49 protein-coding genes, 4 tRNA genes and 1 other RNA gene (1 of these 54 only partly in view) are annotated in these 57,671 nt (G+C 25.6%); 20 read left to right on the top strand and 34 right to left on the bottom strand.

Annotation, left to right across the window (positions count from 1 at the left end):
* Nucleotides 1–140, bottom strand: partial view of a riboflavin synthase subunit alpha gene (locus U0T55_00510; GenBank protein XBC42906.1) — the 5' end (the start) only. Its footprint begins 469 nt before the window's first position; only the first 140 of its 609 coding nucleotides appear in the window; it begins with the start codon at nt 138–140; the stop codon falls past the left edge of the window.
* 205 nt (nt 141–345) lie between these two features.
* Between U0T55_00510 and U0T55_00505 the strand changes: the two genes are divergently transcribed.
* From U0T55_00505 to tilS, 3 genes are all read left to right on the top strand, one after another.
* Nucleotides 346–1,689 carry an MATE family efflux transporter gene (locus U0T55_00505; protein ID XBC42905.1) on the top strand — a complete coding sequence of 448 codons (1,344 nt, stop codon included), beginning with the start codon at nt 346–348 and terminating at the stop codon, nt 1,687–1,689.
* A gap of 82 nt (nt 1,690–1,771) precedes the next feature.
* A tRNA-Val gene (locus U0T55_00500) sits at nt 1,772–1,845 on the top strand.
* A gap of 55 nt (nt 1,846–1,900) precedes the next feature.
* Entirely contained in the window at nt 1,901–3,208 is a 1,308-nt protein-coding gene (gene tilS / locus U0T55_00495) for a tRNA lysidine(34) synthetase TilS (protein XBC42904.1), read from the top strand.
* A 39-nt stretch (nt 3,209–3,247) separates the two neighbouring features.
* On the opposite strand, the gene metG is transcribed toward tilS, so the two are convergent.
* The 12 genes from metG to smrB form a co-directional block, all read right to left on the bottom strand.
* Nucleotides 3,248–4,876, bottom strand: coding sequence for a methionine--tRNA ligase (gene metG, locus U0T55_00490; GenBank protein XBC42903.1), 1,629 nt, complete (start codon nt 4,874–4,876; stop codon nt 3,248–3,250).
* Between the two features lie 273 nt (nt 4,877–5,149).
* Nucleotides 5,150–5,731 carry a dCTP deaminase gene (gene dcd, locus U0T55_00485; GenBank protein ID XBC42902.1) on the bottom strand — a complete coding sequence of 194 codons (582 nt, stop codon included), beginning with the start codon at nt 5,729–5,731 and terminating at the stop codon, nt 5,150–5,152.
* A gap of 119 nt (nt 5,732–5,850) precedes the next feature.
* Nucleotides 5,851–7,260 carry an NADP-dependent phosphogluconate dehydrogenase gene (gene gndA, locus U0T55_00480; GenBank protein ID XBC42901.1) on the bottom strand — a complete coding sequence of 470 codons (1,410 nt, stop codon included), beginning with the start codon at nt 7,258–7,260 and terminating at the stop codon, nt 5,851–5,853.
* An 85-nt stretch (nt 7,261–7,345) separates the two neighbouring features.
* Nucleotides 7,346–7,975 (bottom strand): bifunctional phosphoribosyl-AMP cyclohydrolase/phosphoribosyl-ATP diphosphatase HisIE, encoded by a 630-nt coding sequence (gene hisIE, locus U0T55_00475; protein ID XBC42900.1) that lies wholly within the window; start codon nt 7,973–7,975, stop codon nt 7,346–7,348.
* Entirely contained in the window at nt 7,969–8,745 is a 777-nt protein-coding gene (gene hisF / locus U0T55_00470) for an imidazole glycerol phosphate synthase subunit HisF (GenBank protein ID XBC42899.1), read from the bottom strand. Before hisF ends, hisIE begins: the two co-directional genes overlap by 7 nt.
* Complete coding sequence (gene hisA, locus U0T55_00465; GenBank protein XBC42898.1) at nt 8,727–9,464, bottom strand: 1-(5-phosphoribosyl)-5-[(5-phosphoribosylamino)methylideneamino]imidazole-4-carboxamide isomerase; 738 nt, start codon at nt 9,462–9,464, stop codon at nt 8,727–8,729. Before hisA ends, hisF begins: the two co-directional genes overlap by 19 nt.
* A gap of 2 nt (nt 9,465–9,466) precedes the next feature.
* Entirely contained in the window at nt 9,467–10,057 is a 591-nt protein-coding gene (gene hisH, locus U0T55_00460) for an imidazole glycerol phosphate synthase subunit HisH (protein ID XBC42897.1), read from the bottom strand.
* Nucleotides 10,057–11,124, bottom strand: coding sequence for a bifunctional histidinol-phosphatase/imidazoleglycerol-phosphate dehydratase HisB (gene hisB / locus U0T55_00455; GenBank protein ID XBC42896.1), 1,068 nt, complete (start codon nt 11,122–11,124; stop codon nt 10,057–10,059). The genes hisH and hisB overlap by 1 nt, the downstream gene beginning before the upstream one ends.
* Nucleotide 11,125: 1 nt before the next feature.
* A complete protein-coding gene (gene hisC, locus U0T55_00450) occupies nt 11,126–12,223 on the bottom strand; it encodes a histidinol-phosphate transaminase (GenBank protein XBC43059.1) in 1,098 nt (365 codons plus the stop codon).
* Nucleotides 12,220–13,527, bottom strand: coding sequence for a histidinol dehydrogenase (gene hisD / locus U0T55_00445; GenBank protein ID XBC42895.1), 1,308 nt, complete (start codon nt 13,525–13,527; stop codon nt 12,220–12,222). Before hisD ends, hisC begins: the two co-directional genes overlap by 4 nt.
* Before the next feature lie 5 nt (nt 13,528–13,532).
* A complete protein-coding gene (hisG, locus tag U0T55_00440) occupies nt 13,533–14,432 on the bottom strand; it encodes an ATP phosphoribosyltransferase (GenBank protein XBC42894.1) in 900 nt (299 codons plus the stop codon).
* Nucleotides 14,433–14,925: 493 nt separating this feature from the next.
* Nucleotides 14,926–15,459, bottom strand: coding sequence for an endonuclease SmrB (smrB, locus tag U0T55_00435; GenBank protein XBC42893.1), 534 nt, complete (start codon nt 15,457–15,459; stop codon nt 14,926–14,928).
* Between the two features lie 418 nt (nt 15,460–15,877).
* Between smrB and aroC the strand changes: the two genes are divergently transcribed.
* Both aroC and dapA read left to right on the top strand, forming a co-directional pair.
* On the top strand, nt 15,878–16,945 hold the full coding sequence (gene aroC / locus U0T55_00430) for a chorismate synthase (GenBank protein XBC42892.1): 1,068 nt from the start codon (nt 15,878–15,880) through the stop codon (nt 16,943–16,945).
* A gap of 472 nt (nt 16,946–17,417) precedes the next feature.
* Entirely contained in the window at nt 17,418–18,329 is a 912-nt protein-coding gene (gene dapA / locus U0T55_00425) for a 4-hydroxy-tetrahydrodipicolinate synthase (GenBank protein XBC42891.1), read from the top strand.
* Nucleotides 18,330–18,564: 235 nt separating this feature from the next.
* On the opposite strand, the gene dapE is transcribed toward dapA, so the two are convergent.
* The 4 genes from dapE to U0T55_00405 all read right to left on the bottom strand — a co-directional run bounded on the left by dapE (nt 18,565) and on the right by U0T55_00405 (nt 25,367).
* On the bottom strand, nt 18,565–19,698 hold the full coding sequence (dapE, locus tag U0T55_00420; GenBank protein ID XBC42890.1) for a succinyl-diaminopimelate desuccinylase: 1,134 nt from the start codon (nt 19,696–19,698) through the stop codon (nt 18,565–18,567).
* Between the two features lie 155 nt (nt 19,699–19,853).
* Nucleotides 19,854–21,857 (bottom strand): transketolase, encoded by a 2,004-nt coding sequence (gene tkt, locus U0T55_00415; protein ID XBC42889.1) that lies wholly within the window; start codon nt 21,855–21,857, stop codon nt 19,854–19,856.
* A 97-nt stretch (nt 21,858–21,954) separates the two neighbouring features.
* Nucleotides 21,955–22,905: a transaldolase gene (gene tal / locus U0T55_00410; protein XBC42888.1), complete on the bottom strand. Its 951-nt coding sequence runs from the start codon at nt 22,903–22,905 to the stop codon at nt 21,955–21,957.
* A 1,241-nt stretch (nt 22,906–24,146) separates the two neighbouring features.
* A complete protein-coding gene (locus U0T55_00405; GenBank protein ID XBC42887.1) occupies nt 24,147–25,367 on the bottom strand; it encodes a beta-ketoacyl synthase N-terminal-like domain-containing protein in 1,221 nt (406 codons plus the stop codon).
* 280 nt (nt 25,368–25,647) lie between these two features.
* Between U0T55_00405 and rsmI the strand changes: the two genes are divergently transcribed.
* Together rsmI and rnpB are read left to right on the top strand one after the other, a co-directional pair.
* A complete protein-coding gene (gene rsmI / locus U0T55_00400; protein XBC42886.1) occupies nt 25,648–26,505 on the top strand; it encodes a 16S rRNA (cytidine(1402)-2'-O)-methyltransferase in 858 nt (285 codons plus the stop codon).
* 23 nt (nt 26,506–26,528) lie between these two features.
* Nucleotides 26,529–26,894, top strand: an RNA gene (rnpB, locus tag U0T55_00395) — RNase P RNA component class A.
* Nucleotides 26,895–26,982: 88 nt separating this feature from the next.
* On the opposite strand, the gene pmbA is transcribed toward rnpB, so the two are convergent.
* Nucleotides 26,983–28,329, bottom strand: coding sequence for a metalloprotease PmbA (gene pmbA, locus U0T55_00390; protein XBC42885.1), 1,347 nt, complete (start codon nt 28,327–28,329; stop codon nt 26,983–26,985).
* Between the two features lie 117 nt (nt 28,330–28,446).
* Between pmbA and ppa the strand changes: the two genes are divergently transcribed.
* On the top strand, nt 28,447–28,962 hold the full coding sequence (gene ppa / locus U0T55_00385; GenBank protein XBC42884.1) for an inorganic diphosphatase: 516 nt from the start codon (nt 28,447–28,449) through the stop codon (nt 28,960–28,962).
* A 1,552-nt stretch (nt 28,963–30,514) separates the two neighbouring features.
* On the opposite strand, the gene U0T55_00380 is transcribed toward ppa, so the two are convergent.
* Nucleotides 30,515–31,732: a hypothetical protein gene (locus tag U0T55_00380; GenBank protein ID XBC42883.1), complete on the bottom strand. Its 1,218-nt coding sequence runs from the start codon at nt 31,730–31,732 to the stop codon at nt 30,515–30,517.
* A 278-nt stretch (nt 31,733–32,010) separates the two neighbouring features.
* On the opposite strand from U0T55_00380, the gene rpmB reads away from it, so the two are divergent.
* The gene (gene rpmB / locus U0T55_00375; GenBank protein XBC42882.1) at nt 32,011–32,268 is read left to right on the top strand and encodes a 50S ribosomal protein L28; all 258 of its coding nucleotides are present in this window, start codon (nt 32,011–32,013) and stop codon (nt 32,266–32,268) included.
* The gene (gene rpmG, locus U0T55_00370; GenBank protein ID XBC42881.1) at nt 32,252–32,416 is read left to right on the top strand and encodes a 50S ribosomal protein L33; all 165 of its coding nucleotides are present in this window, start codon (nt 32,252–32,254) and stop codon (nt 32,414–32,416) included. The genes rpmB and rpmG overlap by 17 nt, the downstream gene beginning before the upstream one ends.
* Nucleotides 32,417–32,610: 194 nt before the next feature.
* Here the strand turns inward: rpmG and fliR are convergent, their stop codons facing one another.
* The 10 genes from fliR to fliF all read right to left on the bottom strand — a co-directional run bounded on the left by fliR (nt 32,611) and on the right by fliF (nt 42,463).
* On the bottom strand, nt 32,611–33,384 hold the full coding sequence (gene fliR, locus U0T55_00365) for a flagellar biosynthetic protein FliR (GenBank protein XBC42880.1): 774 nt from the start codon (nt 33,382–33,384) through the stop codon (nt 32,611–32,613).
* Complete coding sequence (gene fliQ / locus U0T55_00360) at nt 33,384–33,653, bottom strand: flagellar biosynthesis protein FliQ (protein ID XBC42879.1); 270 nt, start codon at nt 33,651–33,653, stop codon at nt 33,384–33,386. Before fliQ ends, fliR begins: the two co-directional genes overlap by 1 nt.
* A gap of 72 nt (nt 33,654–33,725) precedes the next feature.
* Nucleotides 33,726–34,415, bottom strand: coding sequence for a flagellar type III secretion system pore protein FliP (fliP, locus tag U0T55_00355; GenBank protein XBC43089.1), 690 nt, complete (start codon nt 34,413–34,415; stop codon nt 33,726–33,728).
* 437 nt (nt 34,416–34,852) lie between these two features.
* Nucleotides 34,853–35,242 carry a flagellar motor switch protein FliN gene (gene fliN / locus U0T55_00350; GenBank protein ID XBC42878.1) on the bottom strand — a complete coding sequence of 130 codons (390 nt, stop codon included), beginning with the start codon at nt 35,240–35,242 and terminating at the stop codon, nt 34,853–34,855.
* Nucleotides 35,243–35,261: 19 nt separating this feature from the next.
* Nucleotides 35,262–36,206 carry a FliM/FliN family flagellar motor switch protein gene (locus U0T55_00345; protein ID XBC42877.1) on the bottom strand — a complete coding sequence of 315 codons (945 nt, stop codon included), beginning with the start codon at nt 36,204–36,206 and terminating at the stop codon, nt 35,262–35,264.
* Nucleotides 36,207–37,303: 1,097 nt separating this feature from the next.
* On the bottom strand, nt 37,304–37,621 hold the full coding sequence (locus U0T55_00340; protein XBC42876.1) for a flagellar FliJ family protein: 318 nt from the start codon (nt 37,619–37,621) through the stop codon (nt 37,304–37,306).
* Between the two features lie 144 nt (nt 37,622–37,765).
* The gene (locus U0T55_00335) at nt 37,766–39,130 is read right to left on the bottom strand and encodes a FliI/YscN family ATPase (GenBank protein XBC42875.1); all 1,365 of its coding nucleotides are present in this window, start codon (nt 39,128–39,130) and stop codon (nt 37,766–37,768) included.
* Nucleotides 39,130–39,828 (bottom strand): FliH/SctL family protein, encoded by a 699-nt coding sequence (locus U0T55_00330; GenBank protein ID XBC42874.1) that lies wholly within the window; start codon nt 39,826–39,828, stop codon nt 39,130–39,132. The genes U0T55_00335 and U0T55_00330 overlap by 1 nt, the downstream gene beginning before the upstream one ends.
* Nucleotides 39,829–39,866: 38 nt before the next feature.
* Complete coding sequence (fliG, locus tag U0T55_00325) at nt 39,867–40,817, bottom strand: flagellar motor switch protein FliG (protein XBC42873.1); 951 nt, start codon at nt 40,815–40,817, stop codon at nt 39,867–39,869.
* Nucleotides 40,814–42,463: a flagellar basal-body MS-ring/collar protein FliF gene (gene fliF, locus U0T55_00320; protein ID XBC42872.1), complete on the bottom strand. Its 1,650-nt coding sequence runs from the start codon at nt 42,461–42,463 to the stop codon at nt 40,814–40,816. The genes fliG and fliF overlap by 4 nt, the downstream gene beginning before the upstream one ends.
* A 188-nt stretch (nt 42,464–42,651) precedes the next feature.
* Here fliF and fliE point away from each other — a divergent pair, with 188 nt between their 5' ends.
* Nucleotides 42,652–42,966, top strand: coding sequence for a flagellar hook-basal body complex protein FliE (fliE, locus tag U0T55_00315; GenBank protein XBC42871.1), 315 nt, complete (start codon nt 42,652–42,654; stop codon nt 42,964–42,966).
* A gap of 385 nt (nt 42,967–43,351) precedes the next feature.
* On the opposite strand, the gene U0T55_00310 is transcribed toward fliE, so the two are convergent.
* Both U0T55_00310 and gltX read right to left on the bottom strand, forming a co-directional pair.
* A tRNA-Ala gene (locus tag U0T55_00310) sits at nt 43,352–43,423 on the bottom strand.
* A gap of 157 nt (nt 43,424–43,580) precedes the next feature.
* The gene (gene gltX / locus U0T55_00305; protein ID XBC42870.1) at nt 43,581–44,984 is read right to left on the bottom strand and encodes a glutamate--tRNA ligase; all 1,404 of its coding nucleotides are present in this window, start codon (nt 44,982–44,984) and stop codon (nt 43,581–43,583) included.
* A 105-nt stretch (nt 44,985–45,089) separates the two neighbouring features.
* Here gltX and U0T55_00300 point away from each other — a divergent pair.
* Nucleotides 45,090–45,162: transfer RNA gene (locus tag U0T55_00300), tRNA-Val, on the top strand.
* A gap of 11 nt (nt 45,163–45,173) precedes the next feature.
* A tRNA-Lys gene (locus tag U0T55_00295) sits at nt 45,174–45,246 on the top strand.
* Nucleotides 45,247–45,265: 19 nt separating this feature from the next.
* Here the strand turns inward: U0T55_00295 and ligA are convergent.
* Nucleotides 45,266–47,290 (bottom strand): NAD-dependent DNA ligase LigA, encoded by a 2,025-nt coding sequence (ligA, locus tag U0T55_00290; GenBank protein ID XBC42869.1) that lies wholly within the window; start codon nt 47,288–47,290, stop codon nt 45,266–45,268.
* A gap of 1,266 nt (nt 47,291–48,556) precedes the next feature.
* Between ligA and U0T55_00285 the strand changes: the two genes are divergently transcribed.
* The 4 genes from U0T55_00285 (at nt 48,557) to U0T55_00270 (ending at nt 52,137) form a co-directional block, all read left to right on the top strand.
* Nucleotides 48,557–48,814: an HPr family phosphocarrier protein gene (locus U0T55_00285; protein ID XBC42868.1), complete on the top strand. Its 258-nt coding sequence runs from the start codon at nt 48,557–48,559 to the stop codon at nt 48,812–48,814.
* 161 nt (nt 48,815–48,975) lie between these two features.
* Nucleotides 48,976–50,694: a phosphoenolpyruvate-protein phosphotransferase PtsI gene (gene ptsI, locus U0T55_00280; GenBank protein ID XBC42867.1), complete on the top strand. Its 1,719-nt coding sequence runs from the start codon at nt 48,976–48,978 to the stop codon at nt 50,692–50,694.
* A gap of 25 nt (nt 50,695–50,719) precedes the next feature.
* Nucleotides 50,720–51,226, top strand: a complete 507-nt coding sequence (gene crr / locus U0T55_00275; GenBank protein ID XBC42866.1) for a PTS glucose transporter subunit IIA — start codon at nt 50,720–50,722, stop codon at nt 51,224–51,226.
* Between the two features lie 122 nt (nt 51,227–51,348).
* Nucleotides 51,349–52,137, top strand: coding sequence for an undecaprenyl-diphosphate phosphatase (locus U0T55_00270; protein XBC42865.1), 789 nt, complete (start codon nt 51,349–51,351; stop codon nt 52,135–52,137).
* Here U0T55_00270 and U0T55_00265 read toward each other — a convergent pair.
* Nucleotides 52,106–53,371, bottom strand: coding sequence for a tRNA CCA-pyrophosphorylase (locus tag U0T55_00265; protein ID XBC42864.1), 1,266 nt, complete (start codon nt 53,369–53,371; stop codon nt 52,106–52,108). The two genes, U0T55_00270 and U0T55_00265, sit on opposite strands and share 32 nt — an antisense overlap.
* Before the next feature lie 221 nt (nt 53,372–53,592).
* On the opposite strand from U0T55_00265, the gene ribB reads away from it, so the two are divergent.
* A complete protein-coding gene (gene ribB, locus U0T55_00260) occupies nt 53,593–54,228 on the top strand; it encodes a 3,4-dihydroxy-2-butanone-4-phosphate synthase (protein ID XBC42863.1) in 636 nt (211 codons plus the stop codon).
* Between the two features lie 112 nt (nt 54,229–54,340).
* Here ribB and tsaD read toward each other — a convergent pair whose 3' ends face one another.
* Nucleotides 54,341–55,354 (bottom strand): tRNA (adenosine(37)-N6)-threonylcarbamoyltransferase complex transferase subunit TsaD, encoded by a 1,014-nt coding sequence (gene tsaD / locus U0T55_00255; GenBank protein XBC42862.1) that lies wholly within the window; start codon nt 55,352–55,354, stop codon nt 54,341–54,343.
* Nucleotides 55,355–55,616: 262 nt separating this feature from the next.
* On the opposite strand from tsaD, the gene rpsU reads away from it, so the two are divergent.
* Nucleotides 55,617–55,832, top strand: coding sequence for a 30S ribosomal protein S21 (gene rpsU, locus U0T55_00250; protein XBC42861.1), 216 nt, complete (start codon nt 55,617–55,619; stop codon nt 55,830–55,832).
* A 78-nt stretch (nt 55,833–55,910) separates the two neighbouring features.
* Entirely contained in the window at nt 55,911–57,650 is a 1,740-nt protein-coding gene (dnaG, locus tag U0T55_00245; protein ID XBC42860.1) for a DNA primase, read from the top strand.
* The last annotated feature ends 21 nt before the right edge of the window (nt 57,651–57,671 follow it).

Below are 57,671 nucleotides of genomic sequence, written 5' to 3'. Positions count from 1 at the left end.
CATCCGTTACAAGATATAGAAGATCCCAGCAATAACGTTTCTGCATCAATATTATACAATTGTATAACCCATTGCAAGCAATGGTCATACTTTGTTATCGACGCTATTATTCCAATATCTTGAATAATGCCAGTAAACATAAAATTCCTAACGTAACCATATATCAATGAAAATATTATAAAATAATAAAACACCCATTTATAATGAAAATTAAAAAATAAAAACACACTTAAGATGTAATGAAACAATATTTTTAAAATATAAAAACAAAGATAAATAAAAAAAACTACATATTTGATATTTAAATTTTTTAAAAAATACAGTTTATACTATACAGGGTTAGGAATGAAAAAATATTTAAAAGAAATAAAAATATTATTAACAATTACCATTCCCATTATGTTAGCACAAATTTCACAAATTAGTATGGGATTTATTAATAACATTATGATTGGGTCTTTAAATAATACTGATATAGCTGCTATATCAATCGGAATATCAATTTGGTATCCAATTATTTTATTCGGACACGGATTACTATTATCTTTAGTTCCTGTTGTATCATATATGAATGGATCAGGAAAAAAAAATATGATTCCAAATCAAATCATAAATGCTTATTGGCTAGCCACACTTATATCAATAATTATTATGATTATTTTATGGAATGTTCACTACTTTATTAATATTACTAATAAAATGGATCCTATTATAGAACAAAAAAGTATTAATTATGTTAGAATTTTGTTATGGAGCACTCCAGGATATTTATACTTTCAAGTTATACAAAACCAATGCGAAGGATATTTAAAACCTAAACCAGCTATGATAGTTGGATTAATGGGACTTGTGTTAAACATAATTATAAATTATTTATTAGTATACAAACAACCAAGATTATTCAATTTAAGTAGTACAGGATGTGCTCTTTCAGTTATCATTGTATATTGGTTTATGTTTTTATTTATGAAAATAATAATAAAAAATGATTTGTTAATTCACAATGCGTCCTATTTAAATAATTATCAATATTTTCCTAATTTTAAAATTATTTATAATTTGTGTAAAATAGGACTCCCTATTGCTTTATCATTATTTTTTGAAGTTGCATTGTTTACTCTTATCACATTACTAATAGCATCATTAAATATCACTCAAATTATTGCTAACCAAATTGTTTTAAATATTAGTTCATTAATTTTTATTATTCCGCTATCCATAGGAACTGCAACTAGTATTCGAATCGGATTTTATTTGGGTAAAAAAAACTTAAAAAAAATTTCTACTATTATTATATCTGCACAAGCAATGGGATTTATTTTATCCACTATAATAACAATACTTATTGTATTATTTTATCACAGAATAATAACTCTATATACTATTGATAACAATGTTATCAAATTAACAGAAAAAATTATATTAATTGCTGCAATGTACCAAATTTTTGATTTTTTTCAAATTATAGGCAATGGAATTTTGAGAAGTTACCGAGACACTCACATGATTTTCTTAATTACATGCATATCGTATTGGATACTCGGATTTCCTATCGGATATTTGTTAGCATTAACAGATATCATTATTCCAAAAATGGGAGCAATTGGGTTTTGGATCGGAATTTTTATAGCTCTAGCAACATCATCTTTAATGACTCTATACAGAATATTATCATTGCGTACTATTTGAAAAAAATAATTTGTTACTTAAAAACTATTTTTATTGCAAATAAAACCAACTCCATATAATATTATAAAATATATTTTTCATTGTGTCCGTAGCTCAGTTGGTTAGAGTACTACCATGACAAGGTAGAAGTCAGTGGTTCGAATCCACTCGGACACAAACATATTTTTATAAAAAATATTTCTGTTATTATCCTACACAATGTCACTTACATATGATCACAAAATACATAGAAAAAAAAATAAATTTTCCTTTTCTATTAGCATATAGTGGAGGTTTAGACTCTACTTTTTTATTATATCAATTACTAAAAATCAAAAAAATTAAACCTCAATTGAAATTTCGAGCCATTCACATTAATCATCAGTTACATGAACATTCACATCAATGGAGCGAACACTGCAAAAAAACATGTGAAAAAAACAATATCTCTTTAGTAATAAAAACAATTATAATAAATACGAAAAAAATAGGAATAGAAGCTGCTGCTAGATTACAACGTTACAAAGCAATACAAAAAGAAATGTATCCAAAAGAAATCATTTTAACAGCACATAATTTAAATGATCAATGCGAAACTTTTTTATTAGCTTTAAAACGAGGCAGTGGAATAACAGGTTTAAGTGGAATATCGTATAAACATACATTTTTTAAAAATAACACCATAATTCGACCATTATTAAACACAACTAGATCTGAAATAAAATCATGGATAATTAAAAATAACATTAGTTGGATAAAGGATCCTAGCAATTATAATACAATATACGATAGAAATTTTCTTCGACACGAAATATTACCTGTGCTTACAAAAAGATGGCCTAGTTTTATAAAAAAATGCGCACAAAGTGCATTTATTTTAACACAAGAAAAAAAAATACTACATTCTACATTAAAAAAACAACTTGAAAGATATCTTATATCTAATTCTATTCTATGTATTGAAAATTTTAAAAACCTTGATCTGGAAATGAGAAATTCTTTACTTAGAATGTGGTTTAAAATCAATAATTGTACTATTCCTTCTTATAAAATTGTACAAAACATATATTATGAAATAATTTTATCTAAACCAGATTCTAAGGCAAAAATAACAATTAAAAATTATGAAATAAGAAGATATAGACAAAATTTGTATTTAATAAAAATATTACCTTGTATAAAAAATTTAATTCTAATATGGCACGAACCTTGGAATACTTTAAAATTACCTCATAACTTAGGATATATTACTAAAAATAAATTTGGAACTATACTACCTTGCCCTAAAAAAAATGAATTAATAAATATCCGTTTTCAAACTTCAGGAAACTTCTTAATTCAAAATAACTCTAAAAAAAAATCCATTTCAAAAATATGGAAAGAACACAGAATTGCTCCATGGAATAGAAATAAAATTCCTCTATTATTTTATAACAATCACCTGATAAGTGCATTAGGAACTTTTACTATTTCTACAAAAGAACGTAACATACGAAATGAAACATGGAACATATCATGGATTAACAAAATAGAAAACTAATTTCTATTATTAAAAAATGATTTAAAACCATAGAAAGTATTATGTAAAAAAACAATTCAACTGAGATTTTCTAATTCTTTTACATAATGGTTTAAAATTAGAAACTTTATGATTTAACATTGGATTACAAACTTCATTCCATATTAATTCTATGTTTAAAAATTCTTCAGTTTTTTTTGCTAAATCAGGCATAATAGGCTTCAGCCAAGTCATTAATATTCTGAAAAAATTAATTGCTGTTGTACATACGTCATGAAGGATATTGCGCTCTTTTACGTTTTTAAGCATTATCCACGGCTTTTTATCATCAACATACCTATTAGCTATATCTGCAAATTTTACAATAACCATTGTAGCTAAATTTAATTCACTATTCTCTAAAAAACATTCTATTTGTTTAGTACCATCGACAAATGAACTATACAAATCTTTATTATCAATATTTTTTGACAAATAACTATTAAAATAATTAGATATAAAATATACCGTTCTTGAAGCTAAATTAATAATTTTGTTGACAATATCAGAATTAAATTTACTTATAAAATTATCTCCATTAATTTCTATATCTTGAGCTTTGGACGAAATCTTAGTAGCATAATAATATCTCAGACTATCTGAATCTAAATTCTTAAGCCAAGTATCTACTGATATTACAGATCCTTTAGACTTAGAAATTTTTAATCCATTAATAGTTACATGACCATGCACAAAAATTTTAGTAGGCTTACGAAAATTACTACCTTCTAAAATTGCCGGCCAAAATAAACTATGAAAGTATATAATATCTTTTCCAATAAAATGATATAATTCGGTTTCTGAATCTTTTTTCCAAAATTCATCAAAAATTAAATTAGTATTCTTACAACATAAATTTTTAAATGTACTAATATATCCAATAGGGGCATCTAACCAAACATAAAAATATTTATTTAAAAAACCAGGAATATTATATCCAAAATAAGGTCCATCTCTTGAGATATCCCAATCTTGTAACCCAATTTCAAACCATTCCATAATTTTATTCACTACAGACTGCTCTAATACCCCAGAAGAAATCCAAGATCTTAACATAGAACTAAAATAAGGCAAATTAAAGAAAAAATGTAAAGAATCTTTTAATATAGGTTGAGTACCTGATATTACTGATTTGGGATTAATTAATTCAGTAGCAGCGTATATTCTTCCACATTTTTCGCAATGATCACCATATTGCTCTTGAGCAGAACACACAGGACAAATACCTTTTACAAAACGATCCGGTAAAAAAATATTACTTTGACAATCAAATAATTGAGATATAATTTTTTTCTTAATTAATCCTTTCACTTCTAAACGACTATATATATCTTTTAAAAAAAACAAATTTTCAGAACTATGCGTGGAATAATAATTATCATAGTTTATATTAAATCGTGAAAAATCTCTAATATGTTCTTGTCTGATAGCAGTAATTAACTTTTCAGGATCTATTCCAAGTTGCTTAGATTTTAATAAAATTGGCGTACCATGAGCGTCATCTGCGCAAATAAACCAAACTTCATGACCTCGCATTTTTTTATAACGAACCCAAATATCAGCTTGAATATGTTCTAAAATATGTCCAATGTGAATTGGACCATTAGCATATGGAAGAGCACAAGTAACCAAAAATTTTTTTTTTATCATAATAAAACAATTCTTAATTGTAGTTTAATACTGAAATAATATTCAGTTTTACTTAAAAATATCTTAAAATAATTATACATAATAATTATAACAAGTATAAAACATTGAAATGAAAATGCTTATACGAAATAATTACTATAACATATATTTTAAAAAATATTTAACAAACGCTGACCCCCGTATATCATGATCATTGTTTAATTTACTTAAAGGTCTCTTTTCGTAGTATTATAAAATTTTTTAAATATGATTACAAAATCATAATATATAAATTTAATCTTCATATATTTTGCTTAACATTACTTGATTTTGATTAAAATATTTAGCATTTTTTCTCATATTATACGGTCTAATTGATGGACTAGACAATATTTCAAAACTAAGAGCAGCAATTAACATACCTGGACATAATGACAATATAATATTTCCAGAATTAAAACATTCTAAAACAATATTTCCACTCCAACCTGGATCTATACGATGTGAGGTAGCATGAATCATCAATCCAAGTCGTGCTAGAGAAGATCTACCATCAATCCAACCTACTAAATCATTAGGAATAACAATTTTTTCAAAAGTAACAGCTAAAACTAAAGCTCCAGGTTTTAAAAAAAATTTTTTACCATTAGGTATGAATATTTTTTTGTTCATAATTTTTTTTACCACTAAAGCTATTTCACGTTTCGATTTACTTAAATCAACACATTTTTTTTTATTTTTACAAAACGTATAAAATTCGTTACCCAAACGAATATCAATAGTTACTCCATTAATGGATTGTTTACATGGAGTGGGTAAAATAACTAATTTTTTCTTTTTTAACCATAATTCAATATCTCTATCACTCAATCTCATTAAGATAAACCTATATAACTATGCAGTAAAAAACTAAAAATTAATACAATATATTTAAAATGTATGTATTGACATCATAATTTATAATACAAATATAAATTATTTTTATTTTGAATAAGTTATACTTTTTTCCAATTAGTATGGAAACAATGAGAATTATCAATCCTTTTATATGTATGAGCTCCAAAATAATCTCTTTGTGCTTGAATTAAATTCGCAGGTAAAATATCAGAACGATAACAATCAAAATACGTAATAGCGGATGATAATACAGGTATTGGAATTCCACATTGAATAGAAATAGACACGATATATCGCAATGAATCTTGGTATTTATTAACAATATTTTTAAAATAAGAAGTTAATAATAAATTAACTACATTGGTGTTTTTTAAATACTCTCGATGAATATATTTTAAAATTTTCGCACGAATGATACATCCAGATTGGAAGATACGAGCTATTTCTGCATATTGTAAATTCCAGTTATATTTTTTAGATGCACTATTTAATTGCGAAAATCCTTGAGAATAAGATATAATCTTTCCTAAATATAATGCTTGTCGCACTTTTTCAATAAAATCTAACTTATCACGTAACACATGATGATATTTAGGCCCTAATAATAACTTTGATGCTAACAAACGTTGTGATTTTAAAGATGATATATAACGAAAAAAAACTGATTCAGTAATTAAAGTTAAAGGTTCATTAAGATCTAATGCACTTTTAGTAGTCCATGTTCCTGTACCCTTATTACTAGCTTCATCTAATATGTAATCTAATACATAGTTATCATTTTCATCTTTCGTAATTAATATATCTCGAGTAATGGATATTAAATAACTACTTAACTCACCTTGATTCCAATTATAAAAAATGTCAGATAATTCTTTATTATCTATTTTTAATAAATTTTTCATGAGAAAATAAGATTCTGCTATTAATTGCATATTACTGTATTCAATTCCATTATGAACCATTTTAACATAATGTCCTGATCCATCAGAACCAATGTAACTAACGCATGGTTTTCCTTCAAATTTTGCAGAAATTTTTTCTAAAACTGGAGCAATGCGATCATAAGATTTTTTTGGACCGCCAGGCATAATAGCAGGGCCATATAACGCGCCTTCTTCACCTCCTGAAATACCTGTTCCAATTAAATATAATTCATCTTTTAACAACTCATAATTGCGACGCATAGTATCTTTATAAAAAGTATTTCCTCCATCAATAATAATATCTCCTTTATTGAGATACTGTTTCATCAATGCAATTACCATATCAACAGCTGGTCCAGATTTAATCATTAAAATAATACATCGAGGTGTTTCTAAAGATTGAACAAATTCTTTAATTGAAAAAAAAGGAAATATATTTTGATTTATATGATTCTCAATAAATTGTTTAGTAATTTGAGATGAACGATTAAATATCGAAACAGTATATTTATTACGCGCTATATTTAAAGTTAAATTTCGACCCATTACTGCCATTCCAACAACACCAATTTGGTTTTTTTTCATATTATTAATTTCCTCATTTATAAATATTAAAAATATATCTTAATAACCTCAATTAAAATAATAAATATATATTAATGCTATTGTATTACGCTACATTACTTTCATGATTTCTTCTTTTTCGCAAATTAGCAATAATTGTAGAAAAATCTAAATCATAATGATGTAATAGTACTAACAAATGATAAATTAAATCAGTAGCTTCGTTAATAAACTCCACTTTGTTTTTCGTTACAGCTGCAATAACTGTTTCCGAAGCTTCTTCAGCTACTTTTTGAGATATTCTATTAACACCTATGTTATGCAAACTAGAAGTATACGAAGTTTCAGAACTATATAACTTTTTAGATTTTAAAAAATTCTCTAAGTGATAAAAAAAAGTTAGATCTGAAACAAAAGATTTAAAACAACTAACATTATTTAAATGACATGTATTACCTTTAGGGATCACTAAAATCAATAATGCATCTTGATCGCAATCAAGAATCATGTTCACTACCCTTAAATAATTTTTAGAAGTTTCTCCTTTTTTCCACAATCGTTTCTTAGTACGTGAATAAAAGGTAACATAATTTTCATTTTGTGTTGCTAAAAAAGCTTGTTGATTCATAAATCCATGCATTAAAACTTCACCAGAAATATTATGTTGAACAATAACAGGAACCATATTGTTAACTTTTTTCCAATTTATATCATAAACATTAATTGTTTTTAACATTCTCTTATTTCTAAACCTTTTTTCAATAAAAAATTTTTAAGTTTTTTTATATTAATTGTATTTTTATGAAATACAGAAGCAGCTAATGCGCCATCTACTTTAGCTATACTAAATACATCATAAAAATGTTGTAATTTTCCAGCGCCACCAGAAGCAATTAAGGGAACGTGACATACCTCTCTAACTTGTTTTAATTGTTCTAAATCATATCCGTTCAGCATACCATCTTCATTCATAACGTTTAATACTATCTCTCCCGCTCCAAGTTCTTGTACTCGTTTTATCCAATTAATAGTATTCCATTTTGTTTTTAAAATTTTTTTTGCACTACCAGTATACTGATACACTTGATAGCTATTACTGATTTTATCAAACCATGAATCTATTCCTACTACTACGCATTGCGTACCAAAGCTATCGGCAATGCGACTAATTAAATCCGGATCAGATAATGCTGGAGAATTAATGGAAATTTTATCTGCACCAAAGGATAAAATACTTCTAACATCACGGACATTTCGAATTCCTCCCGCTACACAAAATGGAATATTTATGACTTCTGCTATTTTTACTATCCATTTTTTTTCTAGTAGTACATTGCTTGGAGACGCAGCTATGTCATAAAACACTAACTCATCAGCTCCTTGATTCACATAATGTTTTGCTAATGGAACAATATTACCTACTATCTTATGATTTTTAAATTGAACACCTTTTACCACTGATCCAGATATTACATCCAAACAAGGAATTATCCGTTTTGCCAACATTTAATAGCCTCTATTAAACTAAATTTTTTTTCTAATAAAGCTCTACCAATAATTATATTTTTTACTCCAGACCGCCTAATAGACATAATGTCATTTAAAGATCCTATTCCACCAGATGATTGAAAATGAATATGATTAAAAGAATCGGAAAGATATTTATACAAATCTACATTAGGACCTAACAACGTACCATCTTTAGACACATCAGTACATAACACATGTTTTAATCCTAAAGGAGAAAATTGATATATTAGTTCTTCTAAACTTATTCCAGAAGGACTCTTCCATGCATTTACTACTACTTCCTTAAAATTATCACGTGAAATTTTTAAATCCAAAGCTAATACAATAGAATCATTCCCATATTCTTGCAACCAAATATTTATTTTTTTCGGGGTATATATTGCAGAAGATCCAATCACTACCCTTTTAACACCTAATGAAAGTAATAACTCTATATCTTTATGATTTCTTATCCCTCCTCCTACTTGTAAATTAAAATTAGAATGACTAAGTAAGGATTTAATAACATGAGTTTGTTTGTTGTGAGGATTTAATGCTCCATCAAGATCTACTAAATGTACAATAGAAGCACCTTGTAAAAAATAATCAGACAAAACGCTATATATATGGTCTTCATAAAAAGTTTTAAGATTATATTTTCCTTGATATAACCTAACAATTTTTCCATTAATTAAATCTATAGACGGTATAATCAATATTATATCTCCAAAAAATTTTTCAATACTTTTAAACCTAAATCCCCGGATTTTTCAGGATGAAATTGTACTCCAAAAAAATTATTTTTTTGTATGGCAGAACTGAAAGTAACATTATATAATGTTTGTGCTATAGTATATTTATTTATATAAAGAACATAACTGTGCAAAAAATAAAATTTAGAATTATTATCTATATCTTTAAATAACATATTCTGTTTACATATTTCTACATTATTCCACCCATTATGAGGTAGGGGTAATACATTAGAATCTAAAAGACACACAGGTGAATGTACAATGTCTAACATGTTGATTCCACTTGATTCATGACTAAAAGAAGCTAATAACTGCATTCCTAAACAAATTCCTAATAGTGGTTGTTGACATGTTTTAATAAGATCTAATAATTTAAGTTCTTTTAACGCATGCATAGCAGTATACGCAGTTCCTACGCCAGGCAATACTATTTTACTAGCACGTAATATTTCATCTCTAGAAGAACTAATAATTGGATTATACCCTAACCTACAAATAGCATATCTTATAGACGATAAATTAGAACAACCAGTATTAATAATAACAATTCGCATTATAGTATTCCTTTAGAACTAGGTAAAATTGTTCCACTAGCATTAATAGCTTGTCTTAAAGTTCTTCCAAATGCTTTAAATAAACTTTCAATACTATGATGATCATTTTCACCTATACTTTTTAAATGTAAAGTTACTTTCATAGAAAAAGCTAATGATCTAAAAAAATGCTGTACCATTTCTGTACTCATATCTCCTAAATATTGAAATTTAAAAGACGATTCAAATTTCAAAAAAGGACGACCAGAAATATCTAGTAAACAATGTCCAACACTTTCATCCATAGGCAAAACAAAACCAAATCTATCTAAACCTACTTTACTCCCCAATGCTTTATCTAAAGCTTCCCCCAAAGCAATTCCAACATCTTCTACCGTATGATGATCATCAATATTAATATCACCATCTGCAATAATTTTCATTTTAATTTTACTATGAATAGCTATTTGATCTAACATATGATTAAAAAAATGTAATCGCGTATCAATTACATTATTTCCTTCTTTATCTAACCAAAGTTCTATTTCAATGTTTGTTTCTTTTGTATGGCGTTTAATATATGCATATCTATTTTTTTTTGTCAATTTAATCTTAATAGTATTCCACGTGCATCCGTTTTTCCCGTAATGCAATCCAGATAATCCCATATTTTGTGCTAATTGCATATCTGAATCACGATCTCCAATAACATAACTATTTTTCTTATTCAACTTACCATTACATAACCATTTTTCTAACATTCCTAATTTGGGTTTACGACAATAACAATTGTACTTTTCTTCGTGTGGACAAATCAAGATATCCTCAAATACTATACCTTGAGATAGAAAAATATTTATCATAAATTGATGAGGTGTAAGAAAATCAGAAAAAGGAAATTTTTTCGAACCTAATCCATCTTGATTCGTAATCATAACGAAAGTATAACCAAAATTTTTTAATTCAACTAAAGTAGAAATAACATATTTTTCAAAAGTTAATTTATTTATATTATCTACTTGACGATTTTGAATCGGTTCTGTAATTAATGTTCCATCACGATCAATAAATAAAACGTTTTTATGCATATTATTGTCCTAATAAAGTCATGTATGAATTATTTATTTTTTGGATAGTATAAATAACTTCTGAACATTCCTTACTAGTTCCTATGGAAATTCTTATACAATTATTTAAGTTCAATTTATCACTTTGATCTCTAACAACTATTCCTACTTTCGATAACTCATTAAATATTAATTTAGAATTAAAAAAACGAACTAAAATATAATTAGCTGCACTATGAAAAACATGATCTACGCAATAATTCATTAGTTTTAATTGAGTTATAAGCCAAGAACGATTTAAATTTAAACGAAAAACTCTGTTTCTCATTAAACTAATATTTTTTTTACTTAAAAATTGAACAGCTATATTAGAAGTAGGAACAGAAATAGGATAAGGGTTAATAACTTTTAACAAAAAATCTACTATATTAGCGTTGGCTAGTATAAAACCACATCGTAATCCAGCCAAAGCAAAAGCTTTAGATAACGTTCTCATTATAACTAAATTAGGATATGTATTTATTAAATGTATTACACTACTTGTTGGAGAAAATTCAATATATGCTTCATCCACTATCACTAATGCTTTCTCTAAAGTTGCCTTTAATAAAGTTACAATATCTTTAATATTAATTAAATTACCGGTAGGATTATTTGGATTACATATATAAATTAATTTAACATTATTGCAACCTTTAATAATACTATCAATATCTAATTGCCAACTCCCGTGTAATAACGGTATTGGATACCTTTCAATATTCATAATATGCGCACTAACATTATACATATCATAAGTTGGAGGACAAAAAATAATTTTATCATATTTTGGTTCGCAAAAAGTTTTAATTAATAATTCAATGGCTTCATCAGAACCACGTGTTATTAATATATTTTTTTTACTAATACCAACATATGAAGAGTAACATGATAATAGTTCTTCTGGTTGACATGCAGGATAACGGTTTAAAATCATATTATCTAGTTGATAACAATTTGGAGTGGGACATTCGTTTGCATTTAACCATATGTTACCCTTTCCACCTATCTTTCGCGAAGATTGATAAGGTATTAATTTTAATATATTTTTTCTAACTAATTTTTCAACATTCATAACTATACTATATCCGATAGTGAAGATAACCTAATCATGACTGAATTTTTATGAGCATCTAATTTTTCTAATTTCGACAAAGATATAATAGCATTAGAAATATTTTTCAATCCTATTTTACTTAATTTTTGAACTGTCATTCTTTTTTGAAAATCAACGAGACTAAGTCCAGAATATACATTAGCACTACCATAGGTAGGTAAAACATGATTAGTACCAACAGCATAATCTCCTCCAGCTACTGGAGACCAACTTCCCAAAAAAATAGAACCAGCATTTACTACATATTTTATTAAATTCTGCGAATGACAACATTGAATCATTAAATGTTCAGGAGCATACAAATTAGATATCGTAAAGCATTCCAATAAATCTTTTGCTACAATTACTTTACTATGTTTTAGTACTTTAGCAATAATACTATATCTTAATAAAGTTTTTATTTGCTTTTGAATTTCTATTAATACTTTTTTAGCTAAATTTACGTCATAAGTTATTAATAGTACTTGAGAACGACTATCATGTTCTGCTTGAGATAACAAATCAGAAGCAATAAAACTAGCATTAGCGTTAGAATCGGCAATAATCAATACCTCAGATGGTCCAGCTGGCATATCAATACCTACGTTATATAAAATATTACTAATTTGCAATTTAGCTTCTGTTACATAAGCGTTACCTGGACCAAAAATTTTATCGACTCGTGGTACTGTTTTAGTTCCGAAACCTAAAGCAGCTATCGCTTGAGCACCACCAACTTGAAATATTTCTTTTATACCGCATAGTTTACCAGCATATAATACTTCATTAGCAATAGGAGGAGGGGAACACATAATTATTTTTTTACATCCAGCAATACGAGCTGGAATGGCTAGCATTAATACTGTAGATACAAGAGGAGCTGAACCACTCGGAATGTACAACCCTACTGATTCAATTGGGCGCACTATATGTTGACAATGAACATCGTTATTTATGTTTAAATTTATTTTTGGCGTTTTTTGCGCAATATGAAATTTTTTAATGTTGCTAATAGCTATTTTCAGTGCATTTTTTATTTCTTCTGTAACATATAACTCAGAATCTTCAATATCTTTTGCACTTACTTGAATAGTATTCAACTTTATATGATCAAATATATTTGTATAATTATATAACGCTTGATCTCCTAAATTTTTAACATCAGTAATAATTGTATTTACTTTATTTTTAATAATAGCAGAATCACTTGAAATAGGTCGACATAATATTTGATTTCTTTTTTCAATACTACAGCTATTCCAATAAATAATCTTAAAAAAGCTTTTCATACTAACTATTCCATCATTTTTTCAATTGGAAGGACTAAAATAGAACTAGCTCCTAATGATTTCAATTTTTCCATGGTCTCCCAAAATAACGTCTCGCTACTAACCATATGCATAGCTACTCGAGTATCATCTCCAGCTAATTTTAGTATTGTAGGACGTTCAGCACCATGTAATAAATTAATTACTTCTTTTAACTTCTTTATAGGTGCATGCAACATAATATATTTTGACTCTCTTGCTTTAATTACACCTTGAATTCTTGTCATTAACGTATCAATAACACGCTGTTTTTCAATAGAAATATTACCAGTTTTACAAATTAAACAAGCTTTAGAATGAAATATTACTTGAACCTCACGTAATCCATTAGCCTCTAGAGTAGCCCCGGTAGATACTAAATCACAAATAGCATCAGATAATCCTGCTCGTGGCGCTACTTCTACTGATCCATTTAACATACACGATTTAAACACCAAATTATTTTTATCAAAATATCTTTTTAACAAATGTGGATAAGAAGTAGCTATCCTTGAATTATTTAAACAACAAATATCAATATATGCTTTGTTAATTGGTACAGCTAAAGATAATCTACAAATTCCAAAATCTAAACGTTTTAACTTTATGTAATCTATATTATCTGATCGTAGTTTTCGACTTAGAACTTCTTCTTCTAAAACATTTTCTCCAATAATTCCTATGTCTACAACACCATCCATAATTAGTCCGGGAATATCATCATCGCGTACACACATAACATCTATTGGCATATTTTCAGAAAAAGCAATTAATTTCTGTTTATGAAAATTGATTTTAATACCACAACGGGAAAGTAAATCATTGGAATCATTACTTAACCTTCCAGTTTTTTGCATTACCATTCGCAATCTATTATTATGAATCATATGTAATCCTTGTTTATAAATTTATAATATAATTATTATATTTTAAAACATAAATTTATTTCTATAATTCATTTTATAATTTTCCCCGAATTATTTTAAATGCAAAATATAAATATTGTAATAAAGTAACACATATATTGTTAAATTTTTATTTTAAAACAATAATATTTTTAACATTAAAATACGAAATTATTAATTTTAATTAAAATTAATAATTAATTTTTTTAATTCAATTAATGTATAAACAAAAAAATTTAATACTGTACATTATTTTACGCGATCAAATTTTACTATAAAATATAAATATCAACATAACTAATACCAATTGAAAATACTATTTTATTATGCCAGAATTAAAAAATATATTTTTATTCTTTACTTTAAAATTAAACTAAACCACTTTTTTATATCATTACTTATCATTAAATACACTAACAACTTTATACTTAAGTAATATTTAAAATATGAAATAAAACAAAATGAACAATTAATGCTAACTAATTTTAAGATCGACCAAAATAAGAATAGCAGCATGATGACCAAAAATTTTAGGCGCTTGATGAAAAGCTATTATATTAGGATGTTTAGACAACCATAATGGTATTTGCTGTTTTAAAACATTTTTCCCGTGCCCATGAATAATATTAGCGCAAAAAAAGTTCTCTTTATAACAGATACATATCAATTCACCTAACTTTCTTTTAGCCTGATACTGAGTTAAACCATGTAAATCTAAAACAATATCTGGAGTATATACCCCTACTTTTAATTTTCTTAGTTCATCGGAATAACTACTATCTCGAATATAATAGACTGGATCAAAATTAATTAACATGTTTGAATTGTCACAAGAAAAGTAGTGACAATGAGCGTCTTGTTCAAAAAAACGTTTTTTAAACGTTATATTCCTTTGAAATTTATAACATCTTGAATGAAATACAGTATCCTGCTTTATTTTTTGAATTTCGTTAAACTGTTGATAAAACAAAAACAGATCTTCAGAAAATAATGACTTGTTTTTACCCATTTTGATCAATTACCATTGATGATAGACAGTTTCTATAATAATTCCAAATATTACATTTTAATAAAAATTAATAAATAAAATTTTTTTGATATCATTTATTTCTTATTTTAAAAAAATAAACTATTCATTATACAATATATAATTATACTAATTTTCAAAATATTTTATATTACTTAAAAAAATAATTTATACTATTTTTCAGCATATGAAATGTATAATTTTAAATATTAAAAAACATACAAAATTATTTATTAATACGTTGCTAACTATTAAATTCTACAAAATAAATATTTTTTTTAAAATTGATGTATTATATATAAATGTTTAAACTAAAGTGGTACATATAAATATAATTCACTCAATGTTTCAATTATATAATAAAATAATTGTACTAACTATGCAAAATAAAGGATAAAAAATGGCTGGAAATACTATCGGAAAATTATTTAGAGTTACAACATTTGGTGAATCTCACGGATTATCATTAGGATGTATTATTGATGGAATGCCACCAGGAATTGAAATTATAGAGTCAGATTTACAAAAAGAACTAAATAGAAGACGACCAGGACAATCTAAATATACTACTCAAAGATGCGAACTAGATCATATTAAGATATTATCTGGAACTTTTAAAGGAATTACAACAGGAACCAGTATTGGATTAATGATACAAAACACAGACCAAAGACCAAACGATTATAAAAATATACAAACTTTATTTAGACCAGGACATGCAGATTATACCTATCAAAAAAAATATGGAATTCGAGACCCTCGTGGGGGGGGAAGATCATCTGCTAGAGAAACAACTATGCGAGTTGCTGCAGGCGCTATAGCTAAAAAATATCTCCATTTGAATTATGGAATTTTAATTCATGGATATCTAGAACAAATAGGAAATATCATTTGTAAACTTACATCATGGGATGAAGTTGAAAAAAATCCATTTTTTTGTCCAGACATAACAAAATTTCAAGAAATAGATAAGCTAATAAGAAGTCTTAAAAAAGAAGGTGATTCTATCGGAGCTAAAATTGTGATAATAGCTGAAAACGTTCCTGTAGGATTAGGAGAACCTGTATTTGATCGATTAGATGCCGATTTAGCACATGGATTAATGAGCATCAATGCTGTTAAAGGAGTAGAAATTGGAGATGGATTTTCAGTAATTAATCAAAAAGGAAGTCAACATCGAGATGAAATGAACAAAAATGGATTTATGAGTAATCATTCAGGCGGAATATTAGGTGGAATTAGCAATGGAGAAGACATCATTGCAAAAATAGCACTCAAACCAACCTCCAGCATAAGAAAAAAAGGTCAAACTATTGATCATAACGGAAAAGAAGAAAAAATTGTAACTGCAGGAAGACATGACCCTTGCGTTGGGTTAAGAGCTGTTCCGATAGCAGAGTCTATGATAGCTATCACAATTATGGATCATGTACTAAGATATCGTGCGCAATGCATGAAACAAAAATAAAATACTACGCTAACATATTTATATAAATTCTAATCCTATTAAAAAATGATATGGTAATATGCATTAATTTTTTAAAAAAAATTTTATTGCGTTCTTGAACAACATCACTTAACATGCATGTAAAATATATATTATTACAAAAAATTTAAGTATAAAATAACTAATTTTATTATATATTTAACCATAAGTTTTTAAAAAATATAAAAAAATTAAATAGTAAAACATTACCCTATGATGATCATCTTCAAATTATAAAAAATTAGAATATAATATCTGTAATTATTGTTACAACCAAATGTTAATTAAACTAAATAACATTTCTCCATAGCTAACGAAACTAAACATAAATAATATTTTGAACACTGTAACAGTTCAATTTTATAATATTAAAACACATGAACCATTTCGTTTGACAGATGCTAAAAATCTATCAAACATACTATAAAGAATTTATTTATAAGAGAAACAAAAAATGTTTAAAGGAAGTATCGTTGCACTTATAACACCAATGGATGAAAACGGTAATATTTGTCAAACTAGTCTAAAAAAACTAATTAATTACCACGTTGAAAATGGAACAACAGCAATTGTTTCTGTCGGAACAACTGGAGAATCAGCAACTTTAAGTCAAGAAGAACACATTGAAGTAATAATGCTTACATTAAAAATATCTAATCATCGCATCCCAATTATAGCTGGAACAGGATCAAATGCAACATCAGAAGCTATTTCATTAACAAAAAAGTTTGAATCATCAGGAGTATCAGCATGTTTAACTGTAACTCCTTATTATAACCGCCCTACACAGAAAGGACTGTACGAACATTTTAAAGCTATTGCCAAAAACACACACTTACCTCAAATTTTATATAATGTTCCCATACGAACTGGATGTGATTTAATTCCAGAAACAGTCATTAAATTATCTCAGTTACATAATATTATAGGAATAAAAGAAGCTACGGGTGATTTATCCAGAGTACAAAAAATAAAAACTTTAGTAAATGAAAAATTTCTACTTATTAGCGGTGATGATGCTACAGCATTAGACTTTGTACAGTTAGGAGGTCAAGGGGTTATATCAGTTACTGCTAATATAGCAGCGAAAGAAATGACTAAAATATATAATTTAGCTTTAAAAAAAGATTTTACATCAGCTAGGTTACTAAACAACTATTTAATGTTACTACATCGTAGTTTATTTAAAGAACCAAATCCTATTCCAGTAAAATGGCTAGCAAAAAAAATAGGCCTAATTAAAACAGATACTTTGCGTTTACCACTAACTCCTATTTCAAAACAAACCAGTCTAATTCTTGAAGCAGCTTTAAAGTTTTCTAATATTAGTACATATAAAAAATTTTTCATGAATTCAAAAAAGTAAAATTATATAAACATTCAAGTTTAAAAGTGTTGACGAAAAAAGAAAACTTTTAATATTTAAAAAATATATCACTACTAATTTTACAATGTCGAATAAAATTTATAAATAACTAAAATGTTAAACTAAATCTCTAAAATTAATACTAATTTTTAAAAACAGGGTGTTAAAAATATTTGATACTCTGTTTATTTTTACATATCAAAAAATTTGTTTCTTACTAAACATATGAAAACTATCAAATGTCTAACAATAATCTTTTAATAATGTTCTTATATATATCACTTAACAATTGTAAATCTGAAATTTTGATATGTTCATTTAATTGATGTATAGTTTCATTAGTTAGTCCTAACTCTAATATTTGAGATCCCATTTTGGAAATAAAACGTCCATCAGATGTACCGCCAGTAGTTAACAATTTTGGAGTAATTCTACATAAATGTTGAATTACATCAGTTGTTACATCTATTAATAATCCTGACTTGGTAACAAAAGGTTCTCCAGACAACTTCCATTGTATACTATATTTTAAATTAGCCTCACATAACAATTTTTCAACTTTACTTTTAAAGTCATCTATAGTAAGTACACTACCAAAACGCAAATTAAATTTTAATGATAACTGTTCTGGTATTACATTATCACTATTGGCACCAGACTTAATTTCATAAATTTGTAAACTACTTGGCGGGAAAAAACTATTCCCACAATCCCACTTAATAGATACTAAATTATTTAAAAAAGATAAAACATTATGAATAGGATTATTCGCTAGATGAGGATATGCAATATGTCCTTGCTTTCCATAAATATGTAAATGTGCAGTTAAAGAACCACGTCGACCATTTTTAATCACGTCTCCCAATAATACAACGCTAGATGGCTCTCCTATTAAACAATATTCTATTTTTTCTTGTCTAGAGAGTAAATTTTCAACTATTTTTTTAGTACCATATATTGCTTTAGATTCTTCATCGGAAGTAATTAAAAAAGCTAATCTTCCAGTATGGTTTGGATATTTTTTAACAAATGTTTCAACAGCAACAATCATAGCTGCTAACGCTCCTTTCATATCGGCAGCACCACGACCAAATAAACATTCATTATAAATAGTAGGAACAAAGGGAGGAAATTTCCAATTTTTATTGTTTCCACTAGGAACAACGTCTGTATGTCCAGAAAAAGCTAACGTAGTACCCTCTCCTCTATAAGCCCAAATATTATATGTACCATTACAGTTCATATGCTCAACAGAAAATCCTGCATTAATTAATCTATGAGATATTATTTTTTGACACCCCAAATCCATAGGACTAATAGAAGGAATGGCAATAAGTTGTTTAGCTAAACTAACTATAGGACAAATCATAAATATTCCTTATATATAAAATCTAAATTTTATTTTAAGTATTTTAACTGCTATATTACATAATATGTTGCATAAAGCATCGTTCTAGAGTAATTACAATCTGTCAAAAGTATATAGTTATTGTAGTAGGGGTTATTGAGACCCCTATAAAAAATTTATGAACTTAATAATTTTACTATTTTCTCTACTATATCTTTAACACTAAACCCAAACTTTTTAAACAATTCATCGGAAGAAGCTGAATACCCAAAAGAATTAACTCCAAAAGCTATTCCATATAATCCTACATATTTATACCAATAATCAGATACTCCTGCCTCAATTGAAATACGTTTAGTAACAGACTTAGGTAATACTAATTCTCTATAACAATGATCTTGTTGATCAAAAACATTAGTTGATGGCATAGAAACGATTCTAATACGATAACCTTTTTTAATTAATTTATCATAAACAGAAAGAGCAATACTCACTTCTGATCCAGTAGCAATGATAATCGCATTAATATTGTTATCAAAACTATTATCTCTTAAAATATATCCTCCACGAGAAATATTGTTTGTTTCTATCAAACTCCTAGAAACATGCAATAAATTTTGACGAGATAATATCAAAGCTGTCGGACCGGACTTATGTTCTAATGCTAACTTCCATGCTATTGCAGTTTCTACCTGATCACAAGGTCTCCATACATTCACATTAGGAATTAAACGGAGAGTAGACAATTGTTCTACAGGTTGATGTGTAGGACCATCTTCTCCTAATCCTATAGAATCATGAGTATAAACAAAAATATGTTGCGTGTTCATTAATGCAGCCATACGTATCGCATTACGAGCATAATCGGAGAAAACTAAAAAAGTAGAAGTATAAGGAATGAATCCCCCATGATGGAACAATCCATTTGCAATAGCAGTCATTCCAAATTCGCGAACTCCATAATGAATATAATTTCCAGACACATCCTCCGAGATAGATTTAGAACCAGACCACATACTGAGATTACTCGGAGCTAAATCAGCTGATCCACCAATCATCTCTGGTAATAACGTATTAAAAAACTCTAAAGCATTTTGAGAAGCAACTCTAGTCGCTATATCGTTAATATCAAGACACAACTTATGAATAAATTGATTGCAATTTTCTTCCCATGAATTTGGAATAATGTGATTTATACGACGAATATATTCATTTGCTAAACTAGGATATACTTTTTTATATTTTAAGAAGTTTTTATTCCACTCATCTTCTAACAATTTTCCTTGCACTACAAAATTCCAACTCTCATAAATTTCTTGCGGTATAAAAAATGGAGGAAAACTCCATTTTAAATTTTTTCTAGTTAAATCAACTTCTAATTCACCTAATGGCGATCCATGAGAATCTTTTGTACCAGCTCGATTAGGTGATCCAAAACCAATAATAGTTTTACACATGATTAAAGAAGGTCGATCTTTTATTAATACAGATTTTTGTATAGCATCAGAAATAGAATTAGGATTATGTCCATCAACGTCATATATTACATGCCAATGATAAGATTCAAATCGTTTTCCTGTATTATCTGTAAACCAATTGCTTACATTCCCATCAATAGATATACCATTATTATCATAAAATACAATTAATTTCCCTAACTTCAGAGTACCAGCTAAGGAACACACTTCATGCGAAATTCCTTCCATTAAACAACCGTCACCAACAAATACCCAAGTATAATGATCTACTATGTTATAATCAGGTCGATTAAAAACCATGCCTAATGTACGTTCAGCGATTGCCATTCCTACCGCAGTAGCTAAACCTTGCCCTAACGGGCCTGTAGTCATTTCTACTCCAGGAGTATGTCCTATTTCAGGATGACCAGGAGTTTTTGAGTGTAATTGTCTAAAAGATTTTAATTCTTCTAACGATAAATCATATCCCGTAAGATGTAATAAGCTATATAGAAGCATAGAACCATGTCCATTAGAAAGAACAAAGCGATCTCTATTATTCCATAATGGATTACATGGATTATGTTTTAAAAAATCTCTCCATAATACTTCAGCAATATCAGCCATACCCATTGGCATACCTGGATGTCCAGATTGTGCTTTTTGTACTGCATCCATGCTTAATACTCTAATAGCATCAGCTAATTTTTTTCTCGAACACATAAAATTATTCCTTCACACACAATTAAAACCAATAAAATTCCTATAACATTTATCGAAATAAATTCTGCAAGCAAAAAATTAAAAAATAAAATACTGCTTACATCTTACTTTTAATTATTCTTTCTAATTCAATTTGATCTCTTCCAAATTGACATATGCCCTCAGATAACTTTTCTACAGCCATAGCATCTTGATTATGCATCCATAAAAAGTCACTCTTAGATAAAACACTAACGGGTTTATTTACAACATTTGGAACATTCAGTTGTCTTAAAAAGTTATCATTTTGTGATTGTAACTGTCGTAATAAAACAGGAGAAATAGTTAAATAGTCGCATCCAGATAATGCTAAAATTTGTTGAATATTTCTAAAACTTGCTCCCATAATAATCGTTCTATATCCATGACTTTTATAATAATCATATATTTTACGAACTGAAATAACCCCAGGATCATTATAACCTGAATACTCTTTTATCAATGATTTAGATTGATACCAATCATAAATTCGACCAACAAATGGAGAAATTAAAAAAACTTTTGCTTCAGCACAAGCTCTTGCTTGCGCAAAAGAAAATAGTAATGTTAAATTACAATTAATATCAAGATTTTTCAATTCTTCCGCAGCCTTAATGCATTCCCAGGTAGCTGCTAATTTAATCAATATTCTAGATTTACTAATTCCTTCTTCTTCATACATAGAAATTATCTTTTCCGATTGTTTAATGCACAAATCAGTATTAAATGATAATCTCGCATCAATTTCAATAGATACTTTTCCAGAAATCACTCCTAAAATTTCTTGACCTAACATAACCGACACTTTGTCAACAGCATTGAGTAACTGATCTTGATATGTACCTCCTTTTTTTTTAGCATAATTAATAGAATGAACAATAATATATTCGTATTCAGGTAAAGTAATTACTTTTAAAATAAGAGAAGGATTAGTAGTAGTATCTTCAGGAAGATATTTCTTTATCAACTTCATGTCTCCACTATCTACTACAATTTTACTATACTGTTTTAATAATTCTAACTGATTCAATGGATTATATTCCTTTCAATAATTCAAAAAATATGATACATGTAAAACACTATAAAAAATTAAAATAACAATGTTTACTTGCTTTTATAAATAAATATTTATATATATTATACATAAGAAATCAAATATAAAATATAACATTTTAAAAAACCAAAATTAATACATTTTGTTTTTCATTTTTCACTAAATTTGTTTTAATATTATTTAATATATATATTTACTTTTACTGTATTTTTGTTAATTTTCCAATACTTCTTTACTAAATAATAACTTATGCCATAATACAAACTTAATATTCTAAAAAACTAAATTAAGTTTATCACGCACAAAATATAAGTTATGTAAGCTTTAAAAAAGATAACGTATTAAAGTTACTTGTTATTTGCACTTTGTAATAACAATCATATAAGGAAAGATTAAAAAATTTATTGCACTGAAATAAATTTTAACATTGATTATTGCAATAAATATAAATTCCATATAATCATTAAATTACTGGTTTACAACAATTTATATGTTTAAATCCTAATACTTTTCTTCAATCGATTACAAACATTACATTGTACTAACATATAATAAAACATTCATATTTCGTTTTAAAATAAAATATATTACACACTATTTTATAATTTAAATTTAAATTATTTAATTACATACGTAAACTATATTGTCTTCACAATAACTTTCAAAATATAAAAATTTTATTACGATATACTCATTTAAAATTAAGAAAAAATTATTTGAATTAATGTCTCAATCTATATGTGTTTAAAAACTAAAAAATAAAATATTATACAAATATTATAATTTAGTTATAAAACTGCTTCTAATTTAAATAATTATACATTTTTAAAAATAATAATTAGATAGCATTAAAAATATAGAAACATTTTTCATATAAAGTCTATAAATAATCAATATATATATCCGATTAACTAACTAATTTTAAGCAAACATTCATGCATCATCATACACAAAATCAGTCTATAAAAAATAAAACTTAAAAACATCTGAATCTAACTATAGTTTATTTTTCTAAAAGTTTATACTCGTACATAATTTGGAAATACCAGATAACAGTCTTAAACTATTACAAAAAATTTATAAAATTAGGAAATTATCATATAATACATATATTGTGCTAAACATATTATATATAAATATACTATCGAAGCACTAAATATATTTAAACCATTATTTAATATAAACCATGAACATATAACAATATCAATTTACATAAATTAATAAAATTTTTTTATAACTAAGGAAACGTTAGTTCCTCCAAATCCGAAACTATTTGACATAATAACAGATACTTGTTTCTTTAAAATCACAGTCAAAATATTACAATTTTTTGCTACAGGATCTAATCGAATAATATTAATGCTAGGAACAAGAAAACTATGCTCTAACATCAATAAACTATAAATTATTTCTTGTACTCCTGACGCGCCTAATGCATGCCCAGTAATAGATTTAGTTGATGAAACAATTGGAATATTAGTACTACTAAACACTTTTCGAATAGCATTTAATTCTACTAAATCACCTATTTTAGTGGATGTACCATGAGCGTTTAAATAATCAATAGAACTTTTATCTATTGTTTTTGTAGCTAAATTCATACACCTAATAGCTCCGTCTCCGGATGGAATGACCATATTAAAACCATCAGAAGATGTACCATATCCAATAATTTCAGCATATATACGAGCTGACCTAGATAATGCATAATTTAATTCTTCTATAACCACTATTCCTGCTCCTCCTGAAATAACAAATCCATCACGATAGAAATCAAATACTCTAGACGATGCAGTAGGATCTGAATTATAATTCGTTGACAATGCTCCCATTGCATCAAATGTGCAAGCTAATTCTTGACTAATCTCTTCACCTCCGCCAGCAAATATAACATCTTGTTTACCTAATTGTATTAGTTCTATTGCATTTCCTATACAATGTGCTGAACTAGAGCATGCTGAACTAATAGAATAATTAATACCATATATTTTAAATGCAGTACCCAAACAAGCAGATATGTTAGAAGTCATAGATTGTATTACTACATAAGGACTAATAGATTTTAATCCTCTTTTTTTTATAGCATTTACACCGTTTACTTGACATTTTGGTGATCCCGAACTAGAACCAACAATTACCCCAACTCTAGAATTATTTTGATACATTTCAGTAGTTAAATTAGCGTCTTTGATAGCTTCTTTCATGGATAAGTACGAATAAATAGATGCATTATTCATAAATCTCATAGTCTTACGACTGATACATTGCGAAACGTCCAACTTAACGTTACCACATACATGACTTCTCATTCCAAATTGTTTCATTTCTTCTGAAAAAGAAATACCTGATTTAGTATACAATAATGAATTTAATACTTCTTGTTTGTTATTTCCAATACTGGAAATAATCCCTAATCCAGTAATTACTACTCTTTTCACTAACATCACCTTTCTATAAATTTAATACGAATAAGCATATAATAGTTTTTATAAAAGAACATAAAAAATTAAATAGTACACCTATAAAAAATTATATTTAAACGTACATAATATAAATCATGAGTAATATTATTACTATTAATCTATTGTTTATTTAACGAGAAAGTGAAAAATTTAATACCAATCATAATAAACACACATATATTCATAATAAAAATACATAAATGTGTTTCTATTATGATAACAATATTTTTAAAAATTATTTTCTAAAAAATCAAAAATGAATGCAAATAATATATCAATTACAAAAAAAGGTACGTTATACATTGTACCTACTCCTATCGGAAATTTAACCGATATTACTTATCGAGCATTATCAATATTAAAAATAGTAGATGTAATTGCAGCAGAAAATATAAACCATACTAAAATATTAACCAGAACTTACAAAATTCTTAAAAATATTACCTCTATTAATAAACATAACGAAAAAAATAAAAGTAAAAAACTTATTATAGAACTCAAAAATGGAAAAAATGTTGCGTTAGTATCCAATGCTGGAACACCAACAATTAATGATCCCGGGTATGTTTTAATCAACTATTGCTACCAATTTAAAATAAAAATCATTCCTCTTCCAGGTCCATGTGCAGCTATTACAGCTCTAAGTGCTTCAGGATTTCAAATCAAAAGATTTTGTTATGAAGGTTTTCTTCCATCTAAAAGCACAAAAAGACGTAAATTATTACATGATTTGAAAGAAGAAACACGAACCATTATATTTTATGAAACTCCTCACCGAATAATTTCAAGTATAAACGACATAGTACAAGAATTAGGACCTAATCGATATATAATGCTAGCAAAAGAACTCACTAAAACATGGGAATCAATACATAGAGATACGTCATCAAACATATTATCGCAATTAAAAAATAATAGTTTTAAAATAAAAGGAGAAATGATAATAATCATATCAAGCGTTAAGATTAAAAAATCTTATTTTTTACCTGAAGTAGCATTAAAAACTTTACAAATGTTAAAACTACATTTACCATTAAAAAAAGCTATAACAATAACAGCAAAATTATATAATATATCAAAAAATTTATTATATGATCATGCACTAACAAAATAGAATATTGTTTAAAAAATTTTATAAAAGCTAATCAGACAGTCGCTTTTATTTTTATTAAAAATAAAAGAGGAAAGTCCGGGCTCCAAAGGGTAAAAGGTGCCAGATAACATCTGGGAAGCGCAAGCTTACGACTAGTGCAACAGAAAAAAAACCACCTTTGCAATTAATAGTTCAAAGGAAAGGGTGAAAAGGCGAGGTAAAAGCTCACCGCATACTAGGTAACTAGTATGGCTGAGGTAAACTCCACCTGGAGCAAAACCAAATAGGAGTATTTACGTATCTTACCCTTACAAATAATACTCGGGTAGGTTGCTTGAGATAATAAATGATTATTATCCTAGATAAATGACTGTCCAATACAGAACCCGGCTTATAGATTAGCTTTTAAGAACACATTTATAAAAGATAATATTTAAAAATAATGTTCTATGCATTATGAAATATCTAAATTCAATATTTTATTTAATAAAATAACCTTTATAAACCAGAAATTTGAAGAGAAGATAATAAAATTGATCCCGATAATATTTTATGCCTTGTATCAATGTCATTTCCTATAGATATAATATTTTTAAACATATCTTTTAAATTACCAGAAATTGTAATTTCATGTACAGGATGTTTGACTGCTCCATGTTCTATCAAATGTCCTACAGCTCCACATGAATAATCTCCTGTAATTAAATTTAAACCGTTACCTAATAATTCTGTTATTAGTATACCTTTATTCATTAACACTAATAATTCATTCAAATTCATATTTGAGGCACCTAATATCAGCCAATTATGAATACCACCACAATTAGCCGTACTTATTAAATTCATTTTTTTAGCTGAATAATTATCTAATAACCATGTTTGCAATATACCATTTTTTATTATCATCTTTGATGATGTACGAACACCTTCTAAATCAAAGCATTTCGATCCTAAACCTTTATTTATATAAGGATTCTCTTGAATACTAAGCCAACTAGGAAAAATTTGTTTTCCTAAACTGTTCAATAAAAATGTCGACTTTTTATATACATTATTACCATTTATAGCTTTAGCTAAATAAGAAAAAAATTCTAAAGATAATTCTGAGGAAAGAATCACTGAACTTTTTATAGAAGAAATTTTTTTGGAACCTAACCTAGATACAGCTTTTTTAGAACTAGTTGCACCCACACATTGCGGAGAAAGTAAATCATTAATATCTCTAGAAATTGTATATGACACATCTCTTTGCATATCACTATTTTCTTTAGCAATCATACAACTAGACATAGAATATAGAGTAGTATGATAACTTTCTAACATGCCATGACTATTTCCAAAAACTTTCATGCTCATACAACCATCAAAATTAGATCCCTCTGTATTAACAATTCTTTTATCTATTTTAAAAGCTTCTTGCTCTGCTATTAATACTAAATTAATAGCATGTCTTACGTCCCAATGCCAATAATGATATAAATCAAGATTTTTTAAATTTCCAATGGCTAATAAATTTGCATCAGGTAAACCAGATGATACATCCTCAGAAGTATAATTTATAATATCCATTGCTAAATTTATTATTTTGTTTACTGCAGTAATGCTAAAATCAGTAGAAAATACTGTACTTTTTTTTCGATTTTTGTAAACAGTCATCGTTAAAAAATTGTTATTATTAAATTTAACATAATCAATTTTTCTATTTCTTACTCCAATATTAATTCCTGAATTATGCACAATTAAGACTTCAGAAGTAGCTGAAAAAGTTTTAACCACACCAAGTATATATTCAATTACATTTTTAAATTTTTTTTCTTTTAATATAAAATCGTTTTCTACTTTCATATTGTATCTTATCAAAACATTAAATTATTGTTATAGTACACTGAAAAAAATTAAAATAAAACTGTATTTATAAAGAAAAATATCAAAAAAGACTTGACTAAAAAATAAGGAAAAAAAATGAGCTTTAAAAATATTTCTCCAGGTAAAAACGTTCCATATAACATAAATGTAATTATTGAAATTTCATCACATTCTCATCCAGTAAAATATGAAATGAACAAAAAATTAGGAGTTTTATTTGTAGATAGGTTTATACCTACTCCCATGTTTTATCCTTGTAATTACGGATTCATTAATAAAACTTTATCTTGTGATGGAGATCCTGTAGATGTGTTAGTACATTCCCCATATCCTATTATTCCAAATTCAGTAATACCATGTAGACCAATAGGGATGTTACGTATGTTAGATGAATCTGGAGAAGATAATAAAATTTTAGCTGTTCCTAACGATGACGTTTGTCAAGAATACTCAAATATAACAAACATCCATCACTTTTCCAATATATTAAAAACACAAATTGTGCACTTTTTTCAACATTACAAGGATTTAGAAAAAAATAAATGGGTAAAAATAATTGAATGGACAAATAAAGATGTTGCTTATAAAACAATCTTATCTTCTTTACAATAAAAATTGTAAATTCAATTTATGTCAGCATTAAAAACTTGCTGACATAATTATAAAGTACATAAAATATTAAATGCAATAATACTTTTGTAAAACATAATGCCACAAAATAATAATCCGTACTTTAAAATTCATACTTAAATTGTTTTAATGTATCGTCAAATATCAAGAGCAAAAACTAATTTATACAATTAAAAAATTTAGAAATGCCAAATATATCTTAAAATAATAATTATATTCCTTAAATTTAAACGAAATTGTCGTACTCTAAATACGAGACCCATTAAAAATCCTATTTATATATTATAAAACTAGTATAATATTAATATCATATAAAAATCCGAAAGATATTGATCTTATTATTTAGTAACTCACAATATTCAAAAATCTTAGTTTAAATTTAATTTTAAAAAATTTTGTATTGTAACCAAACTTATCAATAAAATATTATTACAATTAACGCGTAAAGTCATATTATTAAAATAAATATTATCTACATAAAAAATTATTTATACAACTATTATTAATCAACGCTTTTCCAGTACTTTTAAACTATATATATTTTTCTTAAAATATCATATTCCGTTTTTGCATGGTAGTTTTAATATGTAATTTTAAATAATCTAATATAAATATTAATATATTTTTAAATATATAATTTCCAGAAACAAAAATATTTTATTTATTTTTTTAATATTTATAAATCTTAACAATGTTTGCTCAATTTTTTATACTTTTTATAGTTTTATAATTCTATTTTAACATCCAAATTTATTATCAAAAAATTCAAATAAAATTGATGTTAATTCCCAATACTCATAATTCATTAAAAATGTATAAATTTTTTAATATAGTAAACGAATAAACTAACATTATTTTTAATGTTTCTTATAATATCGCTAATATTATTATGAAAAACGCTAGTAATGTATTTATTAAAAAATTATTGGTTGTCTTATAATTTTAAATGTAACAAATATTTTTTAATGTTCGCATCACACTATATCATTAATACATTTTTGTTATTTATTTCTTAAACTCAAATCTTTGACAACATGTTTGATTTTTCAATAAACTTCCAATTAAAAGTAAAACAATGTTCCTAATATATTTAAACAATAGTTATGGTTATTACTCAAAAATAATTTAACTTAAAAAAATAAAAATCTTAATTCTAAATTATATTTCGTATATTTTTTTAATAACTTATCACTAACGATTAAATAAAAATAAAATTTTACTTGTCAAATTCTATAAAAATGTAAAATAAGTCATATGGACTCACTGAGTTTAAAAATAATATTAATTTCTTTTTTAAAGCCATATGAAAGAACATTTTTATTTACAAGTATTTTATTTACTCAATAAACTATCTATATTCTGTAAATTCGAGAACAAAAAAAGAACTTAATCTAAAATTATTTCTTAATATAATAATTTCTAAATAAGATATTCACACTCAATAATATAACTTGGATCTTGTTTGAAACTTATAAATTTATATACTTTTATATTGTTTATTATATTTTTGAATAGTCATTATTATCATTTTTATTTAATTTAATTGATTTAAAATATTTTTTAAGCCGAAAAAAATATTAAACATGGTATTTTTATTCATAATATTCAAGTAAGTATTTTTAAAAAATATAGTCGAATAATTTCCAATTCCAAAAAAACATAGCTGCATCGATCCAAAAATATGCATATTAACAATACTATTGAAAAAAAAGGAATAATTAGATGATTTTCCTACAATTCTAACTTTTGTTTTATGTAAAATAAAATAATTGTTATTATTTTTAATTAAACTAAGAAACGGAATAAACAAATTTAAACTGAACATTGAACTATACTGTTTAAATTGTACTCTTATGCGAACAGTTGTATTTATCAAACCAAAGCAATGACAATTTATTTCTAAATTTTTCAATAAAAATCCGATTATAATTACGTTAATATTCTCATTTTTCGTAAAACGATTAAAATTAACAAAATTAATAATTATATTAGTCAAAAAATTTCTATTAAAATTAACCGTTCCATACATATTAATGATGAAACCATAACCACAGAAATGTATTTTTCTTACACTCATTTTATTATTAACTATCTTTAAACTAAAAAAAAATTGAGATATATTAAAATTTTTGTCACCACAAAAATAAATATTTTTGCTATAAAAAGATCCTATATCTAAATCTATAGGAACGTTAACACTAAATTTTTTAAGATAATTTAAAACATCATTTAATAGTTTTTTAAATACCGCAATTTTATTTATATTAACTATTTTTCGTTCGTTTGTATTATTCTTTATTATGTTTTTATGTTTAATACAAATAGTTTCAATTTTGTTATATAAACACTTTAATGTTAGACCTGTCCAATAACACTTACTAGAAAAATGATCTACAAAAAATAATATATTTTGTGTAGAAAAAGAAAGATCATTAAATTGTATATTACTAAAACAAATAGGTACTTTAAAAAAGGGTATTAATATTGCATCTAAAGGTATTTTTTTATTCCCATTTTGAACTACATTAAGATGACTAATGTATATATGACATTGCTTAAATAAAATTTTATCTACGCAAATACACAAATTCCTAAAAAATTCTATATGCATCTTTATGTGCAATTCTTTAATAAAACATTTTCTATTATGAGAATAATATTTTATATTTCGCAATACGCAATTATTTAATGTACCTATTGATTTTTTTATTTCTAATTCTGGTATATAATGATGAACCAAAAAACAAAACATATTTAGTCCAAAATGACTATAAAACAAAAATACTAAACTAAAGATACAAAATACACACAATAAAATTATAGATATAAGTAATCGTTTAAAACAATTCATTCGAATCAATCCTATCAATAAAGTTTAATCTATAATTTTAAAAAATTTAAAGAATGTATAAAAACATAATAAAAACTTTCAGTCAAAACAAATACTCACTTATAACATTAAAATGTATTTAAAAAAAATAAAATTTAAAAAATTTTAATATTAAAAAATAAAATAGGTAATCATTAATTATGTCAAAAATGTGCCAAATAACTAAAAAAAAACCTATTACGGGAAATTACAGATCTCATGCTATGAATGCTACTAAAAGAAGATTTCTTCCAAATTTACACTTACACAAATTTTGGAATATCAAAACAAATAAATTTATATCATTAAAAGTATCTGCAAAAGGAATGAGATGTATGGACAAAATTGGACTAGATAAAATTCTAGAAAAACAACTATTATTAAAAAACAGAGAATTCAAATATGGCAAAAAGCGCTAGAAATAAAATAAAATTAATTTCTTCAGGAAGTAAACATTACTATACTACAACTAAAAATAAAAAAACTAAGAATCAAAAATTAGAATTAAAGAAATATGACCCAACTATCCGAAAACACATATTATATAAAGAAGGAAAAATTAAATAATTTTTTATTTTACAACCATTAATATAAAACTGCTTTAAAAATATGAAAATGCTAAACATACTACTATAAGTAGTATAGATTAGCATTTTATAGAATTTAAAATATATTTAAAAAAAACTTTATATTTTGACATAGTAAACTACTAGTAATCAACATAATAAAAAATTGCGTTAATTCCATTAAAAAATGAATATTTATTCTTTTGAAAAAACAGATAACAAAAAAATCAAACGATCAAATATATTACTATAAAAATAAGGAATTCTAGGAATAAACAAATATAAAGTATATATTCCTACTATTAATGTTAAAGTAAATCCCACAGAAAAAATAGAAATCTGAGAAGTAATTCTATTTAAAACTCCTATAGAAATATTGAGCATCAATTGAATTATAACAATGGGTAACATCAACATAAAACCATCAAGAAAAATGAACTTAGCAAATGTAACAATATTAAAAAATACATGCACATCTAATCCAATTTTTTGTATAGGAACTTGTTGAAAAGTATCAAATAATACTGATATCATCCAAATGTGACCATTAAATTCTAAAAATAACAATAATAAAAACATATACAAAAATCGAGACAAAATAGATACACTAGAACGAGTATTCCAATCTAATAAAGATGCAAATGATAATCCCATTTGAAAACTTATAATTTCTCCAGCTATTTTAATAGCAGAAAATGTTAACTGCATAGAAAATCCTAAAGATATACCAATTACTATTTGTTCAATTAATACCAAAAATTCATCAATAGAAAAAAAATCAATCTTTACTGGAGGTAGTAAAAACATAAAACACCAACTTATAACCAAAGAAATAAAAAGTTTTACTTTTTTTGGAATAGATTGATCTCCTAGCAATGGAGCAGTAACTACAAACGATAAAATTCTAAATGCCGGAAATAAAAAACTATAAAAAATGGAGATTACATCATCTATATTAAAAGTAATCATTAATTAGATATCAGAGATAAATTGCTGAACAAAGACCGAGTATAATCTAAAATTAGAGTTAACATCCACGGTCCAAAAATAACAATCGATAATAATACTGCAATAATTTTAGGAATAAATGATAACGTTTGCTCATTAATTTGCGTAGCAGCTTGTATCACACTAATAACTAAACCGCTAAATAATGCAGATAATAACAAAGGTGAAGCGAGCATTAAAGCAACTTTCATTGCTTCATGAAAAATAGTCATTACAGATTCCACTGTCATGTTTTTTCCTAACTTATATAATAATTCTAAAATTTTAAAAATACTAAACACATAAATAGCATAATTGAATTACTAATTAATAAAAAAGCTTTGAGTTAAAGAAGTGATTAATAACTGCCAACCATCAACCAATACAAATAACATTAACTTAAAAGGTAGCGATATTGTTGAGGGAGGAACCATCATCATTCCTAAAGCCATAAGAACACTTGCTACTACTAAGTCAATTATCAAGAATGGTATGAAAATAGTAAATCCAATTTGAAAAGCTGTCTTTAATTCGCTAATAACAAACGATGGCAATAAGATTCGCATTGGTACTTCTTCTTTTGTAGCAAAATGAGAAATATTAGCTAATTTTGAAAAAAAAAGTAAATCATTTTCGCGAGTTTGCTGAATCATGAACTGATGTAATGGTTTCATACCTTTTGTAATAGCTACATCTATATTAATTTTATCCTCACTAAATGGCAAATATGCATCTCGATAAATTTTATCAAATACAGGAGCCATAATAAAAAAAGTTAAAAAAAGAGATAAACCTAATAAAATTTGATTTGGAGGTGAATAAGGTGTTCCTAAAGCATTGCGTAATAAGCTAAACACAATAATAATTCTAGAAAAACTAGTCATCATTAATAACACAGGTGAAATAAACGTTAAAGATGTAATAAATACCAATGTTTGCAATGATAAAGACCAATCTTCCTTTCCATGCAATAACGAATAGCTAGATAAAACAGAGGTTTCTGAATATACCATAGGACACAATAATAACAGTAAACATAATGATATTGTTTTATACATCATATTTTTTTATTCCAAAAACGTTTAGTCAACCTCTTTATTATATTGTTAACAATAACAGTGGTTTTATCTAATGATTGTTTATCTTTTTTTAAATAGGTAATAATACATGCAAAAAAAAAGAAATATTGTTTGAGGTTAATACCAATCCAATATGATTTCTTTTAAATCTAAAATAAATAATACTTTCATGAGATACAATCGATATTTTTACAATATCTATTAATAAACTTTTCGCTATTATTTTTATGATAAATATCTTTCTAAATATCCAAATAAAAAGATAAAATATTGATAACTTTGAAACATGGTATTACGATTTTTAAAAATATTACTTACATTCACTAAGTTAAAAATAGTACTTACAAATTTTATGTCATAATTTTTAATAATTAATTCGCACTATTTAAACTATTTGAAGTATCAATTATATCAGTAATTCTAATACCATATTTTTCTTCTACAATTACTAATTCTCCTTTTGCAATAATAAATTGATTTGCTAATATATTTAATGGTTCACCTGAATATTTATCTAAAGTTAATATAGAATCTTTATTTAAGTTCAAAATATCTCTCACTTTTAGTTTAATGTTTCCTAATTCCACTGTAACATTAACTGGGATATCTACAACAAAATTTATATTGTTTGATTCTTGCATGAATTTCTTTGAAGGAATTGTTTCATTATCTTTTTTTATCTTTTTTTTATCTAAATTTGTTTTAAATTTATCTATGCTATCACCATCTTTATTTTCAACTACATTTTTTATGTCATTCATTAATAATATCCTAATTATTTTATTTTAAATTTAAAAAATCTTTCACAAAAAAAGCATGTTTTTTTTTATACATTTTGTATTTTCCCACTAATATAGGAACATCATAAGAATATGCCATAATATCTTCCGGAGTATTTATAGAAATAATATCACCAATTTTAAGCTCCAAAATATGAGATAACAACAATGAAAAATTCACTAATTTAATATCTAAATGTATTTCCATATCATACAACATTGGCAACGATATCTGATCTATTTTTTTTTTTGTTACATCATTTTTTTTATATGTATTTACTAATTTTTCTTTATATGTCTTAATTACAGAAAACGGAAAACAAATATTTAAATATCCTAATGTACTACCAAGATTTAATTTAAAAATAGTAAATAAAAACATTTCATTGTTATCAAATATATGTTTAAAACTAGTTTTTTGAATTAATTGAAAATTAGAAAACTTAAAATCTATATTATACTTATTTTTCCAAGAAAAACTGTATATAGTTTCAATAATATTTAAAATTTTATTCATAATATTTATTTCAGACATTGTTAATTGATCAGCATCGTTTTTAAACGTTTCAGCTATATTTTGACCTCCAAACACAATATCTATAATTGATGGTATGATGTTATTAGATAAACTAATCATTCCTGTTTCTAAAGATGGAAAAATTTGAAAATAACTTGAAAACCTAGCATTTAGAAAATTATTTTTACATTCATTGTATCTCTCTAATTGAATATTATCTAATTCCAGACTACATTCAACGTTAATGATGTCAAATAAAGCCAAAGAAACTTTCTTAGAAAAAAGATCAAAAATCATCATTAATGATTTCTTAGTTTGATACATTGTATAATAATCTATATTTGAATTGTAAATACAAGTTTTTTTAATCTTTTGGATTTCATTACTCATATCATCTTTTTTAACTTTTAAAATAACATTATTTATCATTAATACACCTTAAGGAATAAATACTAATTTAAAAAATATATTGTCATTATAAAGTATCCATTTTATCTTCAACCAAACAAAAAGACTATTACATGTAATACTAAAAACAAGCGAGTTCACAAGACAAATTTAAAAATACTATATTTATTAAATATAAATATTAATAATTTTCTTCAAATTTGGATTTCGAATAATAATATCCTCAAATTTAATTTTAAATATACAGACAAGTACTTCGTAAATTAGAAGTTTCAAATTTCAGAGTTTTTTTAAAATACTATTATTAGAAATTAAATTTAATTTTAGTAATATATTATTACTAATCTTTAATCATATAAATACAAAAAATTTAAAATATCTTAAATTCAAAAAACTACAACGTTCGTTCTTAAAAAACAGAAATAATTACTCATGAATACATTTTGTTCAGTATTTAAATTTAGTTCATATCTTAATCATAAATAAAAACAGTTTTCATTATAATATAACTTATAAAATATAAATTTATAAAAAAAGTTATGCATGTAGATTATTTGCGCAGAATTGATCATGGCATTAATATCTTTTTTGTAACATATCTTTTAAGTACAAACATAACTAAAATACATAATGCTTATATTTTCAGAAAAATAATAAGACCAACAAAATAAATTGTAGTTAATACATATTATTATCTCGATTTTTTTATCTTATTATAGAAATAATTAATATATATTTTGATATTCTGCTTAGAATTTATAAGTTAGCAAATAATTCTTCTAATTAAATGTATAATTCTATATGTTTAGAATATTATAAATTATCTTTACAAAAAAATAAGAAAACTAAAAAATAAACGTCACTAAAAACATATTATTAATGCCTACAACTACTTAGTCTATATTTAATTTTACTAATTGATATGATAATACAAAGATCAGTTGTATTTTTATTCTTCACGATATATTTTTACATGATTTTCATCAAAAATTTGATTGAAGATTTTTAAAAAATAAAATTCAAAATATATTTAACATTTAATTACCTAATATCATACTCATTTTTATATCATAGATCTAACGCCATAAAAACATAATTTTTAAATAATCAAGAATAGTTTACCTTCTTTTTAAAAAGGATTTTTGAACATGTTCATCAGTTTGTATTTGTTCTTCTAACTGCATCATTCGAAGATCATGATTTAATGATTTTAAAACAATAGTTTTCCACATTTTTAATTTATATTGATGTTTTTCCCATAAAGTAAAATATTTGTAATATTGTTGTTCATATTGCATCATAGCTTTTTTTTGTCTTCTAACTCCTTTTATTAAAGAAGAAATAAAAAAATCATAATTTTTTAATTCAAAACCAAAAATCCCACGAGCAGTTTGACTGTTCAATTTCACGAGATATTCATTTTGATATTTTAACAATAAATCAATTTGTCTTTGAATCTTATGTTTATTTAAAATAATTGTTTTTAAAATTAGTGATAATTGTTGATTTTTTTTTTATCAAGTGTTTCTAGTAAATAAATAGATTTTTTATTTTTAAACATACATTCTCGCAATTTTTATTTAATTAAAAAGCGCATACAAATCTTTTTTAGATTCAATAAAAGTACTTTTTTCATGCATACCTTGCTGTAAAAATTTTTTTAATTTAGGTAACAAATCTAATGCCATATCTAATTCTGAATTAGTACCTGAAACATATGCTCCTACATTAATTAAATCTTGATTACGTTGATAACAAGATATTAATTTTTTAAAATGACGAGCCTTAGAAGCATGTATAGTATCCACAACATTCGACATAACTCTACTAATAGAAGCTTCAATGTCAATAGCAGGATAATGACCAGATTCAGCATATTCTCGAGATAATATAATATGCCCATCTAAAATAGACCTAGCAGAGTTTGCAATAGGATCATACGTATCTTCTTCTTCTGTTAATACTGTATAGAAAGCTGTAATAGAACTACTTTTTTTTCTTCCATTTCCTGATCTCTCTATCAAAGAAGATATTTTAGAAAATACAGATGGAGGATAACCTTTTGTAGCTGGTAATTCTCCTATAGACAAAGCTATTTCTCGGTGAGCCATAGCATAACGAGTTAAAGAATCCATTATCAGCAATACATGATAATTTTTATCTCGAAAATATTCAGCAATACGTACAGCATAGTTAGCTCCTTGTACTTGTAATAATGGAGAAAACTCAGCAGGGGATGCAATAATTACCGATTTTTTCAATGCTTCTTTAGTCAAAATAGTTTCAATGAACTCTTTTACTTCTCGACCACGTTCTCCTATTAATCCTAATACAACTATATCAGCTCCAGTATATTTAGTCATCATTCCTAGTAATACACTTTTTCCTAATCCAGAACTAGAAAATAATCCAATTCTTTGTCCTCTTCCAATCGTTAATAGTGCATTAATCGCTCGAATGCCAGTATCTAATACATCTGTAATAGGATATCGATGCAAAGGATTAATAACAGAATAAGACAATGTTTTTTTATATTTTTTATTAATTTCTTTTAAATCATCCAACGGTTTTCCAGTACTATCTAAAACCCGACCTAAAAGTCCTTCATAAATCGGTAATTGGTTAACAACATAATGAATACCATTCAACATTTTTGGTCTCACTCGAGAACCTGGAACGATACTATCTATATTGTTTAATGGCATTAAAAACAGTATTCCATTTCTAAATCCAATTACTTCAGCTTCTATTTCATCTATACTGTTAACTTCTAAAGTTTTTCCTATATAACAAATGGATCCAATAGACAATTGCAATCCACTTACTTCTAAAATTGATCCATTAAATCCTACCAAACGTCCATAATTAATTATACTTGGAAAATTAATTATTTCTTGTTCAAAAACTAATAATTTTTGAATCCATTTGTCTATTCGTAAAATCATCATCCTTCCTTTTTTAAAACTAATCTACATAATTCAATCCAACGCCCAACAACAGTGGAATCCAAAATAGTATCTCCTAAAAATACTGTACATCCTCCCCTAGATATTTCTTTATCTAACAACACTGTCCATCCATACTTTGAAAAAACTTCTCCAAAATGGTTTTCAACTATTTTCTTATCATGAGGATTAATCAATATTTTTGGTTTTTTAAAAACCATTTGTTCATTTTTAAGTATTGTCTTAATCTTATTTAATAATTGTTTATCATCCGCAAATAAAGTATTTTCTATAACTTTTTTTGAAATATTCAATACTAAATATACTAAACGAGAGGATATAACATCATCTAATGCTATTAATGACTTTTCGAAATTTGATAAAAATGTATTCATTTTAACTAATATACAATCACTTTTTTTATTAAATTCTAATAATGCTTTATCAAATCCCACAGAAAACCCTTCTTTTTCTCCTTTACAAAATCCTGTTTCATAGTTATGTTCATTTCCATCGTCTATACAAATTTTTGCATCTTTATTAACAATAGAATAACTATTTTTATCATATATTTCTTTTGTTAGTTTATCGCACTTTTCAGGCATTTTACGCGTACTGTTTAATTTATTACCATCCTTTTTTTCTATTTCTTCTGGATACCATTTTTCCCAAGTCATTTTTGATACAAATCGATACATAAATGTTCCTATATTATAACTAAAAAGTTAATTCGATATCATTTAAAGAACTTTTTTATGATATTTAGCAAATTAGTTTGTTTTTCTTTAATAAAATCTGTCGATACAGAAGATTTTTCAATAAAACAAGTTCTTAAATAATCAGCATTATCTTTAGACATATTTTTTAAAATTTTTTCTTTTAATAATTCACTAGACATTGCCATAGCAATTGACAAATCATCTAGTGTTGTTTTTTGAATCATACGTTGAACTTGAAGATCGTCAAGATGTATAATATCCTCAAAAACAAACATTTTTGACTTGATAGTATGTGCTAACTTTTGGTTAGACTCTTCAATTTTACTTATAATTCGTTGTTCTTGATCGTACGTCATAGACTTCAACAATTCTATAATAGTAATAATTCCATCTTTATTAGATATAACTTTTTTATTTTTTTCTAATATATCGTTAATAATTTTAATAAACTCATTTTCTCCTGACTTTTTTAGACCAGTAAACTGAGAAATCCTCAAAATAACGTTTAAACTTAATTTTTCTTCTAAACAAGATAAAATAGCTGCTGCTTGATTTGGATTAAGATAAACCAATATTGTCGTAATAATTTGTGGATGTTCATTTTTTATTAAATCAGCAATATTAGAAGGACTCATGATATTTAATTGTTGAATACTACGCATAATGTTTTCTTGATCTTTTATTTCGCTTAATAAAATATTTGCATTTTTATCACCTAATACTTTTTTAGACAAAGCAACAATATAGTCTGTATTAACCGTAGCAAAATCGTTTTTAGAAAAATGACTGTTGAAATCAGATATTACCTGATCCACAATAGCACGAGGAACCTTTTTTAAATTCAACATGCATTTAATAAGGTTTTGAATCTCTGAAAATGACAACTCTTGTAAAACCTTAGTAGCTTGATCTAAACCAATTGTAATTAATAAAATAGCACTTTTTTCAACACCATCTAAATTAGTCATTTTGTATCACCACTATTCATCCACTTTCGAATAATCATAGCTACCACATGTGAATTATTTTTAGATAAATCACTAAAACCTATATCTGAAGGTACATTTTGTAAATTTTTTTTAGTCATGTTTTGCCGTATTGCATCACTATTTTTTGATGTAGATTGCGAAAGATCATCTTTGAATTTATCTTTGTGTAATACTTTTTTAATAAAAAAAACTTTATACAAACAATACAACGCTATCAATAAAACTAACATAATACCATATTGAAATATCTCATTGAGAAATAAAGGCCTATTCCAAAAAGAAACATGCTGATATATGTGAACTGGAGGTTTGACAAATAAAGAACTTACTACAGAAATGGAATCTCCTCTTTCTGAAGAAAAACCAATCGCTGCTCGAATTAAATTCTCAATTTTATTTATTTGATAAGGACTTAAAGACACTAAATCTCCATTCTTATCACGAATATAATTTATTACAACAGCAGCTGACAATCGCGTAACATCACCTATGTGTAATTTACTATGTAAGATAGTACGATCTAATTCATAATTAATAACATAATTTTGATTAGTACTAGATTTTGGAAATTCTGAAAAATTGTTAATACGTTTGTTAACTACATTATTCAATGACGTTTCTTTAGATGAAAAACTACGTGCACTACCAAAATTAGAAGACAATTTATTTAAAGAAGAATTAGGAGAAACAGGGTTATTCACGTATTTTTCATTTAGTTCGACATTACTATCGCTTTGATGGGATCGAATAGATTTACTATCATTGTTATAATTTGGCTTATATTTTTCTTCCGTCCTATCTCTTTTATCAAAATTTATTTGTGCTGTAACTTGAGCATGTACGTTATTTAAACCCACCAAAGGAATTAAAATATTTTCTATTCTTTGCCTATAATGTTCCTCAACTATATCAGAGTATTTTAATTTAACATCATCAACATTGTTATCAAAAGAATCATGATTATTTAACAATCTTCCTTTTTGATCAATAATAGTAATATTGTCAATAGATAATCCAGATATACTTCCAGATACCATATGTACAATTGCGCTAATTTGATTGGAACTAATATTTGAATCTGGTTTAGTTTCTAAAATAACAGAAGCAGACGGTAGTTTTTTATCTTGAATAAATAAAGAAGGTTTCGGTAAAGCTATATGTACCCTAGCTGTTTTAATATTATTCAGTTGTTGTATAGTTCTCGATAACTCTCCTTCCAATGCCCTCTGATAATTTATTTGTTCATTAAATTGACTGATACCAAATTTTTCCTGATCTAGTAACTCAAATCCTACATTATTCTTTTTAGGTAATCCTTGTTCAGATAAATTAATTCGGACTTCTTGTAAACTATTTTCCGGGACTAATAATGCGCTATGATTATCATTAAATTTAAATGGAACATTCATATGTATTAGCTGAGAAACAATTGATCGCTCATCTTCATTGGATAAATTATTATAAAGCACATGATAACTAGAAGATTTAAAAAAAAATGTAAAAAATATTATTAATAATGTTAACAATACTATGAAAGTAACACGAAGATTTAATGAAAAGAAAGGAAAATAATACCGTTTATTTTTATCTTTTAAATGAGAATTATTTTTGAAACTAAAATTCATAAACTATTCCTTTAAAAAATTATATAATTTATCATTATGTTGTTGACACCATATACTTATTACGCAAAATAATTACTAATAATATTACTTTTACAAAAAAAATAAACAAAAGCGCAGCAAAAACATTTTATCCTATCTAAACTTGTGGTAATATTTATTATATTTTTATTACTTTTTGAGAAAATAACATGTTTACTGATACTATACAAAGCAGTCTTAATATATTAAATTCACTTGGAACTTTAATGGATTTAAATGAAGCTAAAGACAAAATATCTCAACAATTTGTAGATCACATAAAAAATGCATGGGATTCACTTAATTTTAATCAAAAAGAAATAGATAATCAGTCTAAAAATATAGAACTAAACAAAGATCAACCTATGACTTTAAACGATGTTTTAATTAATTTTCAAAAAAATTTAATATCAACAGACGCAATAATTCAAGTTCGAGATAAACTAATATCTAGTTATCAAGACATCATGAATTTACCAGTTTAGTATTTAATTATTATTAAATGTCACTAATATATTAAATGTTTTAAAACCTAACATTTAATATATTAGCAGTAAACAATTCCGACAATAAACGTTAAAACTACAGAACTATTGTAATATATACGCATATCATAGCTTTTTTTTAAATATTGTAAAAATTCGAAACTATATTATTCAAAAACGACTATGTAACACTATAACAAAAAGTATTGCACGATTTTGTAATAAAAACAAAAAAATACATTTTTATTTTGCGCAACATTTCTAGTAATTATCTCTTTAAAATCTTTCATTACCATACAAAAATTATTCAGATTGGACAATAATTCAAAAAATATTTTATAAAATTTAATTAATAAAAACTTAAAAAACAAAATTTATTATATTGTGGAGTTAAGCGGAATCGAACCGCTATTTTTTGCATGCCATGCAAACGCTCTCCCAATTAAGCTATAACCCCTATACGATGCAAACATATAACTTAGAACAAACTCTATGTTTAAAAACAATAATAACACGTTACGAATTCACTCTAAAATTATATAATAATAAATCTTAAATTATATTATATAAAATATCTTATAAGATTCATTTTCAAAACAATAAACTTTTCCATACTAGTTATTCCTAATATATGATAGTGCAGCTTTAATTCTTAATAATGATCTTAATTTTCCTACTCCATATATAATAACGTGTACACTAGGTGAAATAGTATCACCAGTTATGGCGACACGAATAGGCATAGAAACCATTTTAGAAGTCATTTTTAATTCCAATACTGATGAATTCATAATCGTTGACAATTCTTTTAAGCTCCACGTTTTAAGATTTGAAATTTTTTTGTATATGTGATCTAAAATGACAATAGAAGTCTTTACTAAATATTTCTTAGCTGCATCAATATTAAAAATAACATAATCTTTATAAAAATAATGAGAAAAAGTAACCATATCTTGTAAAGTATTATAACGAGAACCAACTAATTTAATTAATGTAATTAAATTCGGGCCATTTAAATAATTGATATTTTTTCTTTTAAATTGATATTGGAGATGTTTTTCAATAGCATTTCCAGGTAGATTTTTTATATAAAATCGATTTAGCCACAATAATTTATTTACATCAACGCGACTAGGAGATTTATTGATGCCACTTAAAGTAAATAACTTTATCATGTCATTAACATTAAATATTTCTTGATTTCCATGCGACCATCCTAATCGTACTATATAATTTAACAACGCTTCTGGTAAATAACCCTGCAATCTATATTCCGATATACTTACTACTTCGTTTCTCTTTGAAAGTTTTTTTCCATTTACATCTAATATCATTGATGTATGAGCATAAATAGGAATACGTGCACCTAATGCTTTTAAGATGTTAATTTGACGCGGAGTATTATTAATGTGATCTTCTCCTCTAATCACATGAGTAATATTCGTATCACGATCATCTATTACTGAACAAAAATTATATGTAGGAACACCATTAGTTCTCTGAATAATTACATCGTCCAGTTCATTATTGTCGAACAATATGTTTCCTCTAATTACATCAATAAATGATACTTTTCCATGTATAGGATTTCGAAATCGCACTACATAATTAGCATTATTCTTACTATTATTGATAAGATTCCTACATTTACGATCGTATTTAGGTTTTTTACCAATTAACAGTTGATTTTTTCTTAAAGAAATTAATCTATCACTTGTACAATAGCATTTATAGGCTAATCCTAATCGAATCATAGAATTAACAATATCTTTGTAATATTCAATTTTGTTGCTTTGGAAATAAGGCCCTTCATCCCAATACAAACCTAACCACTTCAAGTTATTTGTAATTTCTAAAATTGAATCTTTTTTAAAACGTTTAAAATCTGTATCTTCAATTCGTAATATGAACTTACCTTGTTTACTTTTAGCAAACAACCATGCATATAATGCAGTACGTACGCCTCCAATATGCAAACAACCTGTAGGACTTGGAGCAAATCTTGTAGTAACTAACATATTGTCCTCAATTTTAATTCAAATATTTTAAAAAAAACAAATAAATAATAAATTTTTATAAAAAAAGATTGACTCTACATTTCTATTCTTTACAATAGAAATAAAGGGTGATTAGCTCAGTTGGTAGAGCATCTCCTTTACACGGAGGAGGTCGGCGGTTCGATTCCGTCATCACCCATTCATTATAAAGGGTCGTTAGCTCAGTTGGTAGAGCAGTTGACTTTTAATCAATTGGTCGCAGGTTCAAATCCTGCACGACCCAAATATAATTTAACTTAATTTCACAAAAAATCTTGAATTATTTTTAAAAAATCCTGTTCTAATATAATTTTTATTTTCAATATTTTAGATTTAACAAATTTATATCCTGGATTTTTTCCAACTATAATATAATCTGTATTTTTTGAAACATTGGACATAACACGTCCTTCTAATTTACTTATGATACCTTTAATTTCAATACGCGAGAATTTATTCAACGTACCACTAATAACGATTTTTTTCTTAAAAAATGGATTTAATTTCTTTACCGTATTACTATATTGAACATGATTTGAAAATATATTTAAACTATTTGATAGGTTAAAAATAATATCCCGATTATATTTCGTATTGATAAAATTAAATAGACTACATGCAGAACTAAATCCAATACCTTTTAATAAAATCAATTCTTGTAATGTAGTACCCATCAAATTTTCTAAAGATAAAAAATGTTTAGCAATAATATTAGATTTAATTAATCCTATTTCTTTAATCCCTAAAGCACATAAAAATTTAGATAAAGTGACATTCCTAGATTGATTAATAGAACTAATAATGTTGGTTGCAGTTTTATTTCCAACATCTTCTAAATTAGATAATGAATCCAAACTAAGATTAAAAAAATCAAAAAAATTTTTTATATAATTTCCATCTACTAATTGACTAATAATTTTATAACCAAGTCCATAAATATTTAATCCATTTTTAGAACAAAAATAATACAATAATTTTTTAAGTCTCCCTTTACATTTTAAGCCCCCTGTACAATATACTTTAATGTACTTTGTATTTAATTTAAGCATAGACTTGCATACTGGACAAAAATTAGGAAATACTATTTTTTGTATATAATTAGAACGATAATCTTTAACAACACTAATTATCTTAGGAATTACATCTCCAGAACGTTTTATTGTAACAATATCACCTATATGTAAATCTAACCTTTTAATTTCATTAAAATTATATAAAGACACTTTCTTTATCGTTACACCAGAAATAAAAATAGGATTAATCTTAGCAACTGGAGTAATAGCTCCCGTTCTACCTACACAATATGTAATTCCTGTAACTTTAGACAACTTCTTCTGATCAACAAACTTCAATGCCATAGCCCATCTAGGAGCTTTATTGGTACAACCTAATTCATTTTGCAAAATAATAGAATCTACTTTTACAACTATTCCATCAATATTAAAATTTAAAAATTGTCGTATGCTATTAACTTTTTTATAAAAACAAAGAATATCATAACTAGAATGAAGTGTAGAATTATATCCACTAACCGGTAATCCCCAAAGACTAAATTGTTTCAATCTATCGTAATGACTAAAAAGATTAGTATACCTAGGATAATAACCATGTCCGTAACAACAAAACATCAAATTTTGCATTGCAATATTGTTCAAATTTTTTTGACGTAACAATCCAGAAGCGGCATTTCTAGTGTTAGAAAATATTTTTTTGCAATTATTTATTGCATTATCATTTAATCGCATTAAATCATTTTTTAGCATAAAAATTTCTCCTCTAACTTCTAATTTTTTAGGTATATTTATTCCATTTAACTTATTAGGAATAGAAGAAATTACACGAACGTTATCAGTAACATCTTCTCCTGAAATACCATCACCTCTGGTCATAGCTTGTATTAATATTCCTTTCCTATATACTAAATTTAAAGCTAAACCATCGATCTTGAGTTCGCAACAAAAAAAAACTTTTTTGTCTTGTGAAGAAATTTTAATATTGTTATAAAAATTTAAAAAATCACTATAATTAAACACATGATTTAACGATAGCATAGGAGTAATATGTTTATGCTTTTTAAATCCGATAATTCCGGGGGATCCTATCATCTGCGTAGGAGAACTTTTTAAAGTTAAAAGATGCTTATATTTGTTTTCTAAATGATGTAATTTTTTAATTAAAAAATCATATCTATTATCAGAAATTTCTGGAGAACCAAGAGAATGATACAAATATTCGTAATAACGAATTTTTTCTTGCAACTTCAATATATAATTTTTTATAAATATCATACAATACCAATTTATTGAATCAAAAAAACCATTTAAAACTAACTTTGTTACAAAAAATAACTTTGAAAAGCAAAAATTTATAAATTAAACCGAAAAATGATTATTTTAAGAAATTTTTATATATCAGTATATACATGTCTAAATAATTTAACTCAAAATAAATATTTAATATTTTCTCTATTAATGTAAAACTGATTTAATCATATTAATGATAAAATTATGTATCATGTAAAAATGATATTAATATAAAACTATAATCCTTAAAATAAAAATATTGAACATGTCAAAAATGAAAAAACAATAAAAACAAAAAATATAAAAAATTTCTTTATCGTTAATTACTACAACTAACAAAAAAATTATCAATAATCTTAAATACCACATCCATTAAATATCAGATACCTCTTAAAATTGTAGAGTTTACTATAAAATTAAAAATGATATTTAAAGAAACAAAAAAATCAATATATCAAAATAATATATAATATAAAATGTTTGACAAAGTATACATTTGATAAATAATTTAATCATCCTAAAAATTTGAAATACATAAACTAATAGTAAAAAATTAAAAACGAAAACTAAAATATATATCAAATGTTAAACATATAAACTATTATAAAAAATTTTTTAATTTATAAAAAATAAAAAACGTTTACATTTATTAACACTTATATAAAAACAGACATGCTGTAATAACCACTCAACACTTAAATAATATCACTACAAAATTTATAAGATGTAAAATAATATATAAATTTATATCCAAATATTTTGGTTTAAATGTAATTAACATAATAATTACTATATTTAACTAAAAATCTATATTTATTACATGAAAAGACAACAAAAAAACAAGTTAAGTAAGTATATTATCTAAAAACACTATTTTACATCAAACTTGATAAAAACAAATTCTTCTAAAAAAATACATAATTTTTGTTCTCTTTTTTTTTGGAAAAAATATTAAATAAGGCATTATCTTCAAATCTCTAAATCACATTAATAATATTAATTGCAAAAAAAATAATTTTTTGTTTAAAACTACATTATTGTACAACGCATACTTATTGTATATTAATTAAAATTCATATAATAGTGACTTATCAACACACTTAATATTACATATTAAATATAAATTTAAAAAAAATACTACTTTTATAGTGTTATTGCACTAACTTTAATTAAATTAAAATCATAAATATTTTAGAATATTATATACTAATTTTATTTAAGTCATTTAAAATAAAATTAGGGAGAACAAGAATGTTTCAAAAAGAAATCGTTATTACTAATCCTCATGGATTACATACTCGTCCTGCTGCACTTTTAGTAAAAGAAGCAAAAAAATTTGTTTCAGAAATTAATATCATCTCTAATGGAAAATCTGTAAATGCAAAAAGTTTATTTAAACTACAAACGCTTGGTTTAGTAAAAAATAGTTTAATAACCATTTCCGCCAATGGAAAAGATGAAAAAATCGCAGTAGAAAATTTAGAAAAATTTATAAAAACACTTAAATAAAAAAATTTGTGTCTTAAAATATTAAATATTATTCACAGTACAATTTTACCGGAAGTATAACGTTACTTCCGGATAATATATACTAATTAATATAATGTTACCTGAGACCAACAAATTACTATCATAAAAATATAACATATTGTGATGTTAAGGGTAATATTATGATTTCAGGTATTCTAGCATCTCCAGGTATTGCTTTTGGAAATGCATTACTACTCATAGAAGAAAAAATTATTATTAATCAAAATACAATTAAACATGATGAAGTGAAACAAGAAATTAAAAAATTCATTCACGGTAAATCTAAAACTATTGATCAACTTCAAATTATAAAACTACAAGTAGCTAAAAATTTTAAAAATGGTAAAGAAGATATTTTTGAAGGACATATTATGTTGGTAGAAGATGAAGAATTGGAAGAAAATATATTATTTCTCATTCAAAAAAAACGATTATCAGCAGAATATGCAACTCAAACTGTGATAGAAAAGCAAGCTAAAATATTAGAGCAATTAAACGATGAATATTTACGAAATAGAGCAATTGACATCAGAGATATCGGAAAAAGATTAATTAAAAACATACTTAATTTAAATGTTATCGATCTTGATCATATTAAAAATCCAGTTATTTTGATAGCTAAAGACTTAACTCCCTCAGAAACTGCTCAAATAAAATTAAACAAAGTATTGGGATTTATTACAGATTTAGGTGGACAAACGTCACATACTTCTATCATGGCCCGTTCTCTAGAAATACCCGCAATTGTTGGAACTGGAAACATAACCAAAAAAGTAAATAATAATGATTTCTTAATATTAGATGGCATAAATAATGCTATATTTATCAATCCAAAACCATCGCAAATACAAAAAATCAAAAAATTAAAAAAAAAATACGAATTAGAAAAAAACAATCTAACACAATTAAAATATCTATGCGCGATTACAATTGATGGGCATAAAATAAAAATTGGAGCAAATATAGGAACTATTAGTGATATAGTTAATGCTAAGAAATACGGCGCTGAATGTATCGGACTATACCGAACAGAATTTTTATTTATGAATCGCAATTCTTTTCCTACCGAAGAAGAACAATTCAGAGCATACAAAATAGTAGCAGAACAAATGAAAGGAAAATCTGTAATAATTAGAACAATGGATATAGGAGGTGATAAAAATCTTTCATATATGAAAGTTCCTAAAGAAGATAATCCTTTTTTAGGTTGGAGAGCTATTCGAATAGCAATGGATAAAAAAGAAATTTTACATGCTCAGTTAACTGCAATATTACGAGCTTCTGCTTTTGGAAAATTAAAAATAATGTTTCCTATGATCATTTCTGTAGAAGAAGTTCGAAGTTTAAAAGAAGAATTAAAAACACTAAAAACTATATTAAAAAATAAAAAAATACAATTTAATTCAAAAATAGAAATAGGAATTATGATAGAAACTCCAGCATCTGCTATAATAGCTCACCACTTAGCAAAAGAAGTAGATTTTTTTAGTATTGGAAGCAACGATTTAACACAATATACACTAGCTGTAGATAGAGGCAATGACTTGATTTCTAATCTATATAATCCTATGAGTCCTTCTGTGTTAAACTTAATTCAAAAAGTTATCAATGCTTCTCGCGATGCTGGAAAATGGACAGGTATGTGCGGAGAACTTGCTGGAGATGAGAAAGCTACTGCGCTATTACTCGGAATGGGTTTAGATGAATTTAGTATGAGCGCACCAACTATTCCAAAAATCAAAAAAATAATTCGAACAACAAATTTTTCAGAAGCTATACATCTAGCAAAAAACGTTCTATCTAAACCAACATCAAAAGAAATAATAAATATTATTAATGAATTTATTAAAAACAGTTAATAAAAAATTATTAACGGGACAAAATATGAATTTATTTTCCAATTTTTTTAAAAGTAAAAATATTATATCAAATAATAAGATAAATATTTTTGCTCCATTGTCAGGAAATATAGTCAGTCTTGAAAAAGTTCCAGATGTCGTATTTTCAAAAAAAATAGTAGGAGATGGAATAGCTATTTCACCGAACAGTAGTATTATATTATCCCCTATTAATGGAATTATTGGAAAAATATTCAAAACATTACATGCTTTTTCAATCAAATCAAATGAAAACGACGTTGAACTATTTGTACACTTTGGAATAGATACAGTCCAATTAAATGGTGTTGGATTTAAAAAACTTGCTCAAGAAAACCAAACTGTAAAAATAGGTGATCCAATTATTGGTCTTGATTTATTTTTATTAACAACAACAGCAAAATCTATATTAACACCTATAGTGATATCTAACATAGAAAATTTTAAAGAAATAAAAAAAAAATCAGGTCAAGTTATTGCAGGTAAGGACATAATTTTTTCTATAAAAAAATAATCTTTTATAGGTAAAACGGTATATCATCATCCGTTTTGCCTATTTTAATTAATAATTTTAATCAAAATTTCATTCTATATAACCACATGAATATACATACGTTTAACATGTATTACATTTTTATGACTATAATATTAGGAATTATTGAAGGTATTACAGAATTCTTCCCTATTTCATCTACTTGTCACATTATGATTTTTGCTAAAATATTTAGAATAGAAGCCAATGAAGCAAAAACATTAAATTTATTCATGCAATTAGGTACATCATTATCTATATTATTATATTTCAAAAACACATTTATTACATTATTTTACTCTCTATTAAAAACTGAAAAAAAATATACTTGCAATAATCATCTATCATATCACCATATACTTCTTAGCATATTTCCAATTGCATTACTAGGACTATATTCTCATGAACACATGAAATTTATATTTAATCCTCAAAATATATTGTTATCTATAATATGCGGTTCCATATTGTTAATGTTATCCGAAATACTAAAAACCAGAATTCAATATAAAAACACAAATATAAACTTAATTAAATCATTTACTATAGGATGTTTTCAATGTTTAGCATTACTTCCTGGATTTTCTAGATCTTGTTCTACTATTTCTATAGGAATTCTAATAGGTCTTAATCAACGCGCAGCTACATATTTTTCTTTTATTATATCTGTTCCTATTTTTTTCGGGGCAATGATATTAGACATAATTTATGATATTCCAACTATATCTCGTAGTAATATGTGTTTTTTAATAATAGGTTTTTTATCTGCTTTTATTACATCAAAACTATGCATACGCAAATGTTTAAAAATAGTCAGTACTGGTTCTTTTACACCATTTATTATTTATAGATTAATACTATCTATGATAATCTATGTATTTTTTTACCATTAAAACCTTTTCCTAAACTATTTCTCCATGTATCAACAGCAATTACTCTTAAACGTACTAATTCATGTCTTATTGAAATACCTAAAAAACCTGAATTTAGAATAGGTTTAATTGAAATTTTTTTAGAAACGTCAAAAGCACTTTCTAAAAAATCACCTGAATATACGCGTATTTTTGCGTGATGTGTGTTATATATGTATAAATTAAGTAATATAGACAATTGTTTTATCCTATTTGGTTTTCTCCATGCATCTATTTTATTAAAAAATAAAATAATTCTTTTCGAAGATTGAAATTGAATAGTACTTAAAAACTTAAAAAAACTAGAGAAAACAATGGACAAATTTTTTATACGAGATGGAACACGAAAGCGTTTACACAAAATTTTTATAAAATTTTTAGAAATGTCATCACACATTTGAATAGAAAATAGGTTAACATTAAATACTGTAAGTTGACAGATAATATTACATAAATAAGCAAAGCAAATTTCTATTTCATGATTTAAATTCGAAATCTTTGCAAGTTCTAAAAAAAAATCAGATTTAAAATAAATTTGTCGACCATATATACTAATTCTTTGTAATTCATACTGACATGCTAAATTAATTTCAGGAAATACAATAGATAAAGCATTACAATTATATAAAATTCGAAAATAAACATGAGGATTTTTTGTCGTTAGAGCTTTTTCCGTTTCTTTCCAAATTCTATCCTTAGTTAAATATAATAACTCTTTATTTTTTACCATATCGATCATTAACTGCATAGTTTCTTGTGCAATGCAAAAACCAAAGTGATTGAGAGCTGCAGAAAATCTTGCTACTCTAAGAATTCTCAAAGGATCTTCGCAAAAAGAAGATGATACATGCCGTAATATCCTATTTTTTAGATCTTTTAAACCACTAAAAAAATCGATATAATTACCATTTTCATCTTGAGCTATAGCATTGATTGTTAAATCTCTTCGTATTAAATCCTCTTCTAAAGTCACCGTTTTAGAATAATTACTTTTAAATCCTGTATATCCTAAACCAGATTTTTTGTCTATTCTTGCTAAAGAATATTCTTCTTTACTATCTGGATGTAGAAAAACTGGAAAATCTTTTCCTACTTTTTTAAAATTTAAATTTAACAATGTTTCAGGCGTAGCTCCAATTACTACCCAATCTCTATCTTTAACGGGAATTCGTAATAATTTATTTCGAATAGCTCCTCCAACTAAATATATTTTCATAAAAATATTCCTTATACGCATCAATAAATTATGTCAGTACAAAATATCATATTTTTCTAAATCATCGTTTATAATAATTCTGTAGCAAAAAAAATATTAGAAATATTTATTTTGAATAAATATCATAGTATATTACTATACACAATAATGCAGTTCTTAATTAGATTTTAATATAATTTACTTCATCTAATGCTAGTATTTCTAATATAAAAAGGTTAAAAATGGAAACATACAAGTCTTTATTTTCTATTACTCCATACAAACGCGTTAAAAATGCGATTCAATCTCTCAAATTAGGACATGGGGTAATTATTCTAGACGATATTAACCGTGAAAACGAAGGAGATTTAGTATTTCCAGCGGAAACAATGACTATAGAACAAATGGCATTAACTATTCGTTATGGAAGTGGGATTGTGTGTTTGTGTATTACAGAATCCAAACGAAAACAATTAGAATTACCTTTTATGGTTAAAAACAACACTAGCAAGTTTGGTACTAATTTTACTATTACTATAGAAGCTGCTAAAGGAGTATCAACCGGGGTATCTGCTAAAGATAGAATAACAACTATTCGAGCAGCAATTAACGACTATGCTAAACCACAAGATTTGAATCGACCCGGACACGTATTTCCATTGCAAGCACACAAAAACGGCATATTTGGGCGATCTGGACACACAGAAGCTTCCATAGAATTAGTTACTTTAGCGGGATTTAAACCTGCTGGAATATTATGCGAATTAACTAATAAAGATGGATCTATGTCAAAATTGTCTGAAATTATTCAGTTTTCGCAATTACATAACATTCCAATATTAACTATTCAAGATCTAAAAAAATATATTACAACTTAAACGTAATAAACAATCAAATAACAACACATAAAAATTTTTAAAAACTAATTCAAAAGATAAAAAAATCAAATTAAATAAAACGTTTATTCTACCTTATTATTATTTTAAATATCTATATTACTCTTAAATCAGTAAGAGACCATTTAGGAAAAACAGCAATGTTTAAGTCAAAATTTTTAAACTTCTTAAATCGTAACATACCTACATACGCTATCATCACACCATTGTCAGTACACCACTCTGGTTTTGAAAAAAATACTTTTCTATGAAAAAATTTACTCATACTATTTAATTTCTGTCGCAATATTATGTTCGCACTGACTCCTCCAGATACGACTAAAGTCGTATAATTCAATTTTTCCAAAGCTTGCTTACTTTTTGCAACTAAAACATCTGTAACTGAATTTTCAAATTCTTTTGCAATATTTGCCCGCATTTGAAAATTCAGTTTTTCTTTCCTTATAACATTGGAAACAAATGTTTTTAATCCAGAAAAACTGAAATTTAAGTTTTTTTGATTTATTATAGGCCTAGGAAATTTGAAATATCCAGGTATACCTGATTGCGCTAATTTGGATAAACTCGGTCCTCCAGGATAATTTAAGCCTAACAATTTAGCTATTTTATCAAAAGCTTCACCAACAGCATCATCTAATGATTCGCCTAATAACTCATATTTTCCAATATCATATGCATTAATTAATTGAGTATGTCCACCAGATACCAACAATCCTACAAATGGAAATGTTATCCTTGTACACTCCAACATAGGAGTTAATAAATGACCTTCCATATGATTTACTAAAATAGTAGGTATATTTAAAGAAAAAGCCAACGAAGTAGCTAAAGTTGCACCAACTAATAAAGATCCTACTAATCCAGGTCCTGCAGTATAAGCAATAGCATCGATAGAACTTTTATCAATATTAAATTCTTGAAACATAGTTTCAATTAACATTGCTAATACTTCAAGATGTTTTCGCGATGCTAATTCCGGAACAACTCCACCATAAAAATTATGGAAATGTGATTGATTATATAATTTGTCAGATAAAACACCCATGGTATCATCATATATCGCAATACCAGTATCATCACAAGAAGTTTCAATACCTAATATACGCATAAATATTTATCGCTATAATAACAATTCATAAATATATCTAATATCTTTATATTATATTGCAATATAATTATATAAAAAAACCAAACATAACATATATACTAGTTAACTATCAAATAAAAATTGTTTCTATAATATAAATATTGCAAGTTAATACCTATAAATATTTTATATAAAAAACTAATATTTATAAAAACAAAAACTATTACCGTACTACAACAATTTGAAACATAAAAATTCACTTTTAATATCATTAAGGAAATATATGCCAATAATTAAAGTACGTGAAAACGAACCTTTTGATGTAGCTCTAAGAAGATTTAAACGATCCTGTGAAAAAGCTGGAATTTTAGCGGAAATTCGAAGAAGAGAATTTTACGAAAAACCTACTACTGAACGAAAACGTGCAAAAGCGTCTGCAACAAAACGTTTAGCTAAAAAACTTTCTAGAGAGAATGCAAAACGAATTCGAATGTATTAACCTTACTATCCATTAAAACAATTAACTGACCGATCTGTATTTTAAGTTCGGTCAATATATATAAAACAATTCACTAATATGAAAGGAATAATTCCAAAAAATTTTATCAACGAACTATTAAATCATACTAATATCGTTGATGTAATTAAAACACGAATACCACTCAAAAAAAGTGGAAAAAATTATAATGCACGTTGTCCATTTCATCAAGAAAATACACCATCGTTCACAGTAAGTTACGAAAAACAATTTTATTATTGTTTTGGATGCAATTCGCATGGTAATATTATTGATTTTTTAATAAATTATGAACAACTGACGTTTATAGAAAGTATAGAAGAACTAGCGACCATTAATGGTTTTAAAGTACCATATCAAAAAAGATATCTTTGTCAAAAATTTGACTATGAAAAACGTAATAATTTGTACTTACTAACAGAAAAATTATCTCGTATGTATCATGAAAACATATTTAACGTAAAACATGCGTATAAATATTTGCTTGATCGCGGAATAAATAAACTCATGATTCAATACTTTAAAATTGGTTTTTCTTGTATAGATTGGAATGATATGGACAAAAAAATTCAAACTAGTAATTTTAAAGAATTAATCGACGTTGGAGTATTAATTATAAATAATAAAGGGCGTAAATACGACCGTTTGCGCGGAAGAATAATTTTTCCTATTCATAATAAAATTGGAAAAATAGTTGGATTCGGAGGAAGATCACTAAACAATTCTACCCCTAAATATATTAATTCTCCTGAAACGCATATATTTAAAAAAAGTAGAAACTGGTATGGTTTATTTGAATCTTTAAAATATAATCCAAAACCTGAAAAATTATTAGTAGTAGAAGGATACTTTGATGTTATAACGTTATTTCAATTTAACATTAATTACTCCATTGCTTCATTAGGCACATCCATAACTAATTATCAAATACAGCTATTATTTCGTATTACAAATACTATTATATACTGTTATGATGGCGACATTGCAGGAAAAAAAGCTGCTTGGCGAACTTTAAATATAACTTTACCTTATATTTTTGATGGAAAACATATAAAATTTATATTTTTACCTCATGGAGAAGATCCTGATACAATAATTAGGAAAGAAGGGAAAAAAATGTTTGAACATCGTATTAATAATGCAGAAAATTTATCAAATTTTTTGTTTAACCAATTACTTGAAAATATAAATTTAAATTCTATCAATGAACGATCTTATTGGGGTTCTAACATTATTAATCTAATTAACAAAATTCCTGGAAAAATTATGAAAATGTATCTGCTCAAAGAATTAGGAAACAGAATTGGTGCTCCAGATCAAGCTATTTTAAAACAATTAATTGTTACACATACACATAATACTTTTAAAAAAAATAAAGAAAAAAAAAAGATAGCACAAACTACTATACGAATTCTTATTGGGCTTTTAATACAAAACCCAAAATTAGCATTAGTGATTCCATCAACAAAATACTTTAATGACTGTCATATAACTGGATTACCCGTTTTTTTAAACTTAGTAAAAACATGTATCGAATTTCCTAATTGCAATACTGGTCAAATATTAGAAACATACAGACATACAAAAATATTTGAAAAATTAAATGAATTAGCTAAATGGAATCATATGATTTCTACAAATAAAATACAACAAGTATTTTTAGATTCATTATCTAATATTCATAACAAAATACTAGAAGATAAAAAAAACAAACTAATAGCCAAAGAAAGAAAAACAGGATTAAAAAAATGCGAAAAAAACGAATTATGGTCTATTAATAAAAAATTAGCAAAAATATAATTATAGTAATAATAAATTATT

This window comes from Buchnera aphidicola (Kaburagia rhusicola ensigallis), assembly GCA_039830025.1.
Lineage (GTDB): Bacteria > Pseudomonadota > Gammaproteobacteria > Enterobacterales > Enterobacteriaceae > Buchnera_B > Buchnera_B aphidicola_AW.
Note: the sequence above shows the minus strand (reverse complement) of the source record. Positions and strands in the feature narration are given on the sequence as shown.

Excerpts from the sequence above, each read along its gene's own strand:
- U0T55_00505 (XBC42905.1), top strand. The coding sequence starts at position 346 with ATGAAAAAATATTTAAAAGAAATAAAAATATTATTAACAATTACCATT.
- tilS (XBC42904.1), top strand. The coding sequence starts at position 1,901 with ATGATCACAAAATACATAGAAAAAAAAATAAATTTTCCTTTTCTATTA.
- metG (XBC42903.1), bottom strand. The coding sequence starts at position 4,876 with ATGATAAAAAAAAAATTTTTGGTTACTTGTGCTCTTCCATATGCTAAT.
- dcd (XBC42902.1), bottom strand. The coding sequence starts at position 5,731 with ATGAGATTGAGTGATAGAGATATTGAATTATGGTTAAAAAAGAAAAAA.
- gndA (XBC42901.1), bottom strand. The coding sequence starts at position 7,260 with ATGAAAAAAAACCAAATTGGTGTTGTTGGAATGGCAGTAATGGGTCGA.
- hisIE (XBC42900.1), bottom strand. The coding sequence starts at position 7,975 with ATGTTAAAAACAATTAATGTTTATGATATAAATTGGAAAAAAGTTAAC.
- hisF (XBC42899.1), bottom strand. The coding sequence starts at position 8,745 with ATGTTGGCAAAACGGATAATTCCTTGTTTGGATGTAATATCTGGATCA.
- hisH (XBC42897.1), bottom strand. The coding sequence starts at position 10,057 with ATGCGAATTGTTATTATTAATACTGGTTGTTCTAATTTATCGTCTATA.
- hisB (XBC42896.1), bottom strand. The coding sequence starts at position 11,124 with ATGCATAAAAACGTTTTATTTATTGATCGTGATGGAACATTAATTACA.
- hisD (XBC42895.1), bottom strand. The coding sequence starts at position 13,527 with ATGAAAAGCTTTTTTAAGATTATTTATTGGAATAGCTGTAGTATTGAA.
- hisG (XBC42894.1), bottom strand. The coding sequence starts at position 14,432 with ATGATTCATAATAATAGATTGCGAATGGTAATGCAAAAAACTGGAAGG.
- smrB (XBC42893.1), bottom strand. The coding sequence starts at position 15,459 with ATGGGTAAAAACAAGTCATTATTTTCTGAAGATCTGTTTTTGTTTTAT.
- aroC (XBC42892.1), top strand. The coding sequence starts at position 15,878 with ATGGCTGGAAATACTATCGGAAAATTATTTAGAGTTACAACATTTGGT.
- dapA (XBC42891.1), top strand. The coding sequence starts at position 17,418 with ATGTTTAAAGGAAGTATCGTTGCACTTATAACACCAATGGATGAAAAC.
- dapE (XBC42890.1), bottom strand. The coding sequence starts at position 19,698 with ATGATTTGTCCTATAGTTAGTTTAGCTAAACAACTTATTGCCATTCCT.
- tkt (XBC42889.1), bottom strand. The coding sequence starts at position 21,857 with ATGTGTTCGAGAAAAAAATTAGCTGATGCTATTAGAGTATTAAGCATG.
- rsmI (XBC42886.1), top strand. The coding sequence starts at position 25,648 with ATGAATGCAAATAATATATCAATTACAAAAAAAGGTACGTTATACATT.
- pmbA (XBC42885.1), bottom strand. The coding sequence starts at position 28,329 with ATGAAAGTAGAAAACGATTTTATATTAAAAGAAAAAAAATTTAAAAAT.
- ppa (XBC42884.1), top strand. The coding sequence starts at position 28,447 with ATGAGCTTTAAAAATATTTCTCCAGGTAAAAACGTTCCATATAACATA.
- U0T55_00380 (XBC42883.1), bottom strand. The coding sequence starts at position 31,732 with ATGTTTTGTTTTTTGGTTCATCATTATATACCAGAATTAGAAATAAAA.
- rpmB (XBC42882.1), top strand. The coding sequence starts at position 32,011 with ATGTCAAAAATGTGCCAAATAACTAAAAAAAAACCTATTACGGGAAAT.
- rpmG (XBC42881.1), top strand. The coding sequence starts at position 32,252 with ATGGCAAAAAGCGCTAGAAATAAAATAAAATTAATTTCTTCAGGAAGT.
- fliR (XBC42880.1), bottom strand. The coding sequence starts at position 33,384 with ATGATTACTTTTAATATAGATGATGTAATCTCCATTTTTTATAGTTTT.
- fliQ (XBC42879.1), bottom strand. The coding sequence starts at position 33,653 with ATGACAGTGGAATCTGTAATGACTATTTTTCATGAAGCAATGAAAGTT.
- fliP (XBC43089.1), bottom strand. The coding sequence starts at position 34,415 with ATGGTATATTCAGAAACCTCTGTTTTATCTAGCTATTCGTTATTGCAT.
- fliN (XBC42878.1), bottom strand. The coding sequence starts at position 35,242 with ATGAATGACATAAAAAATGTAGTTGAAAATAAAGATGGTGATAGCATA.
- U0T55_00345 (XBC42877.1), bottom strand. The coding sequence starts at position 36,206 with ATGATAAATAATGTTATTTTAAAAGTTAAAAAAGATGATATGAGTAAT.
- U0T55_00335 (XBC42875.1), bottom strand. The coding sequence starts at position 39,130 with ATGATTTTACGAATAGACAAATGGATTCAAAAATTATTAGTTTTTGAA.
- U0T55_00330 (XBC42874.1), bottom strand. The coding sequence starts at position 39,828 with ATGTATCGATTTGTATCAAAAATGACTTGGGAAAAATGGTATCCAGAA.
- fliG (XBC42873.1), bottom strand. The coding sequence starts at position 40,817 with ATGACTAATTTAGATGGTGTTGAAAAAAGTGCTATTTTATTAATTACA.
- fliF (XBC42872.1), bottom strand. The coding sequence starts at position 42,463 with ATGAATTTTAGTTTCAAAAATAATTCTCATTTAAAAGATAAAAATAAA.
- fliE (XBC42871.1), top strand. The coding sequence starts at position 42,652 with ATGTTTACTGATACTATACAAAGCAGTCTTAATATATTAAATTCACTT.
- gltX (XBC42870.1), bottom strand. The coding sequence starts at position 44,984 with ATGTTAGTTACTACAAGATTTGCTCCAAGTCCTACAGGTTGTTTGCAT.
- ligA (XBC42869.1), bottom strand. The coding sequence starts at position 47,290 with ATGATATTTATAAAAAATTATATATTGAAGTTGCAAGAAAAAATTCGT.
- U0T55_00285 (XBC42868.1), top strand. The coding sequence starts at position 48,557 with ATGTTTCAAAAAGAAATCGTTATTACTAATCCTCATGGATTACATACT.
- ptsI (XBC42867.1), top strand. The coding sequence starts at position 48,976 with ATGATTTCAGGTATTCTAGCATCTCCAGGTATTGCTTTTGGAAATGCA.
- crr (XBC42866.1), top strand. The coding sequence starts at position 50,720 with ATGAATTTATTTTCCAATTTTTTTAAAAGTAAAAATATTATATCAAAT.
- U0T55_00270 (XBC42865.1), top strand. The coding sequence starts at position 51,349 with ATGACTATAATATTAGGAATTATTGAAGGTATTACAGAATTCTTCCCT.
- U0T55_00265 (XBC42864.1), bottom strand. The coding sequence starts at position 53,371 with ATGAAAATATATTTAGTTGGAGGAGCTATTCGAAATAAATTATTACGA.
- ribB (XBC42863.1), top strand. The coding sequence starts at position 53,593 with ATGGAAACATACAAGTCTTTATTTTCTATTACTCCATACAAACGCGTT.
- tsaD (XBC42862.1), bottom strand. The coding sequence starts at position 55,354 with ATGCGTATATTAGGTATTGAAACTTCTTGTGATGATACTGGTATTGCG.
- rpsU (XBC42861.1), top strand. The coding sequence starts at position 55,617 with ATGCCAATAATTAAAGTACGTGAAAACGAACCTTTTGATGTAGCTCTA.
- dnaG (XBC42860.1), top strand. The coding sequence starts at position 55,911 with ATGAAAGGAATAATTCCAAAAAATTTTATCAACGAACTATTAAATCAT.